The 55,696-nt window shown below is 72.3% G+C and carries 51 protein-coding genes, 1 tRNA gene and 2 pseudogenes (1 of these 54 cut by a window edge); 22 read left to right on the top strand and 32 right to left on the bottom strand.

The genetic code is table 11. From position 1 onward, the window contains the following. From AB0447_RS09875 to AB0447_RS09865, 3 genes and pseudogenes are all read left to right on the top strand, one after another. Window positions 1-264: the final stretch of an aminodeoxychorismate/anthranilate synthase component II gene (locus AB0447_RS09875; RefSeq protein ID WP_366476055.1), read on the top strand. Its footprint begins 375 nt before the window's first position; 264 of the gene's 639 nt are visible here — the last part of the coding sequence; its start codon lies off the left edge, out of view; it ends in the stop codon at window positions 262-264. Between the two features lie 104 nt (window positions 265-368). Beyond that, window positions 369-1,037 (top strand): annotated as a pseudogene (locus AB0447_RS09870) (class E sortase); the annotation flags it as partial. A 12-nt stretch (window positions 1,038-1,049) separates the two neighbouring features. Further along, window positions 1,050-1,766, top strand: coding sequence for a class E sortase (locus AB0447_RS09865; RefSeq protein WP_366476054.1), 717 nt, complete (start codon window positions 1,050-1,052; stop codon window positions 1,764-1,766). A gap of 61 nt (window positions 1,767-1,827) precedes the next feature. Here AB0447_RS09865 and pknB read toward each other — a convergent pair whose 3' ends face one another. From pknB to AB0447_RS09835, 6 genes are all read right to left on the bottom strand, one after another. Beyond that, entirely contained in the window at window positions 1,828-3,840 is a 2,013-nt protein-coding gene (gene pknB, locus AB0447_RS09860; protein ID WP_366476053.1) for a Stk1 family PASTA domain-containing Ser/Thr kinase, read from the bottom strand. A 167-nt stretch (window positions 3,841-4,007) separates the two neighbouring features. Beyond that, a complete protein-coding gene (locus tag AB0447_RS09855) occupies window positions 4,008-5,468 on the bottom strand; it encodes a penicillin-binding transpeptidase domain-containing protein (protein WP_366476052.1) in 1,461 nt (486 codons plus the stop codon). Further along, window positions 5,465-6,889 carry an FtsW/RodA/SpoVE family cell cycle protein gene (locus tag AB0447_RS09850; protein ID WP_366476051.1) on the bottom strand — a complete coding sequence of 475 codons (1,425 nt, stop codon included), beginning with the start codon at window positions 6,887-6,889 and terminating at the stop codon, window positions 5,465-5,467. The genes AB0447_RS09855 and AB0447_RS09850 overlap by 4 nt, the downstream gene beginning before the upstream one ends. Window positions 6,890-6,935: 46 nt before the next feature. Beyond that, the gene (locus AB0447_RS09845; protein WP_366476050.1) at window positions 6,936-8,408 is read right to left on the bottom strand and encodes a PP2C family serine/threonine-protein phosphatase; all 1,473 of its coding nucleotides are present in this window, start codon (window positions 8,406-8,408) and stop codon (window positions 6,936-6,938) included. Between the two features lie 144 nt (window positions 8,409-8,552). Further along, on the bottom strand, window positions 8,553-9,059 hold the full coding sequence (locus AB0447_RS09840) for an FHA domain-containing protein (protein ID WP_366476049.1): 507 nt from the start codon (window positions 9,057-9,059) through the stop codon (window positions 8,553-8,555). Between the two features lie 10 nt (window positions 9,060-9,069). After that, window positions 9,070-9,891, bottom strand: a complete 822-nt coding sequence (locus AB0447_RS09835) for a DUF3662 and FHA domain-containing protein (RefSeq protein ID WP_366476048.1) — start codon at window positions 9,889-9,891, stop codon at window positions 9,070-9,072. A 292-nt stretch (window positions 9,892-10,183) separates the two neighbouring features. On the opposite strand from AB0447_RS09835, the gene AB0447_RS09830 reads away from it, so the two are divergent. From AB0447_RS09830 to AB0447_RS09820, 3 genes are all read left to right on the top strand, one after another. Beyond that, window positions 10,184-10,266 (top strand) — tRNA-Leu (locus AB0447_RS09830). A 208-nt stretch (window positions 10,267-10,474) separates the two neighbouring features. Continuing rightward, on the top strand, window positions 10,475-12,160 hold the full coding sequence (locus AB0447_RS09825; RefSeq protein ID WP_366476047.1) for a sensor histidine kinase: 1,686 nt from the start codon (window positions 10,475-10,477) through the stop codon (window positions 12,158-12,160). A gap of 14 nt (window positions 12,161-12,174) precedes the next feature. Continuing rightward, a complete protein-coding gene (locus AB0447_RS09820; RefSeq protein ID WP_366476046.1) occupies window positions 12,175-12,834 on the top strand; it encodes a response regulator transcription factor in 660 nt (219 codons plus the stop codon). Between the two features lie 49 nt (window positions 12,835-12,883). Here AB0447_RS09820 and AB0447_RS09815 read toward each other — a convergent pair whose 3' ends face one another. Together AB0447_RS09815 and AB0447_RS09810 are read right to left on the bottom strand one after the other, a co-directional pair. Continuing rightward, window positions 12,884-14,032: a cellulase family glycosylhydrolase gene (locus tag AB0447_RS09815; protein ID WP_366476045.1), complete on the bottom strand. Its 1,149-nt coding sequence runs from the start codon at window positions 14,030-14,032 to the stop codon at window positions 12,884-12,886. A gap of 84 nt (window positions 14,033-14,116) precedes the next feature. Further along, window positions 14,117-14,404: a hypothetical protein gene (locus tag AB0447_RS09810; RefSeq protein ID WP_366476044.1), complete on the bottom strand. Its 288-nt coding sequence runs from the start codon at window positions 14,402-14,404 to the stop codon at window positions 14,117-14,119. A 166-nt stretch (window positions 14,405-14,570) separates the two neighbouring features. On the opposite strand from AB0447_RS09810, the gene AB0447_RS09805 reads away from it, so the two are divergent. From AB0447_RS09805 to AB0447_RS09795, 3 genes are all read left to right on the top strand, one after another. Then, window positions 14,571-16,007 (top strand): DUF2252 domain-containing protein, encoded by a 1,437-nt coding sequence (locus AB0447_RS09805; protein ID WP_366476219.1) that lies wholly within the window; start codon window positions 14,571-14,573, stop codon window positions 16,005-16,007. Window positions 16,008-16,200: 193 nt separating this feature from the next. Next, window positions 16,201-17,019: a hypothetical protein gene (locus tag AB0447_RS09800; RefSeq protein ID WP_366476043.1), complete on the top strand. Its 819-nt coding sequence runs from the start codon at window positions 16,201-16,203 to the stop codon at window positions 17,017-17,019. A gap of 143 nt (window positions 17,020-17,162) precedes the next feature. Next, window positions 17,163-17,507, top strand: a complete 345-nt coding sequence (locus tag AB0447_RS09795; RefSeq protein WP_366476042.1) for a rhodanese-like domain-containing protein — start codon at window positions 17,163-17,165, stop codon at window positions 17,505-17,507. Between the two features lie 18 nt (window positions 17,508-17,525). Here AB0447_RS09795 and AB0447_RS09790 read toward each other — a convergent pair whose 3' ends face one another. The 6 genes from AB0447_RS09790 to paaA form a co-directional block, all read right to left on the bottom strand. Next, window positions 17,526-18,668, bottom strand: coding sequence for an acyl-CoA dehydrogenase family protein (locus AB0447_RS09790; RefSeq protein WP_366476218.1), 1,143 nt, complete (start codon window positions 18,666-18,668; stop codon window positions 17,526-17,528). A gap of 101 nt (window positions 18,669-18,769) precedes the next feature. After that, entirely contained in the window at window positions 18,770-19,870 is a 1,101-nt protein-coding gene (paaE, locus tag AB0447_RS09785) for a 1,2-phenylacetyl-CoA epoxidase subunit PaaE (protein WP_366476041.1), read from the bottom strand. Then, complete coding sequence (gene paaD / locus AB0447_RS09780) at window positions 19,871-20,365, bottom strand: 1,2-phenylacetyl-CoA epoxidase subunit PaaD (protein ID WP_366476040.1); 495 nt, start codon at window positions 20,363-20,365, stop codon at window positions 19,871-19,873. Beyond that, window positions 20,359-21,078: a 1,2-phenylacetyl-CoA epoxidase subunit PaaC gene (gene paaC, locus AB0447_RS09775; RefSeq protein ID WP_366476039.1), complete on the bottom strand. Its 720-nt coding sequence runs from the start codon at window positions 21,076-21,078 to the stop codon at window positions 20,359-20,361. The genes paaD and paaC overlap by 7 nt, the downstream gene beginning before the upstream one ends. After that, entirely contained in the window at window positions 21,075-21,359 is a 285-nt protein-coding gene (paaB, locus tag AB0447_RS09770; RefSeq protein WP_125813338.1) for a 1,2-phenylacetyl-CoA epoxidase subunit PaaB, read from the bottom strand. The genes paaC and paaB overlap by 4 nt, the downstream gene beginning before the upstream one ends. Further along, window positions 21,356-22,327 carry a 1,2-phenylacetyl-CoA epoxidase subunit PaaA gene (paaA, locus tag AB0447_RS09765; protein ID WP_366476038.1) on the bottom strand — a complete coding sequence of 324 codons (972 nt, stop codon included), beginning with the start codon at window positions 22,325-22,327 and terminating at the stop codon, window positions 21,356-21,358. Before paaA ends, paaB begins: the two co-directional genes overlap by 4 nt. Before the next feature lie 168 nt (window positions 22,328-22,495). On the opposite strand from paaA, the gene AB0447_RS09760 reads away from it, so the two are divergent. From AB0447_RS09760 to AB0447_RS09750, 3 genes are all read left to right on the top strand, one after another. Then, window positions 22,496-23,128, top strand: a complete 633-nt coding sequence (locus tag AB0447_RS09760) for a DUF5819 family protein (protein WP_366476037.1) — start codon at window positions 22,496-22,498, stop codon at window positions 23,126-23,128. A gap of 137 nt (window positions 23,129-23,265) precedes the next feature. Then, complete coding sequence (locus tag AB0447_RS09755; protein WP_366476036.1) at window positions 23,266-24,450, top strand: HTTM domain-containing protein; 1,185 nt, start codon at window positions 23,266-23,268, stop codon at window positions 24,448-24,450. Between the two features lie 76 nt (window positions 24,451-24,526). Then, on the top strand, window positions 24,527-25,219 hold the full coding sequence (locus tag AB0447_RS09750) for a TrmH family RNA methyltransferase (RefSeq protein WP_366476217.1): 693 nt from the start codon (window positions 24,527-24,529) through the stop codon (window positions 25,217-25,219). Here the strand turns inward: AB0447_RS09750 and AB0447_RS09745 are convergent. Next, window positions 25,211-26,137 (bottom strand): annotated as a pseudogene (locus AB0447_RS09745) (hypothetical protein); the annotation flags it as partial. The gene AB0447_RS09750 and the pseudogene AB0447_RS09745 overlap by 9 nt on opposite strands. A 108-nt stretch (window positions 26,138-26,245) precedes the next feature. Here AB0447_RS09745 and AB0447_RS09740 point away from each other — a divergent pair. Further along, window positions 26,246-26,923 carry a MerR family transcriptional regulator gene (locus tag AB0447_RS09740; RefSeq protein ID WP_366476034.1) on the top strand — a complete coding sequence of 226 codons (678 nt, stop codon included), beginning with the start codon at window positions 26,246-26,248 and terminating at the stop codon, window positions 26,921-26,923. Between the two features lie 111 nt (window positions 26,924-27,034). On the opposite strand, the gene paaN is transcribed toward AB0447_RS09740, so the two are convergent. Further along, the gene (gene paaN / locus AB0447_RS09735; RefSeq protein WP_366476033.1) at window positions 27,035-28,720 is read right to left on the bottom strand and encodes a phenylacetic acid degradation protein PaaN; all 1,686 of its coding nucleotides are present in this window, start codon (window positions 28,718-28,720) and stop codon (window positions 27,035-27,037) included. Window positions 28,721-28,844: 124 nt separating this feature from the next. On the opposite strand from paaN, the gene AB0447_RS09730 reads away from it, so the two are divergent. Next, window positions 28,845-30,368 carry a 3-hydroxyacyl-CoA dehydrogenase gene (locus AB0447_RS09730; protein ID WP_366476032.1) on the top strand — a complete coding sequence of 508 codons (1,524 nt, stop codon included), beginning with the start codon at window positions 28,845-28,847 and terminating at the stop codon, window positions 30,366-30,368. After that, window positions 30,365-30,964 carry a TetR/AcrR family transcriptional regulator gene (locus AB0447_RS09725; RefSeq protein ID WP_366476031.1) on the top strand — a complete coding sequence of 200 codons (600 nt, stop codon included), beginning with the start codon at window positions 30,365-30,367 and terminating at the stop codon, window positions 30,962-30,964. The genes AB0447_RS09730 and AB0447_RS09725 overlap by 4 nt, the downstream gene beginning before the upstream one ends. 7 nt (window positions 30,965-30,971) lie before the next feature. On the opposite strand, the gene AB0447_RS09720 is transcribed toward AB0447_RS09725, so the two are convergent. Next, on the bottom strand, window positions 30,972-31,589 hold the full coding sequence (locus AB0447_RS09720) for a GNAT family N-acetyltransferase (protein ID WP_366476030.1): 618 nt from the start codon (window positions 31,587-31,589) through the stop codon (window positions 30,972-30,974). 49 nt (window positions 31,590-31,638) lie between these two features. Beyond that, on the bottom strand, window positions 31,639-32,166 hold the full coding sequence (locus tag AB0447_RS09715; protein ID WP_366476029.1) for an Lrp/AsnC family transcriptional regulator: 528 nt from the start codon (window positions 32,164-32,166) through the stop codon (window positions 31,639-31,641). A gap of 179 nt (window positions 32,167-32,345) precedes the next feature. On the opposite strand from AB0447_RS09715, the gene pdhA (AB0447_RS09710) reads away from it, so the two are divergent. The 3 genes from pdhA (AB0447_RS09710) to AB0447_RS09700 are packed head-to-tail and all read left to right on the top strand — an operon-like array spanning window position 32,346 to window position 35,853. Continuing rightward, window positions 32,346-33,485 carry a pyruvate dehydrogenase (acetyl-transferring) E1 component subunit alpha gene (gene pdhA, locus AB0447_RS09710; protein ID WP_366476028.1) on the top strand — a complete coding sequence of 380 codons (1,140 nt, stop codon included), beginning with the start codon at window positions 32,346-32,348 and terminating at the stop codon, window positions 33,483-33,485. Further along, window positions 33,485-34,489: an alpha-ketoacid dehydrogenase subunit beta gene (locus tag AB0447_RS09705; RefSeq protein ID WP_366476027.1), complete on the top strand. Its 1,005-nt coding sequence runs from the start codon at window positions 33,485-33,487 to the stop codon at window positions 34,487-34,489. Before pdhA (AB0447_RS09710) ends, AB0447_RS09705 begins: the two co-directional genes overlap by 1 nt. Beyond that, window positions 34,489-35,853, top strand: a complete 1,365-nt coding sequence (locus AB0447_RS09700; protein ID WP_366476026.1) for a dihydrolipoamide acetyltransferase family protein — start codon at window positions 34,489-34,491, stop codon at window positions 35,851-35,853. The genes AB0447_RS09705 and AB0447_RS09700 overlap by 1 nt, the downstream gene beginning before the upstream one ends. Window positions 35,854-35,877: 24 nt before the next feature. On the opposite strand, the gene AB0447_RS09695 is transcribed toward AB0447_RS09700, so the two are convergent. The 12 genes from AB0447_RS09695 to AB0447_RS09640 all read right to left on the bottom strand — a co-directional run bounded on the left by AB0447_RS09695 (window position 35,878) and on the right by AB0447_RS09640 (window position 49,114). Next, window positions 35,878-36,291 (bottom strand): DUF2752 domain-containing protein, encoded by a 414-nt coding sequence (locus tag AB0447_RS09695; protein WP_366476025.1) that lies wholly within the window; start codon window positions 36,289-36,291, stop codon window positions 35,878-35,880. Between the two features lie 2 nt (window positions 36,292-36,293). Continuing rightward, window positions 36,294-36,566, bottom strand: coding sequence for a TM2 domain-containing protein (locus AB0447_RS09690; protein WP_366476024.1), 273 nt, complete (start codon window positions 36,564-36,566; stop codon window positions 36,294-36,296). 145 nt (window positions 36,567-36,711) lie between these two features. Then, window positions 36,712-37,689, bottom strand: a complete 978-nt coding sequence (locus AB0447_RS09685) for an NAD(P)H-quinone oxidoreductase (protein WP_366476023.1) — start codon at window positions 37,687-37,689, stop codon at window positions 36,712-36,714. 23 nt (window positions 37,690-37,712) lie between these two features. Further along, window positions 37,713-38,780, bottom strand: a complete 1,068-nt coding sequence (locus AB0447_RS09680) for a potassium channel family protein (RefSeq protein WP_366476216.1) — start codon at window positions 38,778-38,780, stop codon at window positions 37,713-37,715. 20 nt (window positions 38,781-38,800) lie between these two features. Further along, window positions 38,801-40,495 carry a molybdopterin-binding protein gene (locus AB0447_RS09675; RefSeq protein WP_366476022.1) on the bottom strand — a complete coding sequence of 565 codons (1,695 nt, stop codon included), beginning with the start codon at window positions 40,493-40,495 and terminating at the stop codon, window positions 38,801-38,803. Continuing rightward, window positions 40,492-41,355 (bottom strand): NTP transferase domain-containing protein, encoded by an 864-nt coding sequence (locus AB0447_RS09670; RefSeq protein ID WP_366476021.1) that lies wholly within the window; start codon window positions 41,353-41,355, stop codon window positions 40,492-40,494. Before AB0447_RS09670 ends, AB0447_RS09675 begins: the two co-directional genes overlap by 4 nt. Window positions 41,356-41,520: 165 nt before the next feature. Continuing rightward, window positions 41,521-42,057 carry a bacterial proteasome activator family protein gene (locus tag AB0447_RS09665; protein WP_366476020.1) on the bottom strand — a complete coding sequence of 179 codons (537 nt, stop codon included), beginning with the start codon at window positions 42,055-42,057 and terminating at the stop codon, window positions 41,521-41,523. A gap of 85 nt (window positions 42,058-42,142) precedes the next feature. After that, entirely contained in the window at window positions 42,143-45,001 is a 2,859-nt protein-coding gene (locus AB0447_RS09660; RefSeq protein WP_366476019.1) for an ABC transporter permease, read from the bottom strand. Continuing rightward, window positions 44,998-45,750 carry an ABC transporter ATP-binding protein gene (locus AB0447_RS09655; protein WP_366476018.1) on the bottom strand — a complete coding sequence of 251 codons (753 nt, stop codon included), beginning with the start codon at window positions 45,748-45,750 and terminating at the stop codon, window positions 44,998-45,000. Before AB0447_RS09655 ends, AB0447_RS09660 begins: the two co-directional genes overlap by 4 nt. Before the next feature lie 72 nt (window positions 45,751-45,822). After that, window positions 45,823-46,494: a PadR family transcriptional regulator gene (locus tag AB0447_RS09650; protein WP_366476017.1), complete on the bottom strand. Its 672-nt coding sequence runs from the start codon at window positions 46,492-46,494 to the stop codon at window positions 45,823-45,825. A 154-nt stretch (window positions 46,495-46,648) separates the two neighbouring features. Further along, the gene (locus tag AB0447_RS09645) at window positions 46,649-47,197 is read right to left on the bottom strand and encodes a hypothetical protein (protein WP_366476016.1); all 549 of its coding nucleotides are present in this window, start codon (window positions 47,195-47,197) and stop codon (window positions 46,649-46,651) included. A gap of 228 nt (window positions 47,198-47,425) precedes the next feature. After that, window positions 47,426-49,114, bottom strand: a complete 1,689-nt coding sequence (locus AB0447_RS09640; protein WP_366476015.1) for a protein kinase — start codon at window positions 49,112-49,114, stop codon at window positions 47,426-47,428. Window positions 49,115-49,332: 218 nt separating this feature from the next. Here AB0447_RS09640 and AB0447_RS09635 point away from each other — a divergent pair, with 218 nt between their 5' ends. Then, complete coding sequence (locus AB0447_RS09635; protein ID WP_366476014.1) at window positions 49,333-50,928, top strand: protein kinase; 1,596 nt, start codon at window positions 49,333-49,335, stop codon at window positions 50,926-50,928. 46 nt (window positions 50,929-50,974) lie between these two features. On the opposite strand, the gene AB0447_RS09630 is transcribed toward AB0447_RS09635, so the two are convergent. Both AB0447_RS09630 and AB0447_RS09625 read right to left on the bottom strand, forming a co-directional pair. Further along, the gene (locus AB0447_RS09630) at window positions 50,975-51,397 is read right to left on the bottom strand and encodes a pyridoxamine 5'-phosphate oxidase family protein (RefSeq protein ID WP_366476013.1); all 423 of its coding nucleotides are present in this window, start codon (window positions 51,395-51,397) and stop codon (window positions 50,975-50,977) included. A gap of 185 nt (window positions 51,398-51,582) precedes the next feature. Beyond that, window positions 51,583-52,242 carry a response regulator transcription factor gene (locus tag AB0447_RS09625; protein ID WP_366476012.1) on the bottom strand — a complete coding sequence of 220 codons (660 nt, stop codon included), beginning with the start codon at window positions 52,240-52,242 and terminating at the stop codon, window positions 51,583-51,585. A 325-nt stretch (window positions 52,243-52,567) separates the two neighbouring features. Between AB0447_RS09625 and pdhA (AB0447_RS09620) the strand changes: the two genes are divergently transcribed. The 3 genes from pdhA (AB0447_RS09620) to AB0447_RS09610 all read left to right on the top strand — a co-directional run. After that, window positions 52,568-53,761: a pyruvate dehydrogenase (acetyl-transferring) E1 component subunit alpha gene (pdhA, locus tag AB0447_RS09620; protein WP_366476011.1), complete on the top strand. Its 1,194-nt coding sequence runs from the start codon at window positions 52,568-52,570 to the stop codon at window positions 53,759-53,761. 2 nt (window positions 53,762-53,763) lie between these two features. Next, window positions 53,764-54,744 carry an alpha-ketoacid dehydrogenase subunit beta gene (locus tag AB0447_RS09615; protein WP_366476010.1) on the top strand — a complete coding sequence of 327 codons (981 nt, stop codon included), beginning with the start codon at window positions 53,764-53,766 and terminating at the stop codon, window positions 54,742-54,744. Window positions 54,745-54,776: 32 nt separating this feature from the next. Beyond that, a partial coding sequence (locus AB0447_RS09610; RefSeq protein WP_366476215.1) for a biotin/lipoyl-containing protein occupies window positions 54,777-55,696 on the top strand: 920 nt, incomplete at its 3' end.

The raw sequence follows: 55,696 nt of genomic DNA, 5'->3' as shown, positions 1-55,696 counted from the left end.
ACGGCCACCCGCTACCACTCGCTCGCCGCGGAGCCGCAGACCGTTCCGGACGAGCTCCAGGTCACGGCGTGGACCGAGGACGGCATCATCATGGGCCTGCGGCACCGCGAGCACGACGTCGAGGGCGTGCAGTTCCACCCGGAGTCGGTGCTGACCGAGTGGGGCCACCGGATGCTGGCGAACTGGCTGGTCCGCTGTGGTGACACGGGTGCCGTGGAGCGCTCGGTGGGGCTGGCCCCGGTGGTGGGCAAGGCCGTCGCATGACCGCGTACGCGCCGCCTGCGCCCTCCGGGGGCCGGGCTGCGCGTCGCAGGGCTGCCCAGGAGGCGGCGAAGCGGGAGCGCCGGCGCCGCCGGGGCGGCCCGCTGGTGATCGCCAGCCGGGCGGCCGGCGAGCTGTTCATCACGGCCGGGCTGGTGATGCTGCTGTTCGTCACGTACCAGCTCTGGTACACGAACGTGCTGGCCGAGCGGCAGGCGAACGGGGCGGCGGGCTCGCTCCGGGAGGACTGGGACTCCGGTGCCCCGGCGCCCGCGGTGTCCGAGTTCTCGCCCGGTCAGGGTTTCGCCATCATGTACATCCCGAAGCTGGACGTGAAGGTGCCCGTGGCGCAGGGCATCAGCAAGCCGAAGGTGCTGGACCGGGGCATGGTCGGGCACTACGCGGAAGGCGCCCTGAAGTCGGCGATGCCGGGGGACAAGGCCGGGAACTTCGCGGTGGCGGGGCACCGGAACACGCACGGTGAGCCGTTCCGCTACATCAACCGGCTGCAGCCCGGGGACCCGATCGTCGTCGAGACGCGGGACGCCTACTACACGTACGAGATGACCTCGATGCTGCCGCAGACGCCGCCCTCGAACGTGTCGGTGATCAAGCCGGTCCCGCAGGGCTCCGGGTTCACCGGGCCGGGCCGGTACATCACGCTCACCACGTGCACCCCGGAGTTCACCAGCACCTACCGGATGATCGTATGGGGCAGGATGGTCGACGAGCGCCCGCGCAGCCAGGGTGCTCCGCCCGCGCTCGCCCGCTCGTAGAGGACCACCGCAGTGTCACGTGCCGTCCGCCCCCGTCGTCACCGGATCGCGGGCCTCCTGAGCCTGCTGGGCGAGCTCCTGATCACGGCGGGCCTCGTCCTCGCCCTGTTCGTCGTGTACTCGCTGTGGTGGACCAATGTCCTGGCCGACCGGACCGCTGCGGCCAGGGGCGACGCCGTCCGGGAGCAGTGGCAGGCGGCACCGGTCCCGTCGTCCTCGGCGCAGGCCGGGCCGGGGGCGCTGGACACGGCGGGCGGCATCGGCTTCCTGCACGTGCCGGCGATGAAGAACGGCGAGGTCCTGGTGAAGCGGGGCACGGATCCGGAGATCCTCAACGACGGGGTGGCCGGCTACTACACGGACCCCGTGAAGTCCGCACTGCCGTGGGACGCGGCGGGCAACTTCTCGCTGGCGGCCCACCGGGACGGCCACGGCGCCAAGTTCCACGACATCCACAAGCTGCGGAACGGCGATCCGATCGTCTTCGAGACCAAGGACAACTGGTACGTCTACAAGGTCTACGCGGAGCTGCGGCAGACCTCGAAGTACAACGTGAACGTGCTGGCCCCGGTGCCGAAGGAGTCGGGCCGGACCACCCCCGGCCGCTACATCACCCTGACGACCTGCACCCCGGTCTACACGTCGAAGTACCGGTACGTCGTGTGGGGCGAGCTGGTCCGTACGGAGAAGGTGGACGCGAAGAGGACCCCGCCGGTCGAGCTGCGCTGACCGGCGGGGTCCTTGGGTCCGTGCATCCCGGGGTCCCCGATCCGGGGGTCCGGGGGCCGGGCTAGCGGCGGTTGAAGTCGAAGATGCCGTTCCCGCCGCCGTCCTGCTGGCCGCCGTCACCGCCCATCGTGACCACGTTGACCGCGGTGTTCGGATCGACCTGCTCGCCGGCGCGGGGCTGGGTGAACGTGACCCTGGCGTTGTCGTCGCTCGGACCGGACAGGACCTGACCGAAGACCAGGCCCTTCCCCGCCAGCAGGGCCTTCGCCTCGGCGACCGTGAGGCCGGCCAGCGGCGGGACCGTGACCTTCTCGGCGGCCTTCGCGATCTCCACGTTGACCACGGTGTTCGGGTCGACCTCGGAGCCGGGATCCTCGCTCTGCCTGACGACGGTCTTGGCCTTCTCCGGGGACTCGACCTCGGTGGTGCTGCCGAACCTGAGCTTGTTCTCCTGGAGGGCCTTCCTCGCCTCGGCGGTCGTCATTCCCTTGAGGTCCGGGACGATGACCTTCGACGGCTCCTTGGCCACGGTCAGGACGACCGTGGAGCCCTTCTCCACCGGCGTGCCGCTCACCGGGCTCTGCTTGATGACGGTGCCCGGCGTGAGCTCCGACTCCTCGGTCTTCCGCTCGACCACGAAGCCCTTGTCCCGCAGCTGCTTCTCCGCGGCGTCGGCGGGGACCTTGAGCACGTCGATCAACGGGACCTTGGGTGCACCGGTCGAGACCTTGACCTTGATCTCGCTGCCCTCTTCGAGGCGGGTGCCGGGCTCCGGGCTCTGCGAGCACACCATGCCCTTGGGCTGGGTCTCGCAGGGCTCCTCGGCCTCCTTGACGACCTTGAGCCCGATGTTGTCGCCGCTGCTGACCGCGCTCTCGAAGGTCGCGCCGACCAGCTTGGGCACGGCCGGCCGGTTGTCGGCCGTGCCTTCGAACAGCGAGCGGCCGATCAGGATCGCGCCGACCAGCACCAGGACGCCGGCCAGCACCAGCAGGACCGTGGAGGCCCGGTTCTTCTTCTGCCGGCGGCCACGGGAGCCGCCCTGGTCGTAGCCCTGGTCGGGGTAGTAGCCGCCGTCGCCGCCGGGCGGCATGGGCGGCATCATCGAGGTCTGGCCGGGTTCGGCGGCGCGCAGCGCGGTGGTGGGCTGGTCGTAGCCCTGGTGCCCGTAACCGTGGTTCTGGTCCGGGTAGCCGTATCCGGCGGCTCCCATGGCGGCGGTGGCGGCGACGGGCTGGCCGTCGAGGCAGGCCTCGATGTCGGCGCGCATCTCGTCGGCGCTCTGGTAGCGGTAGTCGGGGTCCTTGACGAGCGCCTTCAGCACGATCGCGTCCATTTCGGGCGTGATCTCGGCGTCGAAGTTCGACGGCGGCTGGGGCTCTTCCCGTACGTGCTGGTAGGCGACGGCCACGGGGGAGTCGCCGACGAAGGGCGGCCGGACCGTCAGCAGCTCGTAGAGCAGGCAGCCGGTGGAGTAGAGGTCGGAGCGGGCGTCGACCTGCTCGCCCTTGGCCTGCTCCGGGGAGAGGTACTGGGCGGTGCCGATCACGGCCGCCGTCTGTGTCATGGTCATGCCGGAGTCGCCCATGGCGCGGGCGATGCCGAAGTCCATCACCTTGACCTGGCCGGTGCGGGTGAGCATGACGTTGGCGGGCTTGATGTCACGGTGGACGATGCCGGCCCGGTGCGAGTACTCGAGGGCCTGGAGGATGCCGATGGTCATTTCCAGGGTGCGCTCGGGCAGCAGCTTGCGGCCGGAGTGCAGGAGCTCGCGCAGGGTGGATCCGTCGACGTACTCCATCACGATGTACGGGATGGAGATGTTGTCGACGTAGTCCTCGCCGGTGTCGTAGACGGCGACGATCGCCGGGTGGTTGAGCGAGGCGGCCGACTGTGCCTCGCGGCGGAACCGGGCCTGGAAGGACGGGTCGCGTGCGAGGTCGGCGCGCAGGGTCTTGACGGCGACGGTACGGCCGAGCCGGGTGTCGTGGGCGAGGTAGACCTCGGCCATGCCACCGCGGCCGAGCACGTGGCTCAGCTCGTACCGGCCGCCGAGGCGACGCGGCTCTTCCATAACTTCCAGCCCTCTCCGTCAGTCCCGACCGCACCCGTGTGTGGTCCGGCGGTGTGCTGTTCGCGCAAAGGCTACCGGCCGATCGTGGGAGATCGGTTCGTGACCACAGGCCGATACCGGACCGGTACCGTCCGCGGTTGCCGTGACCGGCCGGTGGCCGGTGCGCGTCAGCTCTGGCTCTTGAGCACGGCCTCCATGACGGCCTTGGCGACCGGGGCGGCCAGGCCGCCGCCGCTGATGTCCTCGCGGTCGGCCTCGCTGTCCTCGATCACGACGGCGACGGCGACCGGGGAGCCCTGCTCGGTGTCGGCGTAGGAGATGAACCAGGCGTAGGGGCGCTTGGCGTTCTTCTCGCCGTGCTGGGCGGTGCCGGTCTTGCCGCCGACGGTGGTGCCCTTGATCTTCGCCTTGCCGCCGGTGCCGTTCTCGACCACGTTGACCATCATGGCCTGGAGCTTCTGCGCGTTCTCGGCGCTGAGCGGGCGGCTCATCTCCTCCGGCTTGTGCCGGTCGATGACGTCGAGGTTGGGGGCGGTGCGCTCCTGCACCATGTACGGCTTCATCAGCTTGCCGTCGTTGGCGACGGCGGCCGCGACCATGGCCATCTGGAGCGGGGTGGCGGCGGTGTTGAACTGCCCGATGGAGCTCTGGGCGTTGCCGTCCCGGCTCATGGTCTTGTCGTAGATGCTGGCGAAGGCGCGGACCGGGGTGTCGATCTTCTCGTTGTTGAAGCCGAACTTCTCGGCGGTCTTCACCATGTTGTCCCGCTGCACCTTGTCGCCGAGGTTGGCGAACACGGAGTTGCAGGAGACCTCCAGCGCCTTGTTCAGGCTGGCCTTCTCGCAGCCCTTGGCGTGGTTGACCATCGGGGTGCGGGTGCCGGGGAGGATGTACGGCTCGGGGGTGTCCGTGGCGGCGTTGATGTCGGTGACGACACCGTGCTCCAGGGCCGCGGCGGCGGTGACCACCTTGAAGGTGGAGCCGGGCGGATAGGTCTCGCGCAGGGCGCGGTTGACCAGCTTCTTGTCCGCGCTGTCCTTGAGCTCGACCCAGGCCTTCTCGTCGTCCTTGGAATTCCCGGCGAAGGAGGAGGGGTCGTAGGACGGGGTGGAGACCAGGGCGAGGATCGCGCCGCTGCGCGGGTCGATCGCGGCGACCGCGCCCTTGCGGTCGCCGAGCTTTTCGAAGGCGGCCTTCTGGGCGGCGGCGTTCAGGGTGGTGACGATGTTGCCGCCCTGCTTCTTGTCGCCGGTGAACATGCCGATGGTGCGGTCGAAGAAGAGCCGGTCGTCGTTGCCGGTGAGGATGCCGTCCTCGAGGGACTCGAGCTGGGTGGAGCCGAAGGCCTGCGAGGCGTAGCCGGTGACGGGCGCCCACATGGGGCCGTTCACATAGGTCCGCTTGTACTTGTAGTCGCTGCCGTCGGTGACCGCGGAGCCGGTGATCGGGTCGCCCTGGACGATGATGTTGCCGCGTTCCTGGGCGTACTGGGCGATCGCGACGCGGCGGTTCTCCTTGCGGGTGGAGAGTTCCTCGGCCTGGACGTACTGGAGCCAGTTCGTCCGGACGAGCAGCGCGAGGATGAGCAGCCCGCAGAAGATCGAGATGCGGCGCAGGGGCTTGTTCATGACGGGCGGACCACCTGGGTCATCTCAGAGTCGGGGGACGGTGCGGGGGCCGGGGCGGGGCGGCGTGCGGTGTCGCTGATCCGGATGAGGATGCCGATGAGGGCCCAGTTCGCGAGGACGGAGGAGCCGCCGGAGGCGAGGAAGGGCATGGTCATGCCGGTGAGGGGGATGAGGCCCATCACACCGCCGGCGACGACGAAGATCTGGAGGGCGAAGGCGCCGGAGAGGCCGATGGCGAAGAGCTTGCCGAACGGGTCGCGGGCGGCGAGGGCGGTGCGTACGCCGCGCTCGACGATCAGGCCGTAGAGCAGGAGGAAGGCCATGACCCCGGCGAGGCCGAGTTCCTCTCCGACGGTGGAGAAGATGAAGTCGGAGTTGGCGGCGAACAGGATCAGGTCGGAGTGGCCCTGTCCCAGGCCGGTGCCGAGGACGCCGCCGGATCCGAAGCTCATGAGGGACTGGCCCACCTGCTCGCAGGCGCCGGAGGTGGCGTAGCAGCCGAAGGGGTCGAGCCAGGCGTTGACGCGGGCCTCGACGTGGCCCGAGAAGGAGGCGACGACGACGGCTCCGGCGACGGACATGAGGAGGCCGATGACGATCCAGCTGGTCCGCTCGGTGGCCACGTACAGCATGATCACGAACATGCCGAAGAACAGCAGGGAGGTGCCCAGGTCGTTCTCGAAGATCAGGATGAGCAGGCTCATCGCCCAGATCATCAGGATCGGGCCGAGGTCGCGCCCGCGCGGCAGGTAGAGGCCCATGAAGCGGCGGGAGGCCAGGGCCAGGGCGTCGCGCTTGACCATCAGGTAGCCGGCGAAGAAGACCGCGAGGACGATCTTCGCGAACTCGCCGGGCTGGATGGAGAAGCCGCCGACGCTGATCCAGATCTTGGCGCCGAAGACGTCGGCACCCAGGCCCGGGATGATCGGCAGGATCAGCAGCACCAGGGCTGCGGCCATCGAGATGTAGGTGAACCGCTGGAGGGTGCGGTGGTCCTTGAGGATCAGCAGGACGCCGGCGAACAGGGCGATGCCGAGCGCCGTGTACAGCATCTGGTTGGGCGCCGAGGGGGAGAAGCCGCCGAAGGCCCGCTTGGCGAGGTTCTGGAGGCGTTCCGACTGGTCGAGGCGCCAGATGAAGACCACGCCGAGACCGTTGAGCAGGATGCCGAGGGGCAGCAGCAGCGGGTCGGCGTACTTGGCGAAGCGGCGTACGACGAGGTGGGCGATGCCCGCGAGGACAGCGAGGGCGAGGCCGTAGAACAGCATGCCGGGGGGCAGTTTGCCGTCGATGGCGAGGCCCACGTTGGCGTAGGCGAACATCGGGATGACCACGGCGAAACCGAGCAGCATCAGCTCGGTGTTGCGCCTGCTCGGCAGCTCGATGGCCCCGATGGTGGTCGTATTGGTGACAACGCTCATGGTGTGACGGGCCCCCTGTGCCCGCGTGTGACTGCCGCTACCGCTGTTACTGCTTTCCGCACGAGCCGACCAGCTGCTGTTCCTCCGGAGTCAGCGCGCTGTCGGCGGGCGGTGTCTGGCCCTTCGCCTCCGCGGTCCGCCGGGCTTCGTCCTTCTTGCAGGCGGAGACCTGGGTGGCGAGTTCGTCGATCTTCTGGCGGGCGCCGTCGAGAGTGCCCTCACTGATCGTCGCCTCGACGAGCTTCTTCTTGAAGGGCGGCAGGTACTTCAGTTCGATCTCGGGGTGGTCGTTCTCCACCTCGGACAGCTTGATGGGGCCGAGGTTCTGGCTGATGCCGCGGTACAGCGCGACGTGCTCGTCCTTGACGCCGACGTAGAACTGGGTCTGGGTCCAGCGCCAGCCCGCGTACAGGCCGCCGCCGATGACGCCGAGGGCGAGCAGCAGGATCAGGGAGCGGCCGGCCCAGCGGGCCCCTTTGCCGCGGCGCCTGCGGGGGTGGTCGTACGAGTCCTCGTAGCCGGGGTCGCCGGCGTACGGGTCGGGCTCGCCGAAGCTGCCGTAGCCGCCGCCGGAGCCGTAACCGCCCTCGGCGGAGCCGTAGCCGGGGGCCTCGCCGCTGCCGGGCGGGCCGAAGGCGCCGGGGGCCGGCGGCGGGGCGTGGCGGCCGAGGCCGGAGGCGCGGCCGGCCGGGGTCTGCATGGCGTTGCCGCTGTCGAACAGCTGGTGCTGGTTCTCGGCCACCGCACCGACCACCACGGGGGTGTCGTTGAGCTGGGCGGCGAGGGTGTCGCCGCTGTCGGTGTCGAGGACGTCGGCGACGATGCAGGTGATGTTGTCGGGTCCGCCGCCGCGGAGGGCGAGCTGGATCAGCGCCTGCACGGTCTCGTGCGGGCCGTGGTAGTCGGCGAGGGTCTCCTCCAGGGTCTGGTGGGAGACGACGCCGGACAGCCCGTCGGAGCAGATCAGGTAGCGGTCGCCGGCCCGGACCTCGCGGATGGAGAGATCGGGTTCCACGTGCTCGCCGCTGCCCAGCGCGCGCATCAGCAGGGAGCGCTGCGGGTGGGTGGTGGCTTCCTCTTCGGTGATGCGGCCCTCGTCGACGAGGCGCTGCACCCAGGTGTGGTCCTGGGTGATCTGGGTGAGGATGCCGTCGCGCAGCAGGTAGGCGCGGGAGTCGCCGACATGGACGAGGCCGAGCCGCTGGCCGGTCCACAGCAGGGCGGTCAGGGTGGTGCCCATGCCCTCGAGCTGCGGGTCCTCCTCGACCATCACGCGCAGCACGTCGTTGGCGCGCTGCACGGCGATGCCGAGGGCGGTGAGGATGTCGGAGCCGGGGACGTCGTCGTCGAGCTGGACGAGGTTGGAGATCACCTCGGAGGAGGCGACCTCACCGGCGGCCTGGCCGCCCATGCCGTCGGCGATGGCGAGGAGACGGGGGCCGGCATAGCCGGAGTCTTCGTTCCCCTCGCGGATCATGCCCTTGTGCGAACCGGCGGCGAACCGCAGCGACAGACTCATGCGCACCTGCCCTGTCGACGCCGACTCCGGGTACAACCGGTCTCGAGCCACACTGCCCACCCTCCGGTCGGGAGCGCGCGCGGGGCCGAGTCCCAGGGGGCCCGGTCCGCTGCGGCTCGCTCGCTCCGCTCGCTCATTCTCGTACTACTTCCGCAGCTCGATGACGGTCTTGCCGATGCGGATCGGGGCGCCCGGCGGAATGGGCGTCGGGGTGGTCAGCCGGGTCCGGTCGAGATACGTGCCGTTGGTGGACCCGAGATCCTCGACGATCCACTGGCCGTCACGGTCGGGGTAGATCCTGGCATGCCTGCTGGAGGCGTAGTCGTCGTCCAGCACGATCGTCGAATCGTGGGCGCGGCCGAGGGTGATGGTCTGCCCCTGCAGCGTGACGGTCGTGCCCGTGAGGGTGCCCTCGGTGACGACGAGCTTGGTCGGGGCACCACGGCGCTGGCGCTGCTGCGGAGGCGTGGCGGCCTGGCGGCCGCCCTGCGCCGCCTGGGCGCGGCTCTCGGCGCCGCCGCGGCGTGATCCGCGCTGGGTCACCCGGGTCCCGAAGAGGTCGCTCCGGATGACCTGGACGGCCACGATGACGAACAGCCACAGAACGGCCAGGAAACCCAACCGCATGACCGTAAGGGTCAGCTCTGACATTGCCCCCGCTTCACCCTTCGGCTTGCCGGTAAATGATGGTCGTGCTGCCCACGACGATCCGCGAGCCGTCGCGGAGCGTAGCGCGGGTGGTGTGCTGCCCGTCCACCACGATGCCGTTGGTGGACCCGAGATCCTGGATCGTCGAGGGCGTTCCGGTCCGGATCTCACAGTGCCGGCGGGAAACGCCGGGGTCGTCGATCCGCACGTCGGCTTCGGTGCTGCGGCCGAGTACGAGCGTCGGGCGGGAGATCTGGTGGCGGGTGCCGTTGATCTCGATCCAGTGGCGCGTGCCCGCGCCGCCGGTGGGTACGGGGGCCGGGCCCGCGGGCCGGCGCTGCGGCGCGCCGGGCGGCGGCGCGCTGGGCATGGGCGGCGCGGCCACCGGCGGGTAGCCGTAACCGCCCGGCCGGCCCTGCTGGCCCTGCGGCGCCTGCTGGGGGTGCTGCGGCTGGGAGGTGGAGGAGGCCAGGGTGCGGCTGCGGACCCGGTACAGGCCGGTGTCGAGGTCGTCGGCCTTCTCCAGGTGCACCTTGATGGGGCCCATGAAGGTGTAGCGCTGCTGCTTGGCGTAGTCGCGGACCAGGCCGGCGAGCTCGTCGCCGAGCTGGCCCGAGTACGGGCTCAGGCGCTCGTAGTCGCCGGCCGACAGCTCGACGATGAAGTCGTTGGGGACGACGGTCCGCTCGCGGTTCCAGATGGTCGCGTTGTTGTCGCACTCGCGCTGCAGCGCGCCGGCGATCTCGACGGGCTGGACCTCGGACTTGAACACCTTGGCGAAGGTGCCGTTCACCAGACCTTCGAGTCGCTGCTCAAACCTCTTCAGGACTCCCATGGGGCACCTCCTCCGTTGCTGTCGCCCTGTACTGCTTACTGATCGTATCCACGCGTGGGGGATTCGGCTGGTTCCCCTCCTGCCCCGTAGGGAGGAGTGTTGCTCCTCACTAGGGATCGTAGGGGCGGCCCAGGGACAGTGTCCCGCACCGGGGGCGGACTGCGGGAGGGCTGTCGCGCGTGCCGCCGGCGGAGGCCGGGAAAGCGATTTCAATCCGCCCTCTCTGACGTGCTAATGTTCCGATGTCGCCAGGGGAACGGCCCGAAAGGGAAGAACCACTGGGACGCTGCTCGGGCGAGTGGCGGAACGGCAGACGCGCTGGCTTCAGGTGCCAGTGTCCTTCGGGACGTGGGGGTTCAAATCCCCCCTCGCCCACAGAGAGAGCCCCCGATTCGGAGAGATCCGGATCGGGGGCTTCTTGTCGTCCCCGGCGTGACGGGCGTCGCACCGGGCTGCGGGCGCGAGTTGGGCCCGGGCCGGACCGGTGCGCGTCTGGCGGGCTGTGAGCTGTTCGACTTTCGTCGGCGGGAGCGCGACGAAAGAGGGGTGGGCGGGGGTGGGGGGCTTGCCTAGGGTCGGTGCCGTGGATGTGACTTCGAAGGCGCGGGCCGGCTGGGAGTGGCTGAAGGGGCCGGAGCCGTGGACCCGGCGGGCGCTGGCCGGGGACCTGGTGGCGGCGGCCGTGCTCGTGCTGGTCGGGATCGGGATCGAGGAGCTCGACAACGGGGGCTGGCTGCGGAAGACGGCCAGTGCCGTGACCGTGGTGGCGCTGGTGCTGCTGCGACGGCGGATGCCCGCCGGGACGCTGGTGGCCGGGTCGGCGCTCAGTGCGGTGCTGCCCGGGTCGCTGCTGGTGACGCTGATGCTGGGCTGGTCGGCGGGGCGGCGGATCGTGGGGGCCGGGCGGGCCGTCGTTGTGTTCTCGCTCGCGTTCCTGCTGTACGTCGGAGTGTCGGTGGCCGTGGAGTGGTCGCAGCAGCGGCCGCTGCTGCTGATCGTGTTCACCACGCTGATGTATCTGGCGACGGTGCTCACCCCTGGCCTGGCCGGCCGGTACTGGTCCCAGCGGCGGACGCTGCTGCACGCGCTCCAGGAGCGCAACGCCCAGCTGCTGCGGGAGCGGGCGATGGTGGCGGGGCAGGCGCGGCTGCGGGAGCGGCAGCGGATCGCCCAGGACATGCACGACAGCCTGGGGCACCAGCTGGCGCTGATCTCGGTGCACACGGGGGCGCTGGAGGTCGATCCGGCGCTGACGGAGCGTCAGCGGGAAGCGGTGGGGGTGCTTCGGCAGGCGTCGGTGGGGGCGATGCACGAGCTGCGCGAGGTCGTGGGCATCCTCCGGGACGGGGTGGAGGCTCCGGCCGGGGAGGACGAGCAGGTCGGGCGCGGGGTGGCCGGCATCGAGGGGGTGGTGGCGGCCGCGCGGGCGGCGGGCACCCCGGTGGCCCTGCGGACGCTGGGCACACCGCGGCCGCTGGCCCCGGCCTGCGACCACGCCGCGTACCGGATCGTGCAGGAGGCGCTGACGAACGCGTACAAGCACGCTCCGGGGGCGGCGATCTCGGTGGAGCTGCGTTACGAGGACGACTCGCTGGTCGTGGAGATCGCCAACGGTCCGGCGGCGGGCCCGGGCGCGGGTGAGGTGGTGTCCGGCGGTCAGGGGCTGACCGGGCTGCGGGAGCGGGCCCGGCTGGTCGGCGGGATGGTGCACGCGGGGGCCGTGGAGGGCGGCGGGTTCCGGGTGGCGGGCGTGCTGCCGTACGGGGCGGAGCCGGCCGGGGTGCAGGCGGCTGCGGCCCAGGCGGGGGTCGCGGACGACTTCGGGCAGCAGCAGCTGCCGCCGGGGGCGCCGTCGATGGACTGGGCGGCCGTGAACCGGGAGCTGGCGGGCGGCAGGCGCAGCCGGGCCGGCGGTCTCGCGATGGGCTGTGGGATCGCGTTCGCGGCGGTGGTGCTGCTGGTGATCGTGCTGGGAGCGGGGGTGGCCCTGCTGGTGTCCTCGGTGAGCAAGGGGATGATCGACCGCTCCGAGTACGACTCGATCGATGTGGGCACCTCGGAGCAGGAGGTGCGGGACCGGCTGCCGAGCGGGGAGAGCGTGTTCGCGCAGGGGCTGGACCGGGGCGGGCCGCCCAGGCCGGAGGGCGCGAGCTGCCTGGTGCTGATGTCCACCGAGACGGGTGACAGCCTGGAGGACGAGCCGGTGTTCCGGTTCTGCTTCAAGGACGGCAAGCTCGTCGACAAGCAGGCGTACGAGGTCAGGCGGTAGGAGTGGGTGCAGGCGTGACGGGTCGCGCGGTACGGGTGGTGATCGCCGACGACGAGCCGCTGATCCGCGCCGGGATCAGGATGATCCTGACCTCGGATCCGGAGATCGAGGTGGTCGCGGAAGCGTCCAACGGGCGCGAGGCGGTGGAGCTGGCGCGGTCGTTCGTGCCGGACGTGGTGCTGCTGGACATCCAGATGCCGGTGCTGGACGGGCTGACGGCACTGGGGGAGCTGCGGCGGGCCGTGCCGTCGGTGCGGGCGCTGATCCTGACCACCTTCGGGGAGAAGGAGAACGTCCTGCGGGCGCTCGGTCAGGGCGGTGCCGGGTTCCTGCTGAAGGATTCCGCGCCGGCCGAGCTGATCGGGGCGGTGCGGGCGGCCGCGGCGGGTGATGCGTACCTGTCTCCGGCGGCGACCCGGCACGTGGTCGACCAGCTGGCTTCGGGGAAGGCGGCGGCGCGCGGCGAGGAGGCGCGGCGGCGGGTGGCGGAGCTGAGCGAGCGGGAGCGCGGGGTGCTGGCGCTGCTCGGGGAGGGGCTGTCGAACGCGGACGCGGGCCGGCGGCTGCACATGAGCGAGGCGACGGTGAAGACCTACGTGAGCCGGATCCTGGCGAAGCTGGAGTGCGACAACCGGGTGCAGGCTGCGCTGTTGGCGCGGGACGCCGGGCTGTAGGGCTGCTCCGGCGTCCCGCGCCGCACGTGTCGGGCTGTGTCCCGTCGGCTCAGCCGGTGGGGAAGTCGTCGGCGGTGCGGATGCGGTCACGGATCCAGACGCCGGCCGGCTTCAGGGAACCCGTACCGGTCCAGGGGCCGTTGTTGTTGCAGGTGCCGGTCTTGAAGACGGCGCCGGAGCGGTGGTCGTCGGAGAAGTTCCAGTTGACCCAGCTGATCTTCTTGGCGGCCATCAGGTCGAGGTACTTCTGCGACTGGGCGAAGTCGTCGGCGCCCTCACCGGCGTAGTCCTGGGTGCCGAACTCGGTGACGAACACCGGGATGCGGTCGGCGGCGCGGGAGAGGGCGTCCAGGTACTCCGCCCGGTGCGAGGCGGCGTAGAAGTGGAACGTGTACATGATGTTGGTGGCGTTGACCGGGTCGGTGACCACCTCGGTCTCGTTCGCTCCGTCGGAGACGCCGAGGGAGGACCAGGCGCGGGTGCCGACCAGGACGGGAGCGTCGGAGTCGATGGTCCGGATGACCGGGATGATCTGCTCCGCGTAGCTCTTGATCCGGGACCAGGCCACGCCGTTGGGCTCGTTGGCGATCTCGTAGAGGATGTTGCTCTTGCCCTTGTGGCGGTTGGCGATGGCCGTGAAGAAGGTCTTGGCGCGGGCCAGGTTGTAGTGGGGGTCGCCCGGGTCGAGCATGTGCCAGTCGACGATCACGTACATGCCGCGGGCGGTGGCCTGCTCGATGAGCGAGTGGGCGAGGTCGGTGAACTTCTGGGGGTCGGTCTCGTACCCGTCCTCCTGGACGTAGGTGGAGACGCGCAGGACGTCGGCGTTCCAGTCCTTGGCGAGGGCGTCGAGTGAACCGCCGGTGAGGCACTGGGCGTACCACTGGGTGCCGTGCGTGCTCATGCCGCGCAGCTGGACGGGTTTGCCGTACCGGTTGCAGAGCTTGGTGCCGCAGACGGTGAGTTGGCCGTTGACGGCGGCCGGGGTGGTGCCCGTCGGGGGCGGGGTGGTGCCCGTTTCGACGGAGAGGTGGTCGACGTTCGGGCCGCCGGTCGCGGTGGTGGCGGTGGCGCGGATGGTGTTGGCGCCGGCCCTGAGGGTGGCGGTGAGGCCGGTGGTGGACCAGGAGGTCCAGGCGCCGGTGGTGTTGAACGCCTTGTTCGCGGCGGCGGGGGCGCCGTTGACGGTGACGGTCATGGGGCGGTTGGCCGTGCTGCCGTTGGCGTAGCGCAGGTTGAGGGTGGCGGTGCCGGCCTGGGCCGCGTTGACCGTCCACTCGACTTAACCGCCGGTGGTGTTGTCGTAGTTGACGAAGCCGCTGCCGGTGTAGCCGGTGTGGTTGGACTCGGCGAGGCCCTGGGAGATGGTGGCGTTCTCGGCCTCGTGGGTGGTGGCTGCGGCGGTGGCTGTGGCTGTGGCTGCGGTGGTGGTCTGCGGGGCGGGGGCGGGTGCCGGGGTGGGGGTGACGGCGCCGGCGCCGGGGGTGAGCGTGAGGGTGAGGGTGGTGGTGAGACCGGCGATCAGGGCGGTGGTGGCCAGGACCGTGCGTGCGCGTATGCGGGCACTCATGAGGGGTCTCCTGTGGGGGAGTTGGGTTAGGAAAGTTTCCTAACTGTCATGGGATATCAGTGACTTCCGCGGCCCTGCAAGGGTCTGTACGGTCATCCGCGAACGGGTACGTGATCGAATCGGGGGCGCGGGGATGGCGACGGCAGCGGAAGCGGACGCGGTGGCGATGGCGGCGGTGGCGAGGGTGTCGGCGGCGGAGCGGATTCCGGCGGTCGCGGGCTTCGCCGCGCGCGGCGCGGCGGCCGGCTCGCCGAAGGACGCGGGCAAGGCCCTGCGCGACCGGGTGCCGCGCGCCGCGCACGCCCGGCTCGAGCCCGCGGCGGACCGCCCGGACGCGGTGCGGGCCGTGGAGGAGTCCAACCACGGGCGGGTACCGGAGCTGGCCCCGATAAGGGTCGGGCGGATGGCGGCGAACCCGTTCGCGTTCCTGCGCGGCGCGGCCGGCCTGATGGCGCACGACCTGGCGGGCACGCCGGTGACCGGGGTGGGCGCCCAGCTGTGCGGGGACGCGCACGCCGCGAACTTCGGCCTGTACGGGGATGCCCGGGGCCGCCTGGTCATGGACCTCAACGACTTCGACGAGACCGTGTTCGGGCCGTGGGAGTGGGACGTCAAGCGGCTGGCGACCTCGCTGGTGCTGGCCGGCCGGGTCGCGGGCGCCGACGAGGACACCTGCCGGGCCGCGGCGCTGGACTCGGTCGGCGCGTACCGGCGGACCATGCGGCTGCTGGCCCGGCTGCCCGCCCTGGACGCGTGGAACGCGATCGCCGACGAGGAGCTGGTCTCGCACACCGACGCCCGGGATCTGCTGGGCACGCTGTCCCGGGTCTCGGAGAAGGCCCGCAACAACACGAGCGCGCGGTTCGCGGCGAGGTCGACGGTGGTGGTGGAGGAGGACGGCGGGCCCGACGGCGGAGCCGCGGGGCGACGTTTCGTGGATGCGCTGCCGGTTCTGCGGCGGGTCGGCGACGCGGAGGCGGCGGCGGTCGCGGCCTCGCTCGGCGAGTACCTGGGCACCGTGCAGAGCGACCGGCTGCCGCTGCTGGCCCGGTACGCCATCCACGACGTGGCCTTCCGGGTGGTCGGTACGGGCAGCGTGGGCACCCGCTCGTACGTGGTCCTGCTGCTGGACCACCGGGGCGAGCCGCTGGTGCTTCAGGTGAAGGAGGCGCGCCCGTCGGTGCTGCTGCCGCACCTGCCGGCGGGCTTCGACCGGGCCCCGGCGGAGCACGAGGGCCGGCGGGTGGTGGCGGGGCAGAAGCGGATGCAGGTGGTGTCGGACATCCTGCTGGGCTGGACCACGGTCGAGGGCCGGCCGTTCCAGGTGCGGCAGTTCCGCAACCGCAAGGGCAGCGTGGATCCGGCGGCGCTGGCCCCGGACCAGTTCGACGACTACGGGCGGATGACGGGCGCACTGCTGGCCCGGGCGCACGCGCACAGCGCCGACCCGCGGCTGCTGGCCGGGTACTGCGGCAAGAACGAGGAGCTCGACGAGGCGGTGGCCGCGTTCGCGGTGGCCTACGCGGACCGGACGGAGGCGGACCACGCGGACCTGGTGGCCGCGGTGCGGTCGGGGCGGATCGCCGCCGAGGAGGGGGTCTGAGAAGAAGGCCCGGGCCGGGGGCCGGGCCGGGCCGGCTTGGTGGGGGGGCTGGTCGGGGGCCGGTTTGGGCCGCTGGGCTTGATCTGGCCGGGCGTGGTCCGGTTGGGCCGGGCCGGGCCGGGTGTGGGGCGGGCCGGCCGGGCGTGCCGGGCGTGCCCCGCATGATCGGCGGGGCACCCTCTAGGCTGGCCGGGTGAGCGAGCAGACTGTCCCTGAGGGCGAGGCGGGCGCGGAGCGCCCCGAGGCGCGGCTGGAGAGGGCCGTGCGCGCGGCCGAGCAGGCGCTGATCGAGTTCGAGATCGCGGTGGAGACCTTCCGGGTGGAGGTCGAGAACTTCTCCCGGCTGCACCACCAGAAGCTCGGCCCGATGTACACCCGCCTCGACGAGCTGGACGCGCTGATCGCAGAGGCGCGGGCGGACCGGTCCGGTGACGCGGAGGACCTGCGCCGGGCCCGGGAGGCGCGGGCCCTGGTGATGCCGATGCCCGGGGTGGACGAGCTGTTCCACGGCTGGATCGGCTCGGACGGGATCGCCGACGACGCGGCGGCCATGCTCACCGATCAGCCGGTCAAGCCGCCGGAGCGGGTCCGGCCGTCGGAAGAGGCGCGTCGGCTGTACCGCGAGCTGGTGCGGCAGGCGCACCCCGACCTCGCCCAGGACGAGGCGGAGCGCGAGCGCCGGGACGCGTTCCTGGTCAGGGTGAACGCCGCGTACGCGCGGGGCGAGGAGGGCCTGCTGCGCGAGCTGGCCGAGGAGTGGGCGGCCGGCCCGGTGCCGGAGGCGGCCGGTCCGAGCGAGAGCGAGGAGCTCTACGCCCGGCTGGAGTGGCTGGACCGGCGCAAGGAGATGCTCACGCTGGTGGCCCGGGAGCTGGAGGACAGCGCGATCGGGGCGATGCTGCGGATGGCCCCCGACGACCCGGACCGGCTGCTGGAGGAGATCGCCGAGCAGCTGCTGGCGCAGGTCTCCGAGCGCGAGGCGGAACTGGCGGACCTGACCGCCGCGGGGTGATCGCCGCGGGGTGATCGCCGCGGGTGATCCGGCGAACGGTGATCCGGTGCATGGCCGGCAGGGGTGGTCCGGCGGTCGGTCGGGGTACCGTGGCGTAGCGGTCGTGAAGGCTGCGCACCTGCTACGAGAGAAGGCGACACCGCATGAACTTCGGCCCGGTCCCCACGGTGGGTGTCGACGCGCTGGCCGCGGACAGCTTCATCCTCGACGTCCGGGAGGACGATGAGTGGACCGCGGGGCACGCCGAGGGCGCGCTGCACATTCCCATGAGCGAGTTCGTGGCCCGCTTCGGTGAGCTGACCGAGGCGGCAGAGGACGGCCGCCGGGTGCACGTGATGTGCCGGGTCGGCGGGCGTTCCGCGCAGGTCACCCAGTACCTGGTGCAGCAGGGCGTGGACGCGGTGAACGTGGACGGCGGCATGCAGGTGTGGGAGGCCACGGGCCGCCCGGTCGTCACCAACGAAGGCGCGCCGGGCACCGTCGTCTGAGCCTGCTCGGGCTCCGGCTCAGCCGAGGGGGTGGGCGGCCAGCAGGTCGCCGAGGGCCTCCTCGTGCGCGGCGGCCGGGCCCAGGGCGAGCTCCAGCTGCTTGGCCCAGGCGTGGTAGCGGTGCAGCACGTAGTCGGTGTCGGCACCGAAGCCGCCGTGCAGGTGCTGGGCGGTCTGGACGACCCGCCGTACGCCCTCCGCCGCCCAGATCTTGGCCACGGCCACATCGCCGGCGCTGGGCAGCGGCCCGCCCGCCCCGCCCGTTTCCGCGTCCAGCCGCCAGGCGGCCTGCCAGAGGGTGACCTCCATCGCGCGCAGGTCGATGTACCGGTCGGCGGCCTGGACGGCGACGGCCTGGAAAGTGGCCACCGGGAAGCCGAACTGTTCCCGCTTGCCGGTGTACTCGGCGGTCATGCCGAGCACGGCTTCGCCGAGGCCGAGGGCCAGCGCACAGGTGCCGGTGGCCAGCAGCTGGCGCAGCCGCTCCCAGGCGCCGGGCGTCTCGATCACGTGTCCGGCCGGGGCTCGTACGCCGTCGAGGGTGAGCTCGGCGAACCGCTCGCCGCTCGTGGAGTACTGGTCGGCCAGGGCCAGGCCGTCCGCGGTGCGCGGTACCAGTGCCAGCACCGCCTCCCCCTCCCCGGTGTGGGCGGGTACGGCGATCCAGTCCGCGCTGTGCGCCCACGGAACGGCGGTCTGCACGCCCTCCAACACCCAGCCGGAGCCGTCCCGGACGGCAGTGACGGCGAGTTCGGCCGGGTCGTGGCCGGTGCGGCCGTTCGCGGCGACGGTCAGGACGAGCTCGCCGCGGCCGGCGGCGGGCAGCAGAGCGGCGGCCAGTTCCGGGGAGCCGTGCGCCTGCACGGCCATGGCGGTGGCACAGTGCTCCAGCAGCGGCACCCGGGCCAGCACCTTCGCGGACTCGCGGAGCACCAGGCAGAGCGCGATGGCGTCCAGACCGGCGCCGCCGTGCTCCTCGGCGAGGACCAGGCCGGTCAGGTCGGAGCCGGCCAGCCTGGCCCACAGCGGGCGGTCGAACTCCTCGGCCACCGCTCCCGGGGTGAGCGCCGGGCTGGGCACGCTGTCGGGGGCGACGTCCGCGAAGACCGCCTTCGCCGCCTCGACGGCCGCCTGCTGCTCCTCGGTGAAGGTGAAGTCCACTGCCTGTCCTCCCACTGGGACCCTGCTCCGACCCTGCTCCGGCCTGACGGTGCGTCAAGATAGAACAGGTTCTGGAAATTTGACAGGGGTGGGGGCCGGGCTCACCGGTCGAAGTCGATTTCCACCTCTTCCGTTACCGGATGCGACTGGCAGGCCAGCACGAACCCGGCCTCCGTCTCGTCGGACTCCAGCGCGAAGTTCCGGTCCATGCTCACCTCGCCGCGGACCAGGAAGGCCCGGCAGGTGCCGCACACCCCGCCCTTGCACGCGTACGGCGCGTCCGCGCGGTTGCGCAGCACCGCCTCCAGCAGGGACTCGCCGTCCTGCACCGGCCAGGTGCCGGACCGGCCGTCGAGGCGGGCGGTGACCCGGCTGTGGGAGGAGGAGACGGTCCGGACGGCGGGGGCCGGTGCCGGAGCTTCGTCCACATGGAAGATTTCCTCGTGGATCCGCTTCCGTACGACGCCCAAGGCACGCAGCGCCCGCTCGGCGCCCTGCACCAGGCCGAACGGTCCGCACAGGAACCAGCCCGCCACCGACTCGACCGGCAGCAGCGCGGGCAGCAGGGCGGTCAGCCGCTCCTCGTCGAGCCGGCCGGACGGCAGCCCGGCCTCCTGCTCCTCCCGGGACAGCACGGTGACCAGCTGGAACCGGTCGGGGTAGCGGTCCTTGAGGTCGGCCACCTCCTCCAGGAACATCGTCGAGGCGGCCGAGCGGTCGCTGCGGATCAGGCAGAACCGGGCATCGGGCCGGGCGGCCAGCAGGGTGGCCGCGATCGACAGCAGCGGGGTGATGCCGCTGCCGCCGACCACCGCCGCATAGTGGGCGGCCTCCGGGGCGGCGGCCGGGTCCAGCACGAAGCGGCCGGCCGGGACCATCACGTCGAGCACGTCCCCGGCGGCGATCTCCTTGTGGGCGAAGGTGGAGAACTCGCCGCCCTCCACCAGCCGCACTCCGACCCGCAGTTCCCGCGGCGCGGGCGCGCCGGAGGCCGGCGCGGGCGAGCAGATCGAATAGGTGCGGCGCACTTCCCCGCCGTCGGCCGACCGCCGGCGCAGCGCCAGGTGCTGGCCGGCGGCATGCCGGTACTCCTCGCGGAGCTCCTCGGGGATGCTCAGGGTCAGCGCCACGGAGTCGTCGGTGAGCCGGTCGACCGCAGCCACCGTCAGCGGGTGGAAGGCGCCGTGGCGTGGTGCAGCCATCTACAGCTCCTTGAAGTGGTCGAAGGGTTCGCGGCAGGACACGCAGCGCCGCAGTGCCTTGCAGGCGGTGGAGGAGAACCGGCTGAGCAGCTCGGTGTCGGTGGATCCGCAGTTCGGGCAGCGCACCGACAGGGTGAGCGGCACGGGGCCGTCCGCCGTGTGCGGCCGGGGCGGCGCTATGCCGAACTCGGCGAGCTTGCGGCGGCCTTCGGCGCTGATGTCGTCGGTGGACCAGGCGGGTGCCAGCACCGTGCGCACCGACACATCGGCCATGCCGTGGTCGTGCAGGACCCGCTCGATGTCGGCGGACATGGCCTCGATGGCCGGGCAGCCGGTGTAGGTGGGGGTGAGGGTGACCTCCACCCCGCCGTCCTCCCGGATCCGGACCCCGCGCATCACGCCGAGCTCGGCCAGGGTGAGCACCGGCAGCTCGGGGTCGGGCACGGACCCGGCCAGGGTGGCCAGCTCCTCCTCCAGGCGAGTGGTGGTCACCATGACGCCCCCGGGTGGCTGCGGTGCAGGTGCTGCATCTCGGCGAGCATCCGCCCGAAGGGCTCCGTGTGCAGGCCCTGCCGGCCGGCACCGGCCGCCCAGGCTCCGGTGCGGGCGCCCTGGGGGAGGCTGAGCGTCGCCCGCTCCAGCACCTCGCCGACGGCCGCGAGCCAGGCCGTCTCGAGGCCGGCCCAGTCCACGTCCAGGCCTTCGACGGGCTGGAACATCTCGCCGGTGAACTTCCACAGCCCGTCCAGCGCGGCCTGGATCCGGTCGTGGCTCTCTTGGGTGCCGTCGCCGAGCCGCAGGGTCCACTGGGTGGCGTGGTCGCGGTGGTATTCGGTCTCCTTGACCGCCTTCGCGGCGAGCGGGGCGAACTCCCCGGTCCCGGCGGCCAGCTCCCCGTACAGCAGGTGCTGGTAGACGGAGAAGTACAGCTGGCGGGCGATGGTGTGGGCGAAGTCGCCGTTGGGCTGCTCGACCAGCTGGAGGTTGCGGAAGGCCCGCTCCTCGCGGAGGAAGGCCAGCTCGTCCTCGTCCCCGGCCATGGAGAGCAGGACGCGGGCCTGGCCGAGCAGGTCGAGGGCGATGTTCGCGAGGGCGACCTCCTCCTCCAGCACCGGGGCGTGGCCGGCCCACTCGCCGAGGCGGTGGGAGAGGATCAGCGCGTCGTCGCCGAGGGCGAGCGCGGCCGTCGTGGGCACGGTGGCGGTCACAGGTGCCGCACCCCCTCCGGGATCTCGTAGAACGTGGGGTGCCGGTAGGGCTTGTCGGCGGACGGGGCGAAGAAGGGGTCCCGCTCGTCGGGCGAGGAGGCGGTGATCTCCGTCGAGGGCACCACCCAGATGGAGACGCCCTCGTTGCGCCGGGTGTACAGGTCGCGGGCGTTGCGCAGGGCCATTTCGGCGTCGGGAGCGTGCAGGCTTCCCGCATGCGTGTGCGAGAGACCGCGCCGCGACCGGACGAACACCTCCCACAGCGGCCAGTTCTGCGTCATGCCCGTGCCTCCTCGTGCTTGCCGGTGTGCTTCGCCGCATACGCCGCGGCCGCGTCCCGCACCCAGGCGCCCTCTTCGTGCGCCCGCCGCCGCTGGCCTATCCGCTGCTCGTTGCAGGGGCCGTTGCCCTTCAGGACGTCCCAGAACTCGGTCCAGTCGATGGCACCGAAGTCGTAGTGCCCGCGCTCCTCGTTCCACCGGAGGTCCGGGTCGGGGAGGGTCAGGCCGAGGCTCTCGGCCTGCGGGACGGCGATGTCCACGAACCGCTGGCGCAGTTCGTCGTTGGAGTGCCGCTTGATGCGCCAGGCCATGGACTGGGCCGAATGCGCCGACTCGTCGTCGGGCGGGCCGAACATCATCAGCGATGGCCACCACCAGCGGTCCACGGCGTCCTGCGCCATCGCGTGCTGCGCCTCGGTGCCCTGGGAGAGGGCGAGGAGGAGCTCGTACCCCTGGCGCTGGTGGAAGGACTCCTCCTTGCAGATCCGGACCATCGCGCGGGCGTACGGACCGTAGGAGCAGCGGCACAGCGGGACCTGGTTGGTGATCGCCGCGCCGTCCACCAGCCAGCCGATGGCGCCGACATCGGCCCAGGTCAGCGTGGGGTAGTTGAAGATCGATGAGTACTTCTGGCGGCCGGCGTGCAACTTGTCGAGAAGCTCGTCGCGGCCGGTGCCGAGGGTTTCCGCGGCGCTGTAGAGGTACAGGCCGTGGCCCGCCTCGTCCTGGACCTTGGCCATCAGGATGGCCTTCCGGCGCAGCGAGGGCGCACGGGTGATCCAGTTGGCCTCGGGCTGCATGCCGATGATCTCGGAGTGCGCGTGCTGGGCCATCTGTCGGACGAGTGAGGCGCGGTACTCCTCGGGCATCCAGTCCCGGGGCTCCACGCGCTCGTCGGCCGCCACCGCGGCCTCGAAAGCCGCCGCGAGGTCCCTGTCCTGCCCCGTTTCCGGGGTCACTGCCACCATCCCGGCCCCCTTGCCGATGACGTGCCGATGGGCTTGCTGCCGGACCGCCGTGGCCGGTCTCCCGACCGACCGATCGTTCGGTCCATGCTCTTCAATGGTGAGACGGCGGCCCGTAGGGTGTCAACCTCTGTGGACTACTCGCTGTGGACGGCCGAGGATCGGGGCGGGATGGATTCGAACCGGAACCGGGGGAGCGGGGGCATAGCGGCACTGCCCACGCCGTACCGGATCGTCGCCGCCCTCGCACTCGGCGCCGTCGCCGTGGCCGGCTGTCTCCACCTCGCCCTGGTCTTCCTGCACGTCGCCCCGGCCAACACGGTCGGCAAGCGGCACGCGGACGCGGTCGACGAGTGGATCTACCCCGAGTTCGAGCAGAACTGGAAGCTGTTCGCCCCCAATCCGCTGCAGCAGAACATCGCCGTCGAGGTCCGCGCGCAGGTGCGCACGGCAGCCGGAGAGCGGATCACCACCGGCTGGCGGGACCTGTCGGCGGAGGACGGCGAGGCCATCCGCGGCAACCCCTTCCCCAGCCATGTGCAGCAGAACGAGCTCCGGCGCGCCTGGGACTTCTTCACCGGTTCGCACGACGAGGAGAACCGGCCCACCGGCGAGCGGGGCGAGCTCTCCGAGACCTACCTGCAGCGGATCGCCCTGCGCCGGGTGGAGCCGCGCTTTCCCGGCGGCCGGGTGCTGAAGGTGCAGCTGCGCTCGGCGACCAAGGCGGTCGAGGCGCCGAAGTGGAGCGGTGAGACCACCGACAAGGAGACCTACTACCGGGAGCTCCCGTGGTGGACCGTCTGAGCCGGCCGGCCGACCCGGCGGACCCGCCTGCGGCCGCCGGCGCGGGTCCGGCTCCAGACGCGGGTCCGGCCCCAGGCGCGGGTCCGGTCCCCGGCTCGGGTCCGGCCCCAGGCCCGGCCGGCCGGGCGCGGGCCGTCGTGCGGCGGGGCCTGGCCAAGGCCACCGGGCAGTCGCTCGGCCCGTACCAGAGCGCCGTCGTCCGGATCGGCTTCGCCGCGACCTGGCTGCTCTTCCTGCTGCGGGAGTTCCCGCACCGGCGCGAGCTGTACGGGCCGGACAGCCCGTGGGGCTTCGACCTGGCCGAGCGGCTGGTCGGCTCCAACCACGCGTTCACCGTGCTGCTGTGGTCCGACTCGGCGGTCTGGTTCGAGACCGTCTACGCGCTGGCGGTGCTGTCCGCCGTGCTCATGCTGCTCGGCTGGCACACCCGGGCCTCCTCCGTGCTGTTCATGGCCGGGGTGCTGTCGCTGCAGAACCGCAGCGTGTTCATGGGCGACGGCGGCGACAACGTGATCCACCTGATGGCGATCTACCTGGTGCTGACCCGGTGCGCCCAGGTGTGGTCGCTGGACGCCCGCCGGGCGGCCCGGGCCGGCCCCGCCCGCGGCAAGGCCGGGCCGCTGCTGTGGGGCGCGCTCGGCCTGTTCCTGGCGTACGCGGCGGTCACCGACCGGCTCGGGACGCTCTGGCTGGCGGTCTTCCTGTGGCTGTGGATCGTCCAGGGCATCTGGTGGGCGGTGGAGCGGTACGAGCCGGACAGCGACGGCCGGGCGCTGCTGGACGTGCTGGCCAACCTGGTGCACAACGCCGGCCTGCTGGTGATCATGGCGGAGGTCTGCCTGATCTACGCGACGGCCGGCTGGTACAAGATCCAGGGCTCGCGCTGGCAGGACGGGACGGCGCTGTACTACCCGCTGGGGCTGGACTACTTCACGCCGTGGCCCGGCCTTTCCGGGCTGGTGGCGGGGAGCGGGACGCTGGTGATGCTGCTGTCCTACGGGACGGTGGTGATCCAGGTGGCGTTTCCGTTCACCCTGTTCAACCGGCGGATCAAGAACCTGCTGCTGGCCGTGATGATGCTGGAGCATGCGGGGATCGCGGTCCTGCTCGGGCTGCCGTTCTTCTCGCTGGCGATGATCGCCGCCGATGCGGTGTTCCTGCCGACGGCCTTCCTGGTGTGGATGGGGGTACGGGTGGGGGCCCTGCGGGCCCTGTTGCCGCGCGGGGGCCCCCGCCCCGAAGCCCGCGCATCCAATGCCGGCGGGCCCGGGATCGCTCCGCAGGCAGGCCGCGTGGCGGGTGGGGCGGGCGGAGCCTCGTAGGCTCGGGCGCATGAGTGAGTACGGCGTTCACGAAGAGACGGCGCGACGCTGGCGTGCGGTCGGCGAGCAGGCCGGCATGGTGTTGCTCGACGGGTTTCACGCGCTCAAGCACGCACTGCGCTTCGGGGCGGACGTGCGCATGGTGGTCGCCGAGGATCCGGACGGGGTGCTGAAGCTGGCCGAGGAGCTGGCGCCCGACGTGCGGGAGGCCGTGGCCGGGCTCGTACGGCAGGCGCCGCTCGCGGGGCTCGTGGCCCGGGTCCACCCCACCCGGGTGGCGGCCCTGGCCGTGCGGCCGGACCCGGCTGCCGGGCGGGCGGCCCTGGAGCGGCTGCCGCGCAGCGCGCCCGTCGTCCTCCTCGACAACCCCCGCAACCTCGGCAACGTCGGTGCCGTGGTCCGGCTCGCCGCAGGCTTCGGCGCCACCGGGGTCGTCACCCGCGGCGACCTCGACCCCTGGCACCCGAATGTGGTGCGGGCCGGTGCCGGGCTGCACTACGCCACCACCGTCGACCGGGTCACCCTCGACACCCTGCCGCCCGGCCCGCTCTACGCCCTGGACCCGGAGGGCGAGGACATCCGCGCCCTCACCCTCCCGGACGATGCCGTGCTGGCCTTCGGCTCCGAGCGGCAGGGCCTATCGGCGGAGCTGCGTGACCGGGCCGACCAGCTGGTCTCCCTGCCCATGCGTCCGCAGGTCTCCAGCTACAACCTCGCCACCAGCGTGGCCATGACCCTCTTCCACTGGGGCGGACCGCCCGCGCAGTAGCGAGAACGCCACGCCGAGGGCACCCGCAACCAGGACCGCGGCGGCCGCGCCCAGCGTGGCCCCGTCCGGGTGGATCAGCGGCTGGCCGCGCAGGGCCTGCCAGGTGAGCAGGGCGAGCACCCCCGCGTACGTCCCGCCGGCCACGAAGACCAGCCGCACCCGCACCCGCTCGTCGTGCAGCCGGGCGAAGCGCGGGGCGAGGGCGGTCAGGACGAGCAGGAGCAGCGGGAGCAGCTGCAGGGCGTGCATGCCGAAGAAGTGCGGGATGCGCAGGTCACCGCCGGTGGTGGACCAGCCGGTGAGGAACATTCCCGGGCCGCCGTCGGGCACGCCCACGCTGTGCCCGCCGGTTTCCGCGGGCTCGTGGTCGGCGGCCATGAGCCGCTCCTGCTCGGTGGTGGGCAGGGTCATCAGGACGGCGAGTCCGGCGCCGATCAGCGCGAGGACCGTGGAGATCCGGATGGACCAGAGGGCGGCCCGGTCGGCGGCCTTGGCGCGCCAGAGCAGGACGGCGATGACCAGCGTGCCCAGCCACAGCACGACCACGGTGTTCCCCATGGCGCTGTAGACCGTGGCGTCGAAGGACGTGGCGCTGTTGAAGTGGCTGCGCACCCCGCGGACCACCTGCAGCGTGATCAGCAGCATCTCCAGGGTGCTCGCGGCGACCACCACCGTGCCGGCCCACCAGGCGGTCCGGCGCAGCCGCGGCCGGGCTTCGTCCAGCAGCGAGATCATCCAGGCCAGGCTGAGGGTGTAGCCGATGAACGAGACGGCGAACTTGAAGGGCTTGGCCCAGATCGGGGCGCCCGTCAGCACCCGGTCGTCGACCAGCAGCCCGACGGCGGAGCCGACGGCCCATACGCCCATGAGCATGGCGAACACCACCAGCGGGCGGTGCCAGGTACGCCAGGAAGACATCGACATTCATACCCCCGTAATGAATGGATAGCGGCGCTCTCCGCTATCTGATAGTGCCACTATCTATGATGGGGGTGGACAGGGCAAGCGGACAAAGGATGAACGCACGTGCGCATCGGAGAGCTGAGCCGACGGACCGGGGTTCCGGTACCGACGATCAAGTACTACGTCCGGGAAGGGCTGCTCCCGCCGGGCGAGCTGACCAGCCCCAACCAGGCCAGCTATGGAGAGGCGCACGAGCGCCGGCTGCGGCTGGTCCGCGCACTGCTGGAGGTCGGGGGACTGTCGGTGGCGGCCATCGGCGAGGTGCTCGCGGCGATCGACGACAAGGAGCGGCCGGTGCACAAGGTGCTGGGCGCGGCCGCCCACCGCCTGGTGCCCGAATACGGCGACGGCGGCGGGGAGGACAGCGCCGGTGCGGTGGACGCGGAGAAGGTGCTGGCGCGGGAGAGGGTGGAGCGGCTGATCGAGGCGCGCGGCTGGCGCATCGCACCCGGCAGCAAGGCGGTGGAGGCGCTGGTGTCCGCGCTCGCCTCGCTGGCGCGGGTGGGGCACGGCGGCTTCGTCGACCTGCTCGACGACTACGCGGCGGCAGCCGAGCGGGTGGCCCGCGCGGACCTGGACTACACCGCCCGCCGGGTGGCCCGCGAGGACCTCGTGGAGGCGGTGGTCGTCGGTACGGTGCTGGGCGACGCGGTCTTCGCCGCCCTGCGCAGGATGGCCCAGGTGGACGCCTCTGCCCGCACCTTCGTGCAGGAGGAGGCGTCCGGGCCCGGGCCGTCCTGACCGGCCGGCGCGGGCCCGGCGGCCGTTGTCAGGCCGGGGCCCGGCGGCCGGTGTCAGGCCGGGGGCCCCGGTGTCGGGGCCCGGCGGCCGTTGTCAGGCCGGAGGACCGGTTCAGGCCTGGCGGCGGACCTCCACCACGCGGAACCGGTTCGCGACGAAGGCGCCGTCGCACAGGGCCGCATTGGCCGCCGGGTTGCCGCCGGAGCCGTGGAAGTCGGAGAAGGCGGCGGTCTGGTTCACATACACCCCGCCGGTCAGGTTCAGCGAGAGCTGCGCGGACTCCTCCAGGCAGACCTCCTCGAGCGCCCGCTCGGTGTCCGCCGAGGTGGTGTACGCGCCGACGGTCATCGCGCCCTTCTCACGGACCGTGCGCCGCAGCAGGTCGAGCGCGTCGGCGGTGGAGTCGACGGCCACCGCGAAGGAGACGGGGCCGAAGCACTCCGACAGGTAGGGGGCCGAGTCGTCCGGCTTGGAGCCGTCCAGCTTGACCATCACCGGCGTACGGACCACCGCGTCGGGGAACTCCGGGTTCGCGACCTCGCGCGAGGCCAGGGCCACCTCGCCCAGGCCGGCCGCGGCCTCCAGCCGCGTCTTCACGTCCGGGTTGACCAGCGCGCCCAGCAGGGCGTTGGCCCGGGCGTCGTCGCCCAGCAGCCCCTGCACGGAGGCGGCGAGGTCGGCGACCACCTCGTCGTACGACTTGTGGCCGGCGTCCGTGTCGATGCCCTCGCGGGGGATCAGGAGGTTCTGCGGGGTGGTGCACATCTGGCCGCTGTAGAGGGACAGCGAGAAGGCCAGGTTGGCCAGCATCCCCTTGTAGTTGTCGGTGGAGTCCACGACCACCGTGTTGACGCCGGCCTTCTCCGTGTAGACCTGCGCCTGGCGGGCGTTGGTCTCCAGCCAGTCGCCGAAGGCGGTGGAGCCGGTGTAGTCGATCAGCTTGATCTCCGGGCGGACCGCCAGGGTCTTGGCGATGCCCTCGCCCGGACGCTCGGCGGCCAGCGCGACCAGGTTCGGGTCGAAGCCGGCCTCGGCCAGCACCTCGCGCGCCACCTGCACGGTCAGGGCGAGCGGCAGCACGGCCCGCGGGTGCGGCTTGACCAGCACCGCGTTGCCGGTGGCGAGGGAGGCGAACAGGCCCGGGTAGCCGTTCCAGGTGGGGAAGGTGTTGCAGCCGATGACCAGCGCGATGCCGCGCGGCACGGCGGTGAAGGTCTTGCCCAGGTTCAGCGGGTCCTTCTTGCCCTGCGGCTTCGACCAGTCGGCCGCGCCGGGAACCCGGGTCTGCTCCTCGTACGCGTACGCCACCGCCTCCAGGCCGCGGTCCTGTGCGTGCGGGCCGCCGGCCTGGAACGCCATCATGAAGGCCTGGCCGCTGGTGTGCATGACCGCGTGCGCGAACTCGTGCGTGCGGGCGCCGATCCGGGCCAGGATCTCGATGCAGACCAGGGCGCGGGTCTCCGGCCCGGCGTCCCGCCAGGCCGCCATGCCCGCCTTCATCGCGGGCAGCAGCACGTCCGGGTCGACGTGCGGGTACTCGACGCCCAGCTCCGGGCCGTACGGCGACACCTCGCCGCCGGCCCAGCCGTCCGTACCGGGCTGGCCGAGGTCGAGGCGACTCCCGCGCACCGCCTCGAAGGCGGCCAGGCCGTCGGCCGGCGCGGTCTCGCCGTAGGCCTTGGGGTGCTCGGGGTGCGGGGACCAGTAGGCGCGGCTGCGAATGGCATCGAGCGCCGCGTCGAGCGTCGGTCGGTGCTTGTCGGAGAGCTGAGCGGCGGACAGGTCGGCGGCGGCCATCAAGACCAACTCCTCGTTGAGCCGGGCGTAGCGGAGCAGACTGGAGTTAGAGTAACCGAACGATCGGTCGGGACAAGAGGGCCTGTGTCCTCCTGTGGACAACCCATGCGAGAGGATCGGGGACATGACAGCTATCGAGCGCTCCCGCACCGTGGCGGTCGTCGGGGCGGGGACCATGGGCCAGGGCATCGCCCAGGTCGCTCTTCTCGCAGGTCACCGCGTACTCATCCAGGACGTCGACGAGGAGCGGGCGCGGGCCGGCCGGGACGCCGTGCGGGACCGGGTGGAGCGGATGGCCGCCAAGGGCCGGCTGGACCGCGCCGAGGCCGACACGGCGATCGGCCGGATCGAGGCGGCCCACGGCCTGCCCGAGCTGGCCGACGCGGCCCTGGTGATCGAGGCGGTCGTCGAGGACCCCGACGTGAAGCGCGAGCTCTTCGGCGCCCTCGAAGCAGTGGTCGCGCCGGACACGCTGCTGGCCACCAACACCTCCTCGCTCTCCGTCACCGAGATCGCCGCGGGCCTCGCACACCCGGGCCGCTTCCTCGGCCTGCACTTCTTCAACCCGGCCCCGCTGCTCCCGCTGGTCGAGGTGGTCAGCGGATTCGCCACCGACCCGGCCGCCGCCGAGCGGGCGTACGAGACGATGATCGGCTGGGGGAAGTCCCCGGTCCGCTGTGCCGACACCCCCGGCTTCATCGTGAACCGGATCGCCCGCCCCTTCTACGCCGAGGCCTTCGCGGTGTACGAGGAGCAGGGCGCCGACCCCGCGACTATCGACGCCGTGCTCCGCGAGAGCGGCGGCTTCAAGATGGGCCCCTTCGAGCTCACCGACCTGATCGGCCAGGACGTCAACGAGGCCGTCACCCGCTCCGTGTGGGAGTCCTTCTTCCGCAGCCCCAAGTTCCTGCCCTCGCTCGCCCAGCGCCGGCTGGTCCAGTCCGGCCGGCTCGGCCGCAAGTCGGGGCAGGGCTGGTACCCGTACGGACCGGACGCCAAGGCCCCGGCACCGCACACCGCCGCACCCGAGGACGCCCCGGCCGCCGTGACCGTCGTCGGCGACCTCGGCCCGGCCGCCGGCCTGGTCGAACTCATCGGCGAGGCCGGGATCGAGGTCACCGAGGTCGAGACCGGCGGCCCCTACATCCAGCTCCCCGGCGAGGGCCAGCTGGTGCTCGCCGACGGCAAGACCGCGATCGAGTTCGCCGACGTCGTCTACTTCGACCTCGCCCTCGACTACCGGGGCGCCACCCGGATCGCGCTCTCCGCCTGCGAGGACACCTCCGAGCAGACCCTCGCCGAGGCGATCGGCCTGTTCCAGAAGCTCGGCAAGAAGGTCAGCGTCATCGGCGACGTCCCCGGCATGATCGTCGCCCGGACCGTCGCGATGCTCATCGACCTGACCGCCGACGCGGTAGCCCGCGGAGCGGCCACCGCCGCGGACATCGACACCGCCATGCGGCTCGGCGTCAACTACCCGCTCGGACCCGGTGAATGGCACGACCGGCTCGGCCGCGACTGGGCCTACGACCTGCTGCACCACTTGGACGAGCGGATTCCGGGCGGCCGCTACGCCCCCTCGCTCGCCCTCTACCGGCTCGGCTACCAGGCCGGCACCGACGACGAAGAAGAAGGCGGTGCGGAATGACCACGGCCCGCCGGGACACCTACACCCCCGAGACCCTGCTCTCCGTCGCCGTCCAGGTCTTCAACGAGCGCGGCTACGACGGCACCTCGATGGAGCACCTCTCCAAGGCCGCCGGAATCTCCAAGTCCTCCATCTACCACCACGTCGCGGGCAAGGAGGAGCTGCTGCGCCGGGCCGTCAGCCGGGCCCTGGACGGCCTCTTCGGCATCCTCGACGAGACCGGTGCCACCCGCGGCCGCGCCGTCGAGCAGGTCGAATACGTCACCCGGCGCACGGTCGAGGTACTGCTCGCCGAACTCCCCTACGTCACCCTGCTGCTGCGGGTGCGCGGCAACACCCGCACCGAGCGCTGGGCGCTGGAGCGGCGCCGCGAGTTCGACCACCGGGTCGCCGGCCTGCTCAAGGCCGCCGCGGCCGAGGGGGACCTGCGGGCCGACGTGGACACCCGGCTGGCCACCCGGCTGCTGTTCGGCATGGTGAACTCGCTGGTCGAGTGGTACCGGCCGCACCCGGGGGCGGACGCCCGGGAGACGGACGCACTGGCCGACGCGGTGGTCGGGCTGGCCTTCGACGGCCTGCGGACGGCCGCCCCCTAGGCGGCTGCTAGCCGGACCGGGGTGCGGAGCGGGCGAGGCGGGCGGTCAGGGCGGCCTTCGCGGCCGGCCAGTCCTCGTCGGTGACGCTGAAGAGGACGGAGTCGCGGACCGCGCCGTCCCACATCACCATGTGGCGGCGCAGGACGCCCTCCTCGGTGGCGCCGATCCGGGCGATCGCGGCGCGCGAGGCGGCATTGCGCGCATCGGTCAGCAGCTCCACCCGCTGCATCCCCAGGGTCTCGAAGGCGTGGCCGAGCATCAGCAGCTTGGCCTCCGAGTTGACGGCGGTGCGCTGCCAGGAGCGGCCGAGGAAGGTCCAGCCGATCTCCAGTCGGCGGTGCTCCCGCACCACCTTCAGGTAGCGGGTGGAGCCCGCGATCCGGCCGGTGGCCTGCTCGACGGTGGCGAAGGCGAGGTCGGTGCCCGCCGCGTGCGCGGCCTGCGCCGCCTCGATCCAGGCACGCATGCCGTCGGGGTGCGGGACCATCGTGACGGGGAGCTTCCACAGCTCTCCGTCACGCACCGCCTCGCACAGCCCGTCATGGTGCCGCTGCGCCAAGGGCTCCAGCCGTACGTGTTCACCCGCCAGGGTCAGGCTGTCCAATGCCGCTGCGACCAGGGTCATGCCCGCCTCCCGAGAGATCGTGCCGAGTCGGCAGGAGCGTACGGGGCGCCTACTCCTCGGAGACCGGCGGGCCCGGCAGCGCCGTGCGGTCGGCCGCCAGGTCCGTCTCCTCGAACACCAGCAGGGTCCGGGTGGAGAGCACCTCCGGGATGGACTGCAGGCGGGTCAGGACGAGCTCGCGCAGGGTCCGGTTGTCCGGGGTGTGGACCAGCAGCAGCACGTCGAAATCGCCGCTGACCAGGGCGATGTGCGCAGCGCCGGGCAGCTCGCGGAGCTTCTCGCGGACCGTCCGCCAGGAATTCTGGACGATCTTCAGGGTGATGTAGGCGGAGGCGCCCTGGCCTGCCCGCTCGTGGTTGATCCGGGCGGTGAAACCGCGTATCACGCCGTCGTCGATCAGCCGGTTGATCCGCGCGTACGCGTTGGCGCGGGAGACGTGGACCTGCTCGGCGACCGACCGTACGGAGGCGCGCCCGTCGCTCTGCAGCAGCTCGATGATCGAACGGTCGATGGGGTCGAGCGGCCGGGGCGGCACCGCGGGCACCTCACCCGAGCGGGCCATTTGTTCATCCGCCATTGCCCCCGGCCTCCCTGTTGTGGACGTCCTGCTCCTATCCCAAGCTGTGGACATCCGTTTGTCCACAGCCTGGAGCCGCCTGTAGCCAAAATGCGCCCACGACCGAACAATCGGTAGGTGAGGCGCCTCACACCGCAGTGCGCTGCCTGCCCGCTTCCCACGAGGAGGTGTACGCCGTCATGACGGTCCAAGAGCTGCCCGGTGCCGGTGCGTCGTCGTCCTACCGGCCCACTCCACCGCCTGCCTGGCGCCCCCGCACGGACGCCGCTCCGCTGCTCCCGGACCCCGAGCCGTACCGGGTGCTGGGCACCCCCGCGGCCGAGAAGCTCGACCCCGAGCTGATGCGGCGCTGCTACGCCGAACTGGTGCGCGGCCGCCGGTACAACGCACAGGCCACCGCGCTGACCCGGCAGGGCCGGCTCGCGGTGTATCCGTCCACCGTCGGCCAGGAGGCCTGCGAAATCGCGGCCGCGCTGGTGCTGGAGGACCAGGACTGGCTCTTCCCCAGCTACCGGGACACCCTCGCGGCCGTGGCCCGCGGCCTGGACCCGGTGCAGGCGCTCACCCTGCTGCGCGGTGACTGGCACACCGGTTACGACCCGCACGAGCACCGGATAGCCCCGCTGTGCACCCCGCTCGCCACCCAGCTGCCGCACGCGGTGGGCCTGGCACACGCCGCCCGGCTGCGCGGCGACGACGTCGTGGCGCTGGCCATGGTCGGCGACGGCGGAACCAGCGAGGGCGACTTCCACGAGGCGCTGAATTTCGCCGCCGTGTGGCAGGCCCCGGTGGTCTTCCTGGTCCAGAACAACGGCTTCGCGATCTCCGTCCCGCTGGCCAAGCAGACCGCCGCCCCGACCCTGGCCCACAAGGCCGTGGGGTACGGCATGCCCGGCCGGCTGGTCGACGGCAACGACGTGGCCGCGGTGCACGAGGTGCTGGCCGAGGCGGTCGGGCGGGCGCGGTCCGGTGGCGGACCCACCCTGATCGAGGCGGTCACCTACCGGATCGAGGCGCACACGAACGCGGACGACGCGACCCGCTACCGCGGCGACGCCGAGGTGGAGGCCTGGCTGGCCCACGACCCGGTGCAGCTGCTGGAGCGGGAGCTGACCGAGCGCGGCATCCTCGACGAGGCGGGCATCCAGGCGGCCAAGGACGCGGCGGAGACGATGGCCGCCGCCCTGCGCGAGCGGATGAACGCCGAGCCGGTGCTGGACCCGATGGACCTGTTCGAGCACGTGTACGCGGAGCAGACCGGCCGACTGCAGGAGCAGGCGGCGATGCTGCGCGCGGAGCTGGAAGCGGAGACCGACTGATGGCCGTGTCACAGCTGGCGGCCAAGCCGGCCACGATGGCGCAGGCCCTGACCAGGGCCATGCGGGACGCGATGGCGGAGGACCCGACGGTCCACGTCATGGGCGAGGACGTGGGTGCGCTCGGCGGGGTCTTCCGGATCACCGACGGCCTGGCCAAGGAGTTCGGCGAGGACCGGTGCACCGACACCCCGCTCGCCGAGGCCGGCATCCTCGGCACTGCGGTGGGCATGGCGATGTACGGGCTGCGCCCGGTCGTCGAGATGCAGTTCGACGCGTTCGCCTACCCGGCGTTCGAGCAGCTGATCTCGCACGTCGCCCGGATGCGGAACCGGACCCGGGGCGCGATGCCGCTGCCGATCACCATCCGGGTGCCGTACGGCGGCGGGATCGGCGGGGTGGAGCACCACAGCGACTCCTCCGAGGCCTACTACGTGGCGACCCCCGGCCTGACCGTGGTCACCCCGGCCACCGTGGAGGACGCGTACGGACTGCTGCGGGCCTCGATCGCCTCGGACGACCCGGTGGTGTTCCTGGAGCCCAAGCGGCTGTACTGGTCGAAGGCCGAGTGGTCGCCGGAGTCCCCGGCGGCGGTCCCCGGCATCGGCCGTGCGGTGGTCCGGCGGCCCGGTACCGGCGCCACCCTGATCACCTACGGTCCCTCGCTGCCGGTGTGCCTGGAGGCGGCGGAGGCGGCCCGCGAGGAGGGCTGGGACCTGGAGGTCGTGGACCTGCGCTCGCTCGTCCCGTTCGACGAGGAGACGGTGGCCGCTTCGGTACGCCGGACCGGCCGCGCGGTGGTGGTCCACGAGGCGGGCGGCTTCGGCGGCCCGGGTGCGGAGATCGCCGCGCGCATCACGGAGCGGTGCTTCCACCATCTGGAGGCTCCCGTGCTCCGGGTCACCGGCTTCGACATTCCGTACCCGCCGCCGATGCTGGAGAAGCACCACCTGCCCGGCGTGGACCGGATCCTGGACACCGTGGCCCGCCTGCAGTGGGAGAACTGATGCCTCAGGTGATGGAGTTCAAGCTCCCCGACCTCGGCGAGGGGCTCACCGAGGCCGAGATCGTCCGCTGGCTGGTCGCGGTGGGCGATGTGGTGGCGGTGGACCAGCCGGTGGTCGAGGTCGAGACGGCCAAGGCGATGGTGGAGGTCCCCTGTCCGTACGGCGGCGTGGTGACGGCCCGCTTCGGCGAGGAGGGCACGGAGCTGCCCGTCGGAGCCCCGCTGATCACGGTCGCGGTGGGCACCGGGGCGGCGGAGCCGCAGTCGCCGGAGTCCGGCACCGGCGCCGAAGCGGGCTCGGGCAATGTGCTGGTCGGCTACGGCACGGACCACTCCAAGCCGGCCCGGCGCCGGCGGATCCGGCCGGCCGAGCCGGCCGGGCGGACGCCCGTCGCACCGGCTGCGGCCCCGGTCCCGGCCGCCGCGCCCGCCCCCACTCCCGCACCCGCCGCTGCGTCCGTCCCGGCGGTCCTGGCCTCCGGCCCCGTCCCGGTGATCTCCCCGCTGGTGCGGAAGCTCGCCCGGGACCACGGAGTCGACCTGCGGGGGCTGCAGGGGTCCGGCCCGGAAGGGCTGATCCTGCGGGCGGATGTGGAGGCGGCCCTGAAGGCCCCCGAGCAGGCCCCCGAGCAGGCCGCCGGGCCGGCCGCCGCGGCGCCCGCCGCCGTGCCGGCGGAGGCAACGCGGATCCCGCTCAAGGGCCTGCGGGGCGCGGTGGCGGAGAAGCTGTCGCGCAGCCGGCGGGAGATTCCGGACGCCACCTGTTGGGTGGACGCGGATGCGACGGAACTGATGGCGGCGCGGGCCGCGATGAATGCGGTCGGCGGCCCGAAGATATCGGTGCTGGCGCTGCTGGCCCGGATCTGCACCGCCGCGCTGGCCCGTTACCCGGAACTGAATTCGAGGGTGGACCTCGCGGCGAACGAGATCGTCCGGCTGCCCTCGGTGCACTTGGGCTTCGCGGCCCAGACCGAGCGCGGCCTGGTGGTCCCGGTGGTCCGGGAGGCGCAGTCCATGAACCCGGAGGGGCTGTCGGCCGAGTTCGGCCGGCTCACCGAGCTGGCCCGGACGGGCAAGCTCGCTCCGGCGGACCTCACCGGCGGCACCTTCACCCTCAACAACTACGGGGTGTTCGGGGTGGACGGCTCCACTCCGATCATCAACCACCCCGAGGCGGCGATGCTGGGCGTCGGCCGGATCGTCCCCAAGCCCTGGGTCCACCAGGGCGAGCTGGCGGTCCGTCAGGTGGTGCAGCTGTCCCTGACCTTTGACCACCGCGTGTGCGACGGCGGGACGGCAGGCGGATTCCTCCGCTTCGTCGCGGACTGCGTGGAGAACCCGGCGGTGCTGCTGCGCGCCCTCTAGGGCGTGTCGGCAGGGTCCCGCCGGTCAGGCCCAGATGTTGCGGGCGACCGTCCAGATCGCGGCGATCGTGAGGATCGCCGCGATGCCGCGGCGGCGCAGCGGCAGCCGGTAGCGCCTGCCCCGCACGGTGGCCACGGTCAGCCAGCGGCCGTAGCCGAGCAGGACCAGCGGCAGGGTGGCCAGCAGCAGGAGGTTGGCCCGGGCGGCGGCCGCGAGGTCGCCGTGCAGCAGGCTGTAGGCCATGCGGGTGCCGCCGCAGGCCGGGCAGTCGAGGCCGGTGAGCAGTCGCCACGGGCACTTCGGGAGCAGCTGGGCGGGGTCGTAGGGGCTGTGCCCGTACACGTACACCGCGCCCGCGAGGGCGGCGGCGCCGAGAACGACCGGCAGGGCCCGTACCGTCCACGGTACGGGCCCTGAAGGCGTGTTCGGCAGGCTCACACTCAGCCGCGCAGAACCCGGCCCTGGGAGTCGGTGACGTTGCTGCCGACCAGCAGCATGATGGCGTCGATCAGGGCCCAGATGCCCAGACCGCCACAGGTCAGGAGCTGACCGATGGCCATGCCCGTGTGGCCGGTGTAGAAGCGACCCACGCCGAAGGCGCCGAGGAACAGCTGCAGGACGCCGGCGACGACCTTGGACTTCTCGGAGTACGGGACGCCGTTGGGGGCGTAGCCGAAGGGCGCGTTGGGGTCGGGCTGCTGCGGGAACGACATGAAAGGGGTCGCCTTTTCTCAAGGGTGACGTGTGCTCAGGAGCATGCGATCACATGGTCGCACTTACGTGCACCTTATATGTCGCCGAAAGCCCTCCGGCAGTGGGGCGAAGGTCACAGATCGGCGACTGAATGACGAATCAAGATCATCGAATGAGCAGCAGTTTGCCGGTGTGCGATCCGGATTCCAGGACGCGGTGCGCCTCGGCGGCCTCGGCGAGTGGGAACCTCCCGTGCACCACGGGCCGGACCCGTCCCGACCCGATGAGCGGCCACACGTGCTCCCGTACGGCCGCCACGATCGCCGCCTTCTCGTCCAGCGGCCGGGCCCGCAGCGAAGTCGCCATCACGGCCGCCCGCTTCGACAGCAACGCCCCCAGGTTCAGTTCGGCCTTCACCCCGCCCTGTAGTCCGATGACGGCCAGTCGGCCGTTCACGGCGAGGGCGTCCACGTTCCGCGCCAGGTACTTGGCGCCCATGATGTCCAGGATCACGTCCGCGCCGGCCCCGTCCGTCGCCTCCCGCAGCTCCGCGACGAAGTCCTGTTCGCGGTAGTCGATCAGGATGTCCGCGCCGAGTTCCTTGCAGCGGGCCAGCTTCTCCGGGCCGCCGGCCGTCACGGCCACCCGGGCACCCACCGCCTTGCCCAGCTGGATCGCCATGGTCCCGATGCCGCTGGCCCCGCCGTGCACCAGGAGGGTTTCGCCCGGCCTCAGGTGGGCGACCATGAAGACGTTCGACCACACCGTGGCCACCACCTCGGGCAGCGCCGCGGCGTCGGTCAGGTCCACCCCGTCCGGGACCGGCAGCACCTGCCCGGCCGGCACCGCCACCTGCTCCGCATAACCGCCGCCCGCCAGCAGGGCGCACACCTCGTCGCCCACCGACCAGCCGGAGACCCCCGGCCCCAGGGCGGCGATCCGGCCCGAGCACTCCAGGCCGGGATAGCGTGACGCGCCGGGCGGCGGGTCGTAGAAGCCCTTCCGCTGGAGCACATCGGCACGGTTCACGGCACTGGCCGCGACGTCGACGAGGACCTCGCCCTCGCCGGGCACCGGATCGGGTACGTCGGCCCAGACGAGGGCCTCGGGGCCGCCGGGCTGCGGGATGGTGATCGCATGCATGGCCCGGACAGTAATACGCCCCGTCAGTCCGCGGGAGGCAGCGTCACCGCCGGAGTGGCGGGGGGAACCGCGCGGACGATGACGATCAGCCGGTCGGTCAGCTGCAGCGGGCCGGCGTGCGGGTCGTCGTACGGCAGCAGGCGGTGGCCGCGCAGCACGCTCACCACCAGGTCCTCGGTCTCCCGGACCTGCTTGCCGACCTCGGCCCTGGTCACCGGCCGCTCGATCATGTCCAGGCCGCTGCCCTGCTGGATCAGATCCTCCATCACGGTGCCCGCGCTCGGGCTGAGGACGGACAGGCCGAGCAGCCGGCCGGCCGCGCTCGCGCTGGTGATCACGGCATCGGCGCCGGACTGCCGGAGCAGCGGGGCGTTCTCCTCCTCGCGCACCGCCGCGACGATCTTGGCTCCGCGATTGAGCTGCCGGGCCGTCAGGGTGACCAGGACCGCGGTGTCGTCCCGCTGGGTGGCGATGATGATCTGACGGGCCTTCTGCAACTCGGCCCGCAGCAGGACATCGGAGCGGGTGGCATCGCCGACCACGCCCGTGAAGCCCTCGGAATTGGCGATGTCGACGACCTTGGAGCTCGGGTCGACGATGACGACCTGCTCCTTGCGAAGGCCGGTGGCCAGCAGGGTTTGCAGGGCGGAGCGTCCCTTGGTGCCGAAACCGACGACCACCGTGTGGTCACGCAACTGCTTCCTCCAGCGGTTCAGCCGCCACTCCTCCCGGGTCCGCTCGGTGAGGACCTCGAGAGTGGTGCCGACCAGGATGATCAGGAACAGCACGCGCAGCGGCGTGATCAGCAGGACGTTGACCAGCCGCGCGCTGTCGCTGTGGGGGACGATGTCGCCGTAACCGGTCGTCGAGAGGGTGACCGTCGCGTAGTAGAAGCAGTCCAGGAAATCGACCGTCTCGTTGGCGTTGTCGTGATAGCCCTCGCGGTCCAGATAGACGATGAGGACCGTCAGGAACAGCACGAAGAAGGCCATCAGCAGCCGTTTGCCGACCTGACGCAGCGGCTGCTCGACAATGCGCTTCGGCAGTTTGACGCGCCGTGAGACCAGCTTCTCGTCGGCGTCGCGGGCCATCGCGTCCTGTCCGTGAAGTTTCACGTGAAACACTCCCCGGCCGCCACGGCCCACGGCAGTTCGAGAATCTCCAGTTCCTGCCCGGTCCGCGCGCCGCCCTGCGGTACGACGGCCAGCGCGTCGGCCACGGCGACGCCGCGCAGCATCGCCGGGCCGTTGTAGCGGAGCGGTACGGCGTGATCGCCGGACAGCACGACGGGAACCAGCCGGGTGTCGTGCGGGTGGCCGGGTACGTCGCCGCGTACGGCCGCGGTCCAGCGGGGGCGGGGGCCCAGTCCGGCCAGGCCGCGGAGCAGCGGCTCGGCGAGGGTGAGCAGCCCCGAGACGGCGGCGAGGGGATTTCCGGGCAGGCCGACCAGGTGCCGGTCCTCGTCCAGCCGGGCCAGCAGCATCGGATGGCCGGGGCGGACGGCCACCCCGTCGACGAGGAGCTCCGCGCCGGCCCGGCTCAGCACCGGGTGGACGTGGTCGACGGGGCCGGAGGCGGTGCCGCCGGTGGTGATCAGCAGGTCGGCGGTCGAGCCGGTGAGGGTCCGGTAGAGCTCCTCCGCCCCTTCCGGATCGTCGCCGAGCCGACGGGTGGCGACGACCTCGGCGCCGAGCCGGCCCAGCCAGGGGCCGAGCATCGGGCTCAGGGCGTCCCGGATCAGGCCGTCGTGCGGCAGGCCTTCGGTGAGCAGCTCGTCGCCCAGGACGAGGATCTCCACCCGCGGGCGGGGGCGGGTGGTGAGTACGTCGTACCCGGCGGCGGCCGCGAGGCCCAAGACGGCCGGAGTCACCCGGGCCCCGGCGGGCAGCAGCAGGTCGCCGGAGCGGCACTCCTGGCCGCGCGGCCGGATGTCCTGGCCGGAGACGACCTTCCGCTCGGCGTACAGGCGGCCCTTGTCCTCGTCGGCCCGGGCGTGTTCGCTGCGGATCACGGCGGTGGTGTCGGCGGGCACCCGGGCGCCGGTGGCGATCCGGACGGCTTCGCCGTCGGCCAGCGGATCCGGCCGCTCCGAACCGGCCAGGACTCCCTCGCCGGGCCGCATCGCCCAGGGGCCGGGGCCGGACACGGCCCAGCCGTCCATGGCGGAGGTGTCGAAGGACGGGAGGTCGGTGAGCGCGGCCAGCGGCTCTGAGAGCACCTCGCCGAGGGCTTCGGCCAGCGGCACCCGGTGGATCCGGACCCGTCGGCCCGCTCCGGCCCGTGCGGCCGCCTCGCGGGCCCGGGCCCAGCCGGCCGCGCGGTGTCCGCCGCCGTCCGGGTTCCGCGCGACCAGGGCGAGTGCCTCGTCGAGCGCCTGCTCGGCGCTGAGCTGCGGCGGAGCGGCTTCCGGAGCGGCTTCCGGAGCGCGCTCCCGGGCAGGCTCCGGCTCTGGGTCGGATTCTGGGTCGGGCTCCGGCGCCGGGTCCGGACCCAGGCCCAGACCCGGATTCGCGTCCGGGGTCGGCTCCGGCTCCGGGTCCGCACCCAGGCCCAGGTCCAGACCCGGATTCGCGTCATCCGGCTCCGGGTCCGACTCCGGCTCCGGGACCGCGGTGGCCTCGTTCGGCCCGGGGAGATCGCCTCTGGCGTCGGCCGGCGCAGCGTCCGGGGTCGGCTCGGCCACCGGGGCGGGTGGGCGGACCAGGCGGGCGGCGCAGGCCAGGGCTTCGTCCAAGGCGCGTTCGGCCGTGGCGGCCGCCGCCGGGTGGCCGGGGAGGGGGGAACGGGAGGCGTGGGGCGAGGTCATCCGGATACAGGCCCTTCCCCGGGTCCGGTCTCGGCAGCCCACCGGAGGGCCAGCGCGGCCGCCTGCTCCGAGGCACGGGCGACGGCGTCGGCGGGGTCGGCACCGGCGGCCTGGGCCTGGGCGGCGGCGTAGCCGACCAGGAAGGTGGTCAGGGGTGCTGCGGGCCGGGCGACGCCGTGGGCGGCGTCACGGGCGAGGTCGAGCAGGGTCTTGGTGTCGACGGTGAGGTCGATGCCCAGCTCGTTCTTGACGGCGGTGATCCATTCGTCCAACACGTTCCCATGCTCCCTGATGCGGGCTCGGGCTGCCGCGAGATCGTCCCAGGTGTCGCAGTCGAAGGAGGCGAGCGGCTGCGCCTCGATGCGGGTGAGGTCCAGTTCCGCGGTGAGCGCGCGGAGCGGAAGGCCGGTGAGGTTGCCGTGCTCCGTCGCGAGCAGGGCCAGCTCGCGTCGCAACGGCTCGGCGCGGTAGGCGGCGACGAGCGGCTGGTCCCGGCCGGCCGGGTCGCGCAGCAGCGCGCCCTCGTGGGCGCGGCCGGGCGCGGCCAGCAGCGCGCGGACGGTGTCCGGGCCGAGGAACGGCAGATCGGCGGAGAGTACGAGCACCAGCTCGGCGGTGCACTGCCGGAGCCCGGCGTCGAGCGCGGCGAGCGGGCCGGCGCCGGGCGGGTCCTCCCGCGCCCAGGCCACCGGCCGGGCGGTGGCCCGCCGGCCCCCGACGACGACCGTGACGGCGGCATCGGCGCAGGCATCGAGGACGCGGTCGAGCAGGGCCCGGCCGCCGACGCTCAGGCCGGGCTTGTCGGCGCCGCCCAGGCGTTGTGCGGAGCCCCCGGCCAGGACGATGGCGTCGTAGGTCATGCCCACGAGTATGCGCGGCCCATGTTTCAGGCAGCGGCGCGGGCTTGCCCGCCGCTTGCCCGCCGCTTGTCCGGCCTGTCGCCGAAAACGCCGAACTCCGCCCGCCGGCCCGGGAAGGCGGCGGACGGAGTCCGGTACGGCGGGGCGTGAACACGCCCGACGGGTTTAGAGGTACGGGCCCGAGCGGATGGCTCCGCCGTGGCCGTCTTCCTCGTCGTGCGGGGCGCCCGGCGGCAGGGCTCGGCGCATCTGTTCGAGCTGGGCCCGCGCGGCCATCTGCTGCGCGAACAGGGCGGTCTGGATGCCGTGGAAGAGGCCCTCCAGCCAGCCCACCAACTGGGCCTGCGCGATGCGAAGTTCCGCTTCGGACGGAATGGCCTCGTCCGTGAACGGGAGGGAGAGGCGTTCGAGCTCCTCCACCAGTTCCGGTGCCAGCCCGTCCTCCAGCTCCTTCACCGAGCTGGCGTGAATGTCCTTGAGGCGAACCCGGCTGGCCTCGTCGAGAGGTGCAGCGCGGACTTCTTCCAGAAGTTGCTTGATCATGCTGCCGATCCGCATGACCTTGGCTGGCTGTTCGACCATTTCCGTCACTGGGACCTCGCGCGACTCGTCATCGGCGCCGCCGACCGCCATCCCGTCCTGGCCCACGATCAGAACCTGCGGGGGGCTGTCCTGCGACCGTTCACTCCTCGGCATCTCCATGCCGCCATTCTCTCGCACAGCTTCGTCAGAACACGGTGTGCCCCCGTGGAGGAGTGATCCACCCTCCACGGGGGCACGAGACGCCTCAGCCCGCGGCCCGGCGGGCCAGCGCGCCACTGGAGCGGGTGACCAGGGCGGCCAGCAGGGCCGCGCCCAGCGGGACGATGACCAGCAGGGCCCCGAGTGTCTCCCAGGGCACCGCCACGGGCACGAACGGCTTGGTCGCGCCGTCGCTGTAGCCGCGGGCGATGGCCTCCTCGTACCAGGCGAGCTGGTCGCGCCGCTCGGTCAGCCGGAGGCCGATCGCCGGCAGCACGCCGGCCGCGGAGCCCAGGACGACTCCCATCGCCGCGACCACCCCGCACTGGAATCCGCTGAGGGTGCGCCGTACGCGCGGGGCCGCGCCCACCGCCGCGAGGGTCTTGAGGTCCGCCTCGGCATCGGCCTGGGCGAGTCCGGTGGCGATACCGGCCGCGCCGATGGTGACCAGGCCCGCGAAGACGGTGAGGACCAGCATCGCCATGCCCGTGCCGCCCTGGTATCCGGCCTCGATCTGCACGGTCGCGTCGACGCCCATCCGGTCGAGCTCTCCGTCCAGCTTCTGCCGCTGCTGGCTGCTGGCCTTCCCGTCCAGCGTGAAGTACGAGCCGTACGGGACGATGGTGAACCCGGCCGCCTTGGCGGTGGCGGGCGGCAGGATCAGCTTGAAGCCCCAGGCACTGGCGCTGTCGGGTGCCTGGTGGACCGGGATGACCTTCTGCTCGCCGGGTGCCTCCTCGCCGCGCTGCCCGGCCTCGTCGGCCTTCGCCAGGTCGGTGACGATCCGGATGGTGACCTTGCCGTCCTTGATGTTCTGCCGGTCGAAGGAAACGGCCTTGCCCTCGGCGAGCGCCCTGACCGTACCCGGGTCGGTGACCGCCAGCGCGGTCAGCAGTTTCCCGTCGGCGACCACGGTCTCGTACTCGGAGTAGTGCGGGGAACCGGACCGGCAGCGCCAGTCGGAGCGCAGGGCGCGCGCCTCGGCCTCGGTGAAGGCGTCCGGCCCCTTGGGCCCCTCGTACAGCGGGCAGCGCTGCTCCTTGGGCACCACGATCTCGGCCCGGCCGCAGCCCTTGTCCGACGAGTACGGCTCGCAGTCGGGCCGGCCGACGGAGATCCGGTCCACATCGGCCCGGACCGCCAGGGGCAGCTGCCGGGACACGGCGTCCCGGACCGCCGGGATGTCCCGGTGTCCGCCCGCCTCGTTGAGCGTGACCCGCCCGGAGCCGTCCGGCAGCTGGGCCACGTACTCGTGGCGCATCTGTACGTCCCGGCTGTGCTGGTACGTCGCCACCGCGACCGTGCCGGCCACCGCGGCCAGTACGGCGGCCACGGCCGGGGCCGTACGCCCCCGGTTGCGGACGGCGTCCCGAAGGGCGAGCCGGGGCGACAGCGGAAGCCACCGGCCGATCCGGCCGAACAGGCCGACCAGCACCGGGGTGAGGGCGACGATGCCCAGCTCGGCGATGGCGCTGCCGCCCGCGACGACGACGAAGCCCATCTGGCCGATCGTGCCGAGCAGCGCGATGGCGACGCCGAGGGCGACCGCGACCAGGCCGATGACGGGCAGCACCCGGTTGGCGCGGCGCACTCCGCGCCGCCCGGTGAGCGAGGCGAGCACGGTCTGCCGGGAGGCGGTGACCGCCGGGGCGATCGCGGCCAGCAGGCCGGTGAGGACGGCGAGCAGGGCGATCCCGGCGAGTTCCAGGGGGCGGACGTCGAAGCTGCCGAAGCGGTTGCCGAGCTGGTTCTCCAGCACCGGCTGCAGCGCGAAGGTCAGCACCACGCCGAGGACGATGCCGGTGACCGCGGCGGCTGCGCCGATGACCAGGCCGCCGGAGAGGACGATCGCCCGGATGTGGCTGCGGTCACCGCCGTTGGCGCCGACCAGGCCGAGCTGGCGGCGGGACCGGCGGGCGCCCACCGCGAAGGCGGGGCCGGCCAGCAGGCAGATCTCCAGCATGGCCAGGCCGACGACGGTGGCGAGAATGGCCAGTTCGGTGGCCCGGCTCGCCGCGCCGGGCGCGTAGGCGTCCTTCGGCTGCTGCGTGTAGAGCGGCACCTCGGAGTCGGCGGGCGGGTTCAGGACGACGGCGCGGGAGACGACCACGGCGCCCTTGGCGTTGGCCTCCTTGACCATGTTCCACGTGAAACCTTCCCCGCCGACCTTGACGAGGTAGGTGTCCTCGGCGCCGACACCGCGCAGCCCGGCGGCCTGCAGGGCCTGGTCGAGCGGGGTCAGCAGGGTCCCGGGAGGCGCCAGCAGCTGGCTCTCCTTGAGCCGGTCGGGCATCTCGTACGCGCCGACGATCTTGTACGAGGTGGTGGTGCCGCGCGGAGTGACCGAAGAACCGACGTAGAGGCCGGAGTTCTCGAGGAAGGCGTTGGTCGCGATGATCTCACCGGCCCGTTCGGGCAGCCGGCCGCGGTCCAGCGTGATCAGGCCCTTCACCAGCGGGCCGGCCACGTCCAGTTCGCGCAGGGAGGTGTCCAGCAGACCGTGCCGGGTGCGGACCTTGGCGTAGCCCGACGAGTCCTTGACGGTCTGTGCCCCGGGCGGCAGAGCCGACTTGAGGTCCTCGGGCCGGTCCTCGGAGCGCTCCACGATGCCGGGCCCGTCCTCGAAGCCGCCGACGGGCGCGTAGTTGTCCCCTTCCGGCGCCTGGTAGATGGGCGTGCCGCCCATGCCGGAGAGCTTCACCTCGGCATCGGCCTCGCCGAGGACCCGCTCCAGCCGCTGTTCGGGGGAGAGCTGGGCACTGCGCAGGGTGAGGTCGGCGGCGCTCACGCCGAGGATCGGCAGCGCGATCATGGAGAGGACCAGCAGACTGCGGCCCTTGGAGCGCCAGGCATCGCGGCGGGCGATCCGGATGGCCGCGATCCAGGAGTGGTACCAGGACTTCACTGGCCGCCCGCCCGCCCGGAGAGCAGCGTGTCGGCCTCGGCGCGCAGGGTCTCGTCGACCACGTTGCCGTCGCGGAGGAAGACCACCCGGTCGGCCCAGGCCGCGAACCGCGGCTCGTGGGTGACCAGGATGCCGGCCGCGCCGGCGTCGCAGCGGGCCCGCAGCAGGGCGAGTACGGACTCACCGGTCTCGGAGTCCAGGGCGCCGGTGGGCTCGTCGGCCAGCACCAGGCGGCGGTCGCCGACCAGGGCGCGGGCGATGGCCACGCGCTGCTGCTGGCCGCCGGACATCTCGTCGGGGAAGCGGTCGGCGAGCTGGCCGAGACCCATTTCCTCCAGCGCGGCGAGCGCGGAGCCCCGGGCCTTCCGGGCCGAGATCCCGTCCAGCTCGCGGGGCAGAGCCACGTTCTCGGCGGCGGTCAGGGCCGGTATGAGGTTGTAGTCCTGGAAGACGTAGCCGATGCTGCGGCGGCGCAGCGCGGCCAGCTGCTTGCGGTTGGCGGTGGTGATGTCGGTGCCCTCGACGATCACCTGGCCGTCGGTCGGCTTGTCCAGCCCGCCGGCCAGGGTGAGCAGCGTGGACTTGCCGGAGCCGGACGGGCCCATGACGGCGACGAGTTCGCCCGGGTACACGGCCAGGTCGATACCGCGCAGGGCGTGCACCTCGGTGGCGCCGCTGCCGTGCACGCGGGTGAGCTGCTGCAGTTGCAGCACGGGCTGCCGCTGCTGGGAGTGGAGCTGGTCAGGCATGTGGTGTGGTCCCCCCTGGGACGGTTCGGCCCCGCGGTGTGCGGGCCGGAGGCCGAATGGTTGAGGTCGGGGTCAGGGTCGAGGTCGGGTCGGCGCCGGCGTACGCGTCGGAGTCGGCGTGGGGGCCGCAGTGGCGGCCGGCGTCGGGGTGGTGGAAGTGGTGGCCTGTGGCGCGGCGGCCTCGGCTCCCCGTTCGGCCAGGACGGAGAGCCGCACCAGCCTGGTCTCGGAGTGGTCGAGCCAGCGCGCCTCCGCTTCGGTCTGGAAGATCAGCTGTTCCAGGACGAGCAGCCAGGCCACGTCGTCCCGCTCCCGGGACCGCCCGCTCTCGATCGCGGCGAGCGCCTGCGCCTTGAGCCGGGTGTAGTCCTGCATCGCCTTGATCGTGGCGTGCCGCTGGGCCTGGATCACGGCGCGGATGTCCACGCCGGGAGCGCCCACGGCCATGGCGAGCTTGATGGACAGCTCGTCGCGGGGTGGGTGGGTGCGGTCGACGGGCCGCTCGTACCAGGACCGGAGCTCGCCGCGGCCGGCGTCGGTGATGGCGTAGAGCGTGTGGCCGGCATCGTCCTCGCCGCCGGGCGCGACGAGGCCGTCCCGCTCGAGACGGGCGAGGGTCGTATAGACCTGCCCGACGTTGAGCGGCCAGGTGGAGCCGGTGCGCGACTCGAATTCGGTGCGCAGCTGGGAGCCGTACCGGGGGCCGCGTTCCAGCAGGGCGAGAAGGCCGTGACGGATCGACATACTGAGTATGTATACCGAGTATGCTCCGGGCTGCAACCGCCCCGAGGCGTACATCTCAAGGGGGACCGGCCGTGAACCGGCCGTCGAACTGCGGTGGGACCAGCCGTCGGCCAGCCGTGGACCGGCTGCGGGTCGGCCGCGGACGGGCCGCTGGTCAGCCGCGGCGCAGACGGATTCCGATGAAGCCGAGACCCACGCCCATCAGGGCGAATCCGGTGCCGAGCGGCAGTATGTGGGCGGCCAGATCGGCGGCGCGCGCGTTGGGCTCGGTGCCGAGCGCCACGGGTGGGGCGGGCGGGGCGTCGGGTTCGAGTTCGACCTCGGGCTCGGGAACGGCCTCGGGGCGGGCCGCCGGGGGCGGCGGGGGCTGCGGGGGTGGCGGGGGCGGCGGCTTGGGGCGTAGCGGTACCGGCCGGGCGGCGAGGAGGGCCTCGGGGTTCGCGCGCTCGCCGGCCGGGCGCCCGGGCCGCTCCCGCCCGGCGCCGGCGGGACTGCCGGCCAGCTCGCGGGGGTCGTCGTCCTCGGTGCCGAGACTGCTCCGGCTGCTGTGAGTGCCCTGGCCGGTCCGGTCGTGCGGGTCGTCCCGGTGGACGGCCCCGCCGGCCGTGCAGGCCAGTCCGTACGCAGGCGCTGCCGCCGGGAGCAGGACGGCGCAGCCGAGCGCCGCCACGGCGGGCCAGTGGAGCATGCGGGATCGTGTCACGGGGAGCCCCTCCCGTCCCGAACAGCACAGGCGAGATGTCAGGCTCAGGGTGGCATGGTGGGGCAAATCCGGCATCCGGGGCGCAGTTGGCGGCAGGCCCCACAGGACCCGCCACCACGCGAAGCCGCCGACGCCCGCTTCCGGGACGGCGCCCGGGCCTGCGCCCGCTCCCGGGCCTGCGCCCGTCCTCAGGCCCGCGGCGCTCCGGCGAACCGGCGCCCGCGCCTCCTACTGCGGGTTGCCGGTGGACACGACCAGGGTGAACTCCGTGCCGGTCTTGTCCACGGGGTCACCGGCCGCCGGCAGCTGCTCCAGGACCGTGTCCTTGCCGTACACCGCCTCGTCCCGCTCCTGCAGCTTGATCTTCCAGCCGGCCGACTGGAGGCACTCCTTCACCGAGGTCAGGTTCTTGTACCGGAAGTCCGGGGCGTTGACCTTCTTCGGGTCGTCCCAGTGCTTGGACGCCTCCTTGCACTTCTCCGTCTCGATGGTGCGCGAGGTGTCCGGGCCCTTGAAGCCGGGCTTGTCCGACCCGGTGCCGCCCGTGCCGGCGGTCGCCGGTGCGCCGGTCCCGCCCTGGGCGTTGTCGTTGCCGCCCGGGTCGTCGTCCCCGTCCATCGACACCGCCGCGATCAGGCCGCCGATCGCCAGCAGCGCCACCGCGATGGCACCGACCACGACCGGCATGTTCCGCTTCCCGTCGGCCGCCGCGGCCGCCCGAGCGGGCTGCTGCGCCACCGGCGAAATGGTGAACGGCGGCGGGGTCTGCGGCGCGTACTGCTGCTGCGGCGGGTAGGCGTAACCCTGCTGCGGCGGCGGGGTCTGGTGGTGCACCGGCGGGGGCGTGTGCTGCACCGGCGGCGGCGGCGTGTGCTGCTGCGGCGCCGGAGTCGCGTACGGAGAGGGCTGGTACGGCTGCTGCACCGCCTGCGGCGGCGGCTGCGGCAGCGAGGAGTCCACCGGCGGGAACACCGCCGACCCGACCCCCGCCCCGCTGTTCACGGGCCCGCCCTGGACGATCACCGGAGCACCGGTCTGCCCGGCCGACAGCACCCGCGCGATCTCGTCGCGCATCGCCGCCGCCGTGGGGAAGCGCTCGTTCGGGTTCTTCTTGAGCGCACGCGCCACCAGCGCGTCCATCGCCGGCGAGACGGACCGGTTGATGGAGGAGGGCGCGACCGGCTCCTCCTGCACGTGCGCGTACGCGATGGCCAGCGGCGAGTCCGCGTTGAACGGCAGTCGGCCGGTGAGCAGCTGGAACAGCATGATGCCGACCGAGTACAGGTCGGAGCGGGCGTCCACACCGCGCCCCAGCGCCTGCTCCGGCGACAGGTACTGCGGGGTGCCGACCACCATGCCGGTCTGGGTCATCGAGGTGACCCCGGACTGCATGGCGCGGGCGATGCCGAAGTCCATGACCTTGACCACGCCGCGCTTGGTCATCATCACGTTGCCCGGCTTGATGTCACGGTGCACCAGGCCGACGTCGTGGCTGGTCTCCAGCGCGGCCAGTACGTCGGCCGTCACCTTCAGCGCCTTGTCCGCCGGCATCGCGCCGTACTGGGCGATGTCCGCCTGCAGCACCGAGCCGAGCGGCTTGCCCTCGACGTACTCCATGACGATGTACGGCATCATCGTGCCGTCCAGGTCGCCCTCGCCGGTGTCGAAGACCGAGACGATGTTGGTGTGCGACAGTTTCGCTACAGCCTGGGCCTCGCGGCGGAACCGCTCGCGGAAGGACGCCTCGCGCCCCAGCTCGCTGTGCAGGGTCTTGATCGCCACCTGCCGGTCGAGTGCCGCGTCGTAGGCGAGATAGACGGACGCCATGCCGCCCTCGCCCAGCAAATCCCTTAGCTGGTAACGGCCACCGGCCAGGGAACGGCCTGCGTACCGGCCCTCAGTGCCGTCCTGGCTCATGACTCTTGCTTCCCCTCGCCACGCTTGTGTCGCGCCCAGTCTGCCGGAGGGCAAGCGCACGTCAAGCCAGGTGCCCGTTCCGTGACCACGTGGTTGTCGCACGGTCACGGCCCGTCCGTGCCCGAACAGTGACCGGCGCAGAGGCTGTAGCGTTCATCGGAGCACCCCACAGACGAGAGCACCGCACGCGCGGCCGAGAGAGATGACGGCGAGGACTGATGGCACCCGAACCCGAGGCAGGTGGCGCCGGGATGGCCGAGGATCCTTCGCATTGGGGAGCCGGCGGCCTGGTGGGAGACGGCCGTTACCGGCTCACCCACCGGCTGGGCCGCGGTGGCATGGCCGAGGTGTTCGCCGCCGAGGACGTCCGGCTGGGCCGCACCGTCGCCGTCAAGCTGCTGCGCGCCGACCTCGCCGAGGACCCGGTCTCCAAGGCCCGCTTCACGCGTGAGGCGCAGTCGGTGGCCGGCCTCAACCACCATGCGGTCGTCGCCGTGTACGACTCCGGCGAGGACCGGGTCGGTCCGAACACCGTCCCGTACATCGTCATGGAGCTGGTCGAGGGCCGCACCATCCGGGACCTGCTGATCAGCGCCGAGGCCCCGGGCCCCGAGCAGGCGCTCATCATCGTCTCGGGCGTGCTGGAGGCGCTCGCCTACTCGCACCAGCACGGCATCGTGCACCGCGACATCAAGCCCGCGAACGTCATCATCACCGACGCCGGTGCGGTGAAGGTGATGGACTTCGGCATCGCCCGCGCCCTGCACGGCGCGCAGTCGACGATGACTCAGACCGGCATGGTCATGGGCACCCCGCAGTACCTGTCCCCGGAACAGGCCCTCGGCAAGGCCGTGGACCACCGCAGCGACCTGTACGCGACCGGCTGCCTGCTGTACGAACTCCTCGCGCTGCGGCCGCCCTTCACCGGCGAGACCCCGCTGTCGGTGGTGTACCAGCACGTCCAGGACGCGCCCGTGCCGCCCTCGCAGATCGCGCCGGGCCTGCCGCCCGAGCTCGACGGCCTGGTGATGCGTTCGCTGGCCAAGGACCCCGACGACCGGTTCCAGAGCGCCGAGGAGATGCGCGGACTGGTCCAGTACGCCCTGCAGATGCTCCAGGATCAGGGCGGCAACACCGGCACCTGGAACACCGGTCCGGTCGCCATGGCGCTGCCGCACGGGCGGGGCCCCGCCGCGACCACCGCCATGCCGATGGGCGCCACCGGCCCGCAGCCGGGCTACCCCTCGCACTCCTCCACCTCGCAGTTCCACCAGCCGATGGTGCCCCCGCTCAACCCGGACGACGGCTCGGCCTTCCCCGGCGGCGGTGGCGGCTACTACGACGGCGGTGCGGGCGGCTCCGGCGGGCACGGCGACGGGCAGGGCGGCGGCCGCTGGAAGATCTGGCTGTTCGCGGTGCTCGCGGTCATCGCCATCGCTCTGGGTGTGGTCTTCGCCCTCGACAAGGCCGGGGAGAAGAAGACGCCCCGGGACGACACGACGACCACCCAGAGCCCGCCCAGCTCCCCGCAGCCCACGCCGAGCACCCCGAGCACGGAGCCGTCCGAGGAGACCCGCGAGCCCTCCCGCCCGTCGAACAGCTGGACGCCGAGCCGGAGCCCGTCCCGGCCGAGCTACTCGCAGAGCCTCAGCCCGTCGCCGTCGCCGTCGGTCACGCCGCCGACCTCGTCCCCGTCGGACGAGGTGACGACCCCGCCGCCGCCGACCAGGTCGAAGCCGGTCACCCCGTCGCCCGGTACGAGCTCGGAGAAGCCGCCGCCGGACCCGGATACGAACGTGGGCGGCGAGGAGTAGAAGACGGCGGGGCACGGCGGCGGGGCCGGCCGGCCCCGCCGCCGCGTCAGAGGGCGTGCTGGTACGCGCGGTCGAGGTCGAGGGGGCCGTGGAGGGTGTGCACGGTGACGAACTGCGGCTCGATCCGCATGTACACCGGGTCGAAGAGCACGCCGTCCACGAAGTGCGGGCCCGGGCCGAAGAGTTCGAGCTCGGCGGTGGTGGGCTCGACGACCTCGGCGGTCCCGGTGAACTGGACCGACCACAACTGCCGGTCGCCGGAGCCGAAGTTGTCCGCGCCGTACGCGACGACGCTCCCGTTGCACGCGTGGTGGTAGCCGAAGCCGCCGTGCATTCTCAGGACGACCTTGCCGTCCACCACGACGTGGCGGGCGACGGCGAGGAAGGGCAGCGCGCGCATGCTGGTGGCCACCCGGCCGTACGGCACCCGGCACAGCAGTTCGATGGCGTGGTGTTCGTCCGGTGACATGAAGCCCACTGTCCGGTACCGGCACGGGCCGGGGAAGAGGAGCCCGCCCCGAGGATCGGGGACGTTGGTCCCGAATCGAACAGCGCCTCGGGTGGAATGGCCGGGCGGGTGGAAGGGCAGGGCAGCCGGGCGGAAGGGCCGGGCGGACGGCCGGGTGAGCCGCCGGCCGCGCCGGGACGGGCCGGTCAGCGCTTCTCGGCCTGCAGGCGGGCCACGTACGCGGCGGCCTGGGAGCGGCGCTCCATGCCCAGCTTGGACAGCAGGCTGGACACGTAGTTCTTGATCGTCTTCTCGGCCAGGTGCAGCCGCTCGCCGATGACCCGGTTGGTCAGGCCCTCGCCGATCAGGTCGAGGATCTTGCGTTCCTGCTCGGTCAGATTGGCCAGCCGGTCGTCGCCCTTGCCGCTCTTGCCGTCGCGCAGGCGCTCCAGCACCCGGGCCGTGGCGACCGGGTCCAGCAGGGACTTGCCGGCGGCGACGTCGCGCACGGCGTTGAGCAGCTCATTGCCGCGGATCGCCTTGAGGACGTACCCGGAGGCACCCGCCATGATCGCGTCGAACAGGGCTTCGTCGTCCGCGAACGAGGTGAGCATCAGGCACTTGATGTCGTCGTTCTTGGAACGGACCTCGCGGCAGACCTCGACGCCGCTGCCGTCCGGCAGGCGCACGTCCAGCACCGCCACGTCGGGCCGCGTGGCGGGGATCCGCACCAGCGCGTCGGCGGCCGTACCGGCCTCGCCCACGACCTCGATGTCGGATTCGACGGAGAGCAGCTCGTAGACGCCTCGGCGGACCACTTCGTGGTCGTCCAGGAGGAATACCGTGATTTTTCCATCTTCGCGCACGAAGTCAGTTTCACACACTCACCCCTTCCCTGCCGGAGTTACCCGGGATAACGTGCCGTTGTTCCGGCCCCCTGCGAGGCTGTGACCAGTGGTTGTTCCCGATTCCCCGGATTTACTTGGAAATCCAAGCAAAATCCCAGGTCAAATGGGGTTTCGCGGTTACGCGAGGCACTGGGTAACGTGCATTGCGCAGGGCACTCGCCGGGGCACCTGTCACGCCTGTGTTCCCGTACGAGTCGCACCCACCCCGTGCGCGGGTACGGATACAGGCGGAGCCGCACTGGTCCCCGGAGAACCCGGGTGCCGGACCGACGGAGGAGCACACGTGACCGTGGAGAGCACTGCCGCGCGCAAGCCGCGACGCAGCAGCGGCACCAAGCGAGCAGCGTCCGGGGCGAGCCCCCGGAAGACCGCCGCCGCAGCCGCGAAGAGTGCCGAGCCCCAGCTCGTACAGCTGCTGACGCCCGAGGGAGACCGGGTAGAAAACGCGGACAACGCGGAGTTTCTCCCCTACGTCTCCGACATCACCGCCGAGGACCTGCGCGGGCTGTACCGCGACATGCTCCTCACGCGCCGTTTCGACGGGGAGGCGACCGCCCTGCAGCGCCAGGGCGAGCTGGGCCTGTGGGCCTCGCTGCTGGGCCAGGAGGCCGCCCAGATCGGCTCCGGCCGGGCGCTGCGCGAGGACGACTACATCTTCCCGACCTACCGCGAGCACGGCGTGGCCTGGTGCCGCGGGGTCGACCCGACCAACCTGCTGGGCATGTTCCGCGGTGTGAACCACGGCGGCTGGGACCCCACGGTCAACAACTTCCACCTGTACACGATCGTGATCGGCTCGCAGACGCTGCACGCGACCGGTTACGCGATGGGTGTGGCCAAGGACGGCGCCGACTCCGCGGTCATCGCCTACTTCGGCGACGGCGCCTCCAGCCAGGGCGACGTCAACGAGGCCTTCACCTTCTCGGCGGTCTACAACGCCCCCGTGGTGTTCTTCTGCCAGAACAACCAGTGGGCGATCTCCGAGCCCACCGAGCGCCAGATGCGCGTGCCGCTGTACCAGCGTGCGGCCGGCTTCGGTTTCCCGGGTGTCCGGGTGGACGGCAATGACGTGCTGGCCTGCCTGGCCGTGACGCGCTGGGCGCTGGAGCGGGCGCGTGCGGGCGAGGGTCCGACCCTGATCGAGGCGTTCACGTACCGGATGGGCGCCCACACCACCTCCGACGACCCCACGCGCTACCGGCGCGACGAGGAGCGCGCGGCCTGGGAGGCGAAGGACCCGATCCTGCGCCTGAAGGCCCACCTGCTGGCGACCGGCGAGGCCGACGAGGCCTTCTTCGCCGCGCTGGAGGAGGAGAGCGTGCAGCTCGGCAAGCGGGTGCGTGAGGTCGTACGCGCGATGCCCGACCCGGACACGATGGCGATCTTCGAGAACGTCTACGCGGACGGGCATGCGCTGGTGGACGAGGAGCGCGCCCAGTTCGCGGCCTACCTCGCTTCGTTCGAGGAAGGGCACTGATCATGGCAGTCGAGAAGATGTCGATCGCGAAGGCGCTCAACGAGTCGCTGCGCAAGGCCCTGGAGACGGACCCGAAGGTCCTGATCATGGGTGAGGACGTCGGCAAGCTGGGCGGTGTCTTCCGGATCACCGACGGTCTGCAGAAGGACTTCGGCGAGGAGCGGGTCATCGACACCCCGCTGGCCGAGTCGGGCATCGTGGGTACGGCGATCGGTCTGGCCCTGCGCGGGTACCGGCCGGTGGTGGAGATCCAGTTCGACGGGTTCGTGTTCCCCGCGTACGACCAGATCGTCACGCAGCTGGCGAAGATGCACGCGCGGGCTCTCGGCAAGATCAAGCTGCCGGTCGTCATCCGGATCCCGTACGCGGGCGGCATCGGCGCGGTGGAGCACCACTCCGAGTCGCCGGAGGCGCTTTTCGCGCACGTGCCGGGCCTGAAGGTGATCTCGCCGAGCAACGCGAGCGACGCGTACTGGATGCTCCAGCAGGCGATCCAGACCGATGACCCGGTGATCTTCTTCGAGCCGAAGCGGCGCTACTGGGACAAGAGCGAGGTCGACACCGAGGCGATTCCCGGCGCCCTGCACGAGGCCCGGGTGGCCCGGGCGGGTACCGACATCACCCTCGCGGCGTACGGCCCGATGGTGAAGGTCTGCCTGGAGGCGGCGGCCGCGGCTGCCGAGGAGGGCAAGTCGGTCGAGGTCGTGGACCTGCGCTCGATGTCGCCCATCGACTTCGACGGGCTCCAGCGGTCGGTGGAGAAGACCCGCCGGCTGGTCGTGGTCCACGAGGCCCCGGTCTTCCTCGGCGTGGGTTCGGAGATCGCTGCTCGCATCACGGAGCGGTGCTTCTACCACCTGGAGGCGCCGGTGCTGCGGGTGGGCGGTTTCCACGCCCCGTACCCGCCGGCCCGCCTGGAGGACGAGTACCTGCCGGGCCTGGACCGCGTGCTCGACGCCGTCGACCGCTCGCTGGCGTTCTGAGGAGATCCGCTGTGACGATCCGCGAATTCAAGATGCCCGATGTGGGCGAGGGCCTCACCGAGGCCGAGATCCTCAAGTGGTACGTCCAGCCGGGCGACACCGTCACCGACGGCCAGGTCGTCTGCGAGGTCGAAACCGCCAAGGCGGCCGTGGAGCTGCCCATCCCGTTCGACGGCGTGGTCCACGAACTCCGCTTCCCCGAGGGCACCACCGTCGACGTCGGCCAGGTCATCATCTCGGTGGCGGTCGGCGGTGACGGTGCCGGCGAGGCGGCCGCAGCGGAGGCCCCGGCCGCCGCAGCACCGGCCGAAGCCCCGGCTGCCGCGGCCCCGGCCGCCGAGGAGGAGCCGGCCGCCGCGGCCCGCCAGCCCGTGCTGGTCGGCTACGGCGTCTCGCAGGCCTCGACCAAGCGCCGCCCGCGCAAGGGCTCGCCCGCACCGCTGGCCGGAGAGGCCGGCCAGGCCGGCTTCGCGGCCGCCGCGCCGACCGCCACCCCGGCTCCGGCCGGAGCGGCACTCGCCGGCGCCGTGGTCCTGAACGGCAACGGCCACGGCTTCGCCACCACGACCACCGCGGGTGAGCGCCCGCTGGCCAAGCCGCCGGTCCGCAAGCTCGCCAAGGACCTCGGTATCGACCTGGCGGTGGTCGTTCCCACCGGCGAGGGCGGCATCGTGACCCGCGAGGACGTGCACGCCGCGGCGGCCGCCGCGGCCGCGCAGGCCGCCCCCGCGAGCCAGAACGGCACGGCCGCCCCGGCCGAGGCCCCGGCCCCCGCCCAGGCGGCGGCTCCGGCTGCGGTTGGGGTTCCTGTTGGGGCGGGTGTGCGGGAGACCCGTATCCCGGTCAAGGGGGTCCGTAAGGTCACCGCGCAGGCGATGGTCGGCTCCGCCTTCACCGCCCCGCACGTCACCGAGTTCATCACCTTCGACATCACGAAGACGATGAACCTGGT

Origin of the sequence: Streptomyces sp. NPDC051211 (assembly GCF_040689505.1) — a bacterium.
Taxonomy (GTDB): domain Bacteria; phylum Actinomycetota; class Actinomycetes; order Streptomycetales; family Streptomycetaceae; genus Streptomyces.
The sequence above is the reverse complement of the archived record's forward strand: the minus strand, read 5'-3'. Positions and strand labels throughout refer to the sequence as shown.

Excerpts from the sequence above, each read along its gene's own strand:
- pknB (WP_366476053.1), bottom strand. The coding sequence starts at position 3,840 with ATGGAAGAGCCGCGTCGCCTCGGCGGCCGGTACGAGCTGAGCCACGTG.
- AB0447_RS09855 (WP_366476052.1), bottom strand. The coding sequence starts at position 5,468 with ATGAACAAGCCCCTGCGCCGCATCTCGATCTTCTGCGGGCTGCTCATC.
- AB0447_RS09850 (WP_366476051.1), bottom strand. The coding sequence starts at position 6,889 with ATGAGCGTTGTCACCAATACGACCACCATCGGGGCCATCGAGCTGCCG.
- AB0447_RS09845 (WP_366476050.1), bottom strand. The coding sequence starts at position 8,408 with ATGAGTCTGTCGCTGCGGTTCGCCGCCGGTTCGCACAAGGGCATGATC.
- AB0447_RS09840 (WP_366476049.1), bottom strand. The coding sequence starts at position 9,059 with ATGTCAGAGCTGACCCTTACGGTCATGCGGTTGGGTTTCCTGGCCGTT.
- AB0447_RS09835 (WP_366476048.1), bottom strand. The coding sequence starts at position 9,891 with ATGGGAGTCCTGAAGAGGTTTGAGCAGCGACTCGAAGGTCTGGTGAAC.
- AB0447_RS09815 (WP_366476045.1), bottom strand. The coding sequence starts at position 14,032 with ATGACCGTCACCGTCAACGGCGCCCCCGCCGCCGCGAACAAGGCGTTC.
- AB0447_RS09810 (WP_366476044.1), bottom strand. The coding sequence starts at position 14,404 with ATGAGTGCCCGCATACGCGCACGCACGGTCCTGGCCACCACCGCCCTG.
- AB0447_RS09805 (WP_366476219.1), top strand. The coding sequence starts at position 14,571 with ATGGCGGCGGTGGCGAGGGTGTCGGCGGCGGAGCGGATTCCGGCGGTC.
- AB0447_RS09795 (WP_366476042.1), top strand. The coding sequence starts at position 17,163 with ATGAACTTCGGCCCGGTCCCCACGGTGGGTGTCGACGCGCTGGCCGCG.
- paaE (WP_366476041.1), bottom strand. The coding sequence starts at position 19,870 with ATGGCTGCACCACGCCACGGCGCCTTCCACCCGCTGACGGTGGCTGCG.
- paaD (WP_366476040.1), bottom strand. The coding sequence starts at position 20,365 with ATGGTGACCACCACTCGCCTGGAGGAGGAGCTGGCCACCCTGGCCGGG.
- paaB (WP_125813338.1), bottom strand. The coding sequence starts at position 21,359 with ATGACGCAGAACTGGCCGCTGTGGGAGGTGTTCGTCCGGTCGCGGCGC.
- paaA (WP_366476038.1), bottom strand. The coding sequence starts at position 22,327 with ATGGTGGCAGTGACCCCGGAAACGGGGCAGGACAGGGACCTCGCGGCG.
- AB0447_RS09760 (WP_366476037.1), top strand. The coding sequence starts at position 22,496 with ATGGATTCGAACCGGAACCGGGGGAGCGGGGGCATAGCGGCACTGCCC.
- AB0447_RS09750 (WP_366476217.1), top strand. The coding sequence starts at position 24,527 with ATGGTGTTGCTCGACGGGTTTCACGCGCTCAAGCACGCACTGCGCTTC.
- paaN (WP_366476033.1), bottom strand. The coding sequence starts at position 28,720 with ATGGCCGCCGCCGACCTGTCCGCCGCTCAGCTCTCCGACAAGCACCGA.
- AB0447_RS09730 (WP_366476032.1), top strand. The coding sequence starts at position 28,845 with ATGACAGCTATCGAGCGCTCCCGCACCGTGGCGGTCGTCGGGGCGGGG.
- AB0447_RS09725 (WP_366476031.1), top strand. The coding sequence starts at position 30,365 with ATGACCACGGCCCGCCGGGACACCTACACCCCCGAGACCCTGCTCTCC.
- AB0447_RS09720 (WP_366476030.1), bottom strand. The coding sequence starts at position 31,589 with ATGACCCTGGTCGCAGCGGCATTGGACAGCCTGACCCTGGCGGGTGAA.
- AB0447_RS09715 (WP_366476029.1), bottom strand. The coding sequence starts at position 32,166 with ATGGCGGATGAACAAATGGCCCGCTCGGGTGAGGTGCCCGCGGTGCCG.
- pdhA (WP_366476028.1), top strand. The coding sequence starts at position 32,346 with ATGACGGTCCAAGAGCTGCCCGGTGCCGGTGCGTCGTCGTCCTACCGG.
- AB0447_RS09705 (WP_366476027.1), top strand. The coding sequence starts at position 33,485 with ATGGCCGTGTCACAGCTGGCGGCCAAGCCGGCCACGATGGCGCAGGCC.
- AB0447_RS09700 (WP_366476026.1), top strand. The coding sequence starts at position 34,489 with ATGCCTCAGGTGATGGAGTTCAAGCTCCCCGACCTCGGCGAGGGGCTC.
- AB0447_RS09690 (WP_366476024.1), bottom strand. The coding sequence starts at position 36,566 with ATGTCGTTCCCGCAGCAGCCCGACCCCAACGCGCCCTTCGGCTACGCC.
- AB0447_RS09685 (WP_366476023.1), bottom strand. The coding sequence starts at position 37,689 with ATGCATGCGATCACCATCCCGCAGCCCGGCGGCCCCGAGGCCCTCGTC.
- AB0447_RS09680 (WP_366476216.1), bottom strand. The coding sequence starts at position 38,780 with ATGGCCCGCGACGCCGACGAGAAGCTGGTCTCACGGCGCGTCAAACTG.
- AB0447_RS09675 (WP_366476022.1), bottom strand. The coding sequence starts at position 40,495 with ATGACCTCGCCCCACGCCTCCCGTTCCCCCCTCCCCGGCCACCCGGCG.
- AB0447_RS09670 (WP_366476021.1), bottom strand. The coding sequence starts at position 41,355 with ATGACCTACGACGCCATCGTCCTGGCCGGGGGCTCCGCACAACGCCTG.
- AB0447_RS09665 (WP_366476020.1), bottom strand. The coding sequence starts at position 42,057 with ATGGAGATGCCGAGGAGTGAACGGTCGCAGGACAGCCCCCCGCAGGTT.
- AB0447_RS09655 (WP_366476018.1), bottom strand. The coding sequence starts at position 45,750 with ATGCCTGACCAGCTCCACTCCCAGCAGCGGCAGCCCGTGCTGCAACTG.
- AB0447_RS09650 (WP_366476017.1), bottom strand. The coding sequence starts at position 46,494 with ATGTCGATCCGTCACGGCCTTCTCGCCCTGCTGGAACGCGGCCCCCGG.
- AB0447_RS09640 (WP_366476015.1), bottom strand. The coding sequence starts at position 49,114 with ATGAGCCAGGACGGCACTGAGGGCCGGTACGCAGGCCGTTCCCTGGCC.
- AB0447_RS09635 (WP_366476014.1), top strand. The coding sequence starts at position 49,333 with ATGGCACCCGAACCCGAGGCAGGTGGCGCCGGGATGGCCGAGGATCCT.
- AB0447_RS09630 (WP_366476013.1), bottom strand. The coding sequence starts at position 51,397 with ATGTCACCGGACGAACACCACGCCATCGAACTGCTGTGCCGGGTGCCG.
- AB0447_RS09615 (WP_366476010.1), top strand. The coding sequence starts at position 53,764 with ATGGCAGTCGAGAAGATGTCGATCGCGAAGGCGCTCAACGAGTCGCTG.